49 protein-coding genes and 1 pseudogene (2 of these 50 only partly in view) are annotated in these 57,671 nt (G+C 48.8%); 30 read left to right on the top strand and 20 right to left on the bottom strand.

Annotated elements, in window-relative coordinates; translation table 11 throughout:
- Both ABDW72_RS11790 and ABDW72_RS11785 read right to left on the bottom strand, forming a co-directional pair.
- Positions 1–11: the start of a plastocyanin/azurin family copper-binding protein gene (locus tag ABDW72_RS11790; RefSeq protein ID WP_347158760.1), read on the bottom strand. 538 nt of this gene lie to the left of the window's left edge; 11 of the gene's 549 nt are visible here — the first part of the coding sequence; it begins with the start codon at positions 9–11; its stop codon lies beyond the left edge, outside the window.
- A gap of 12 nt (positions 12–23) precedes the next feature.
- Positions 24–1,604 carry a L,D-transpeptidase family protein gene (locus tag ABDW72_RS11785; protein WP_347158759.1) on the bottom strand — a complete coding sequence of 527 codons (1,581 nt, stop codon included), beginning with the start codon at positions 1,602–1,604 and terminating at the stop codon, positions 24–26.
- A 596-nt stretch (positions 1,605–2,200) separates the two neighbouring features.
- Between ABDW72_RS11785 and ABDW72_RS11780 the strand changes: the two genes are divergently transcribed.
- Positions 2,201–4,006 carry a M1 family metallopeptidase gene (locus ABDW72_RS11780; RefSeq protein WP_347158758.1) on the top strand — a complete coding sequence of 602 codons (1,806 nt, stop codon included), beginning with the start codon at positions 2,201–2,203 and terminating at the stop codon, positions 4,004–4,006.
- A 156-nt stretch (positions 4,007–4,162) separates the two neighbouring features.
- On the opposite strand, the gene ABDW72_RS11775 is transcribed toward ABDW72_RS11780, so the two are convergent.
- A complete protein-coding gene (locus ABDW72_RS11775; protein ID WP_347158757.1) occupies positions 4,163–4,654 on the bottom strand; it encodes a YciE/YciF ferroxidase family protein in 492 nt (163 codons plus the stop codon).
- 317 nt (positions 4,655–4,971) lie between these two features.
- Here ABDW72_RS11775 and ABDW72_RS11770 point away from each other — a divergent pair, with 317 nt between their 5' ends.
- Positions 4,972–5,865: a cyanophycinase gene (locus ABDW72_RS11770; protein WP_347158756.1), complete on the top strand. Its 894-nt coding sequence runs from the start codon at positions 4,972–4,974 to the stop codon at positions 5,863–5,865.
- 9 nt (positions 5,866–5,874) lie between these two features.
- Here the strand turns inward: ABDW72_RS11770 and ABDW72_RS11765 are convergent, their stop codons facing one another.
- Entirely contained in the window at positions 5,875–6,810 is a 936-nt protein-coding gene (locus ABDW72_RS11765; RefSeq protein ID WP_347158755.1) for an isoaspartyl peptidase/L-asparaginase family protein, read from the bottom strand.
- 172 nt (positions 6,811–6,982) lie between these two features.
- On the opposite strand from ABDW72_RS11765, the gene ABDW72_RS11760 reads away from it, so the two are divergent.
- From ABDW72_RS11760 to ABDW72_RS11750, 3 genes are all read left to right on the top strand, one after another.
- Positions 6,983–7,360, top strand: coding sequence for a DUF3127 domain-containing protein (locus ABDW72_RS11760; protein ID WP_347158754.1), 378 nt, complete (start codon positions 6,983–6,985; stop codon positions 7,358–7,360).
- 217 nt (positions 7,361–7,577) lie between these two features.
- Entirely contained in the window at positions 7,578–8,198 is a 621-nt protein-coding gene (locus ABDW72_RS11755) for an AlbA family DNA-binding domain-containing protein (protein ID WP_347158753.1), read from the top strand.
- A 303-nt stretch (positions 8,199–8,501) separates the two neighbouring features.
- Complete coding sequence (locus ABDW72_RS11750; RefSeq protein ID WP_347158752.1) at positions 8,502–9,956, top strand: PhoH family protein; 1,455 nt, start codon at positions 8,502–8,504, stop codon at positions 9,954–9,956.
- Positions 9,957–10,078: 122 nt separating this feature from the next.
- On the opposite strand, the gene ABDW72_RS11745 is transcribed toward ABDW72_RS11750, so the two are convergent.
- Complete coding sequence (locus tag ABDW72_RS11745; protein WP_347158751.1) at positions 10,079–10,612, bottom strand: DinB family protein; 534 nt, start codon at positions 10,610–10,612, stop codon at positions 10,079–10,081.
- A gap of 12 nt (positions 10,613–10,624) precedes the next feature.
- Positions 10,625–11,179 (bottom strand): SRPBCC family protein, encoded by a 555-nt coding sequence (locus tag ABDW72_RS11740; protein ID WP_347158750.1) that lies wholly within the window; start codon positions 11,177–11,179, stop codon positions 10,625–10,627.
- A 197-nt stretch (positions 11,180–11,376) separates the two neighbouring features.
- Here ABDW72_RS11740 and ABDW72_RS11735 point away from each other — a divergent pair, with 197 nt between their 5' ends.
- The gene (locus tag ABDW72_RS11735) at positions 11,377–11,823 is read left to right on the top strand and encodes a YkvA family protein (RefSeq protein WP_347158749.1); all 447 of its coding nucleotides are present in this window, start codon (positions 11,377–11,379) and stop codon (positions 11,821–11,823) included.
- A 345-nt stretch (positions 11,824–12,168) separates the two neighbouring features.
- Here ABDW72_RS11735 and ABDW72_RS11730 read toward each other — a convergent pair whose 3' ends face one another.
- Together ABDW72_RS11730 and gltB are read right to left on the bottom strand one after the other, a co-directional pair.
- Positions 12,169–13,650 (bottom strand): glutamate synthase subunit beta, encoded by a 1,482-nt coding sequence (locus tag ABDW72_RS11730; protein ID WP_347158748.1) that lies wholly within the window; start codon positions 13,648–13,650, stop codon positions 12,169–12,171.
- 10 nt (positions 13,651–13,660) lie between these two features.
- On the bottom strand, positions 13,661–18,175 hold the full coding sequence (gene gltB / locus ABDW72_RS11725; protein WP_347158747.1) for a glutamate synthase large subunit: 4,515 nt from the start codon (positions 18,173–18,175) through the stop codon (positions 13,661–13,663).
- Positions 18,176–18,593: 418 nt separating this feature from the next.
- On the opposite strand from gltB, the gene ABDW72_RS11720 reads away from it, so the two are divergent.
- From ABDW72_RS11720 to ABDW72_RS11700, 5 genes are all read left to right on the top strand, one after another.
- Positions 18,594–19,625: an aldo/keto reductase gene (locus tag ABDW72_RS11720; RefSeq protein WP_347158746.1), complete on the top strand. Its 1,032-nt coding sequence runs from the start codon at positions 18,594–18,596 to the stop codon at positions 19,623–19,625.
- 389 nt (positions 19,626–20,014) lie between these two features.
- Positions 20,015–20,596 (top strand): TetR/AcrR family transcriptional regulator, encoded by a 582-nt coding sequence (locus tag ABDW72_RS11715; protein WP_347158745.1) that lies wholly within the window; start codon positions 20,015–20,017, stop codon positions 20,594–20,596.
- 185 nt (positions 20,597–20,781) lie between these two features.
- Complete coding sequence (locus tag ABDW72_RS11710) at positions 20,782–22,113, top strand: TolC family protein (RefSeq protein ID WP_347158744.1); 1,332 nt, start codon at positions 20,782–20,784, stop codon at positions 22,111–22,113.
- A 15-nt stretch (positions 22,114–22,128) separates the two neighbouring features.
- A complete protein-coding gene (locus ABDW72_RS11705; RefSeq protein WP_347158743.1) occupies positions 22,129–23,280 on the top strand; it encodes an efflux RND transporter periplasmic adaptor subunit in 1,152 nt (383 codons plus the stop codon).
- 27 nt (positions 23,281–23,307) lie between these two features.
- Positions 23,308–26,511 carry an efflux RND transporter permease subunit gene (locus ABDW72_RS11700; RefSeq protein ID WP_347158742.1) on the top strand — a complete coding sequence of 1,068 codons (3,204 nt, stop codon included), beginning with the start codon at positions 23,308–23,310 and terminating at the stop codon, positions 26,509–26,511.
- Positions 26,512–26,763: 252 nt separating this feature from the next.
- Here the strand turns inward: ABDW72_RS11700 and ABDW72_RS11695 are convergent, their stop codons facing one another.
- Together ABDW72_RS11695 and ABDW72_RS11690 are read right to left on the bottom strand one after the other, a co-directional pair.
- The gene (locus tag ABDW72_RS11695; protein WP_347158741.1) at positions 26,764–27,027 is read right to left on the bottom strand and encodes a hypothetical protein; all 264 of its coding nucleotides are present in this window, start codon (positions 27,025–27,027) and stop codon (positions 26,764–26,766) included.
- A 566-nt stretch (positions 27,028–27,593) separates the two neighbouring features.
- Positions 27,594–28,049, bottom strand: a complete 456-nt coding sequence (locus tag ABDW72_RS11690; protein WP_347158740.1) for a hypothetical protein — start codon at positions 28,047–28,049, stop codon at positions 27,594–27,596.
- Between the two features lie 232 nt (positions 28,050–28,281).
- Between ABDW72_RS11690 and ABDW72_RS11685 the strand changes: the two genes are divergently transcribed.
- The 5 genes from ABDW72_RS11685 to ABDW72_RS11665 all read left to right on the top strand — a co-directional run bounded on the left by ABDW72_RS11685 (position 28,282) and on the right by ABDW72_RS11665 (position 32,432).
- Positions 28,282–28,638 carry a hypothetical protein gene (locus tag ABDW72_RS11685; protein WP_347158739.1) on the top strand — a complete coding sequence of 119 codons (357 nt, stop codon included), beginning with the start codon at positions 28,282–28,284 and terminating at the stop codon, positions 28,636–28,638.
- 243 nt (positions 28,639–28,881) lie between these two features.
- Entirely contained in the window at positions 28,882–30,372 is a 1,491-nt protein-coding gene (locus ABDW72_RS11680) for an amino acid permease (RefSeq protein WP_347158738.1), read from the top strand.
- A gap of 161 nt (positions 30,373–30,533) precedes the next feature.
- Positions 30,534–30,917: a hypothetical protein gene (locus ABDW72_RS11675; RefSeq protein WP_347158737.1), complete on the top strand. Its 384-nt coding sequence runs from the start codon at positions 30,534–30,536 to the stop codon at positions 30,915–30,917.
- Positions 30,918–31,047: 130 nt separating this feature from the next.
- Entirely contained in the window at positions 31,048–31,560 is a 513-nt protein-coding gene (locus tag ABDW72_RS11670) for a hypothetical protein (RefSeq protein WP_347158736.1), read from the top strand.
- 260 nt (positions 31,561–31,820) lie between these two features.
- Positions 31,821–32,432 (top strand): hypothetical protein, encoded by a 612-nt coding sequence (locus tag ABDW72_RS11665; protein WP_347158735.1) that lies wholly within the window; start codon positions 31,821–31,823, stop codon positions 32,430–32,432.
- On the opposite strand, the gene ABDW72_RS11660 is transcribed toward ABDW72_RS11665, so the two are convergent.
- Complete coding sequence (locus tag ABDW72_RS11660) at positions 32,419–33,129, bottom strand: pseudouridine synthase (protein ID WP_347158734.1); 711 nt, start codon at positions 33,127–33,129, stop codon at positions 32,419–32,421. The two genes, ABDW72_RS11665 and ABDW72_RS11660, sit on opposite strands and share 14 nt — an antisense overlap.
- A 115-nt stretch (positions 33,130–33,244) precedes the next feature.
- On the opposite strand from ABDW72_RS11660, the gene ABDW72_RS11655 reads away from it, so the two are divergent.
- From ABDW72_RS11655 to katG, 6 genes are all read left to right on the top strand, one after another.
- Positions 33,245–33,868 carry a hypothetical protein gene (locus ABDW72_RS11655; RefSeq protein WP_347158733.1) on the top strand — a complete coding sequence of 208 codons (624 nt, stop codon included), beginning with the start codon at positions 33,245–33,247 and terminating at the stop codon, positions 33,866–33,868.
- Positions 33,849–34,184, top strand: a complete 336-nt coding sequence (locus ABDW72_RS11650) for a winged helix-turn-helix domain-containing protein (RefSeq protein ID WP_347158732.1) — start codon at positions 33,849–33,851, stop codon at positions 34,182–34,184. Before ABDW72_RS11655 ends, ABDW72_RS11650 begins: the two co-directional genes overlap by 20 nt.
- A gap of 81 nt (positions 34,185–34,265) precedes the next feature.
- Positions 34,266–34,604, top strand: a complete 339-nt coding sequence (locus ABDW72_RS11645) for a potassium transporter KefB (RefSeq protein ID WP_347158731.1) — start codon at positions 34,266–34,268, stop codon at positions 34,602–34,604.
- A gap of 77 nt (positions 34,605–34,681) precedes the next feature.
- Positions 34,682–34,972 (top strand): hypothetical protein, encoded by a 291-nt coding sequence (locus tag ABDW72_RS11640; RefSeq protein WP_347158730.1) that lies wholly within the window; start codon positions 34,682–34,684, stop codon positions 34,970–34,972.
- Positions 34,973–35,427: 455 nt separating this feature from the next.
- Entirely contained in the window at positions 35,428–36,672 is a 1,245-nt protein-coding gene (locus tag ABDW72_RS11635; RefSeq protein WP_347158729.1) for a hypothetical protein, read from the top strand.
- A 490-nt stretch (positions 36,673–37,162) separates the two neighbouring features.
- Positions 37,163–39,415 carry a catalase/peroxidase HPI gene (gene katG / locus ABDW72_RS11630; RefSeq protein ID WP_347158728.1) on the top strand — a complete coding sequence of 751 codons (2,253 nt, stop codon included), beginning with the start codon at positions 37,163–37,165 and terminating at the stop codon, positions 39,413–39,415.
- A gap of 269 nt (positions 39,416–39,684) precedes the next feature.
- Here katG and ABDW72_RS11625 read toward each other — a convergent pair whose 3' ends face one another.
- Positions 39,685–39,942: a hypothetical protein gene (locus ABDW72_RS11625; protein WP_347158727.1), complete on the bottom strand. Its 258-nt coding sequence runs from the start codon at positions 39,940–39,942 to the stop codon at positions 39,685–39,687.
- Positions 39,943–40,070: 128 nt separating this feature from the next.
- A complete protein-coding gene (locus ABDW72_RS11620) occupies positions 40,071–40,328 on the bottom strand; it encodes a CBU_0592 family membrane protein (protein WP_347158726.1) in 258 nt (85 codons plus the stop codon).
- Between the two features lie 93 nt (positions 40,329–40,421).
- On the opposite strand from ABDW72_RS11620, the gene ABDW72_RS11615 reads away from it, so the two are divergent.
- From ABDW72_RS11615 to ABDW72_RS11595, 6 genes and pseudogenes are all read left to right on the top strand, one after another.
- Positions 40,422–41,315, top strand: a complete 894-nt coding sequence (locus ABDW72_RS11615; protein WP_347158725.1) for a LysR family transcriptional regulator — start codon at positions 40,422–40,424, stop codon at positions 41,313–41,315.
- A gap of 184 nt (positions 41,316–41,499) precedes the next feature.
- The gene (locus ABDW72_RS11610) at positions 41,500–42,147 is read left to right on the top strand and encodes a trimeric intracellular cation channel family protein (RefSeq protein ID WP_347158724.1); all 648 of its coding nucleotides are present in this window, start codon (positions 41,500–41,502) and stop codon (positions 42,145–42,147) included.
- Positions 42,148–42,383: 236 nt separating this feature from the next.
- Positions 42,384–43,106: a tellurite resistance/C4-dicarboxylate transporter family protein gene (locus tag ABDW72_RS11605; RefSeq protein ID WP_347158723.1), complete on the top strand. Its 723-nt coding sequence runs from the start codon at positions 42,384–42,386 to the stop codon at positions 43,104–43,106.
- On the top strand, positions 43,094–43,357 hold the full coding sequence (locus ABDW72_RS11600; RefSeq protein ID WP_347158722.1) for a hypothetical protein: 264 nt from the start codon (positions 43,094–43,096) through the stop codon (positions 43,355–43,357). The genes ABDW72_RS11605 and ABDW72_RS11600 overlap by 13 nt, the downstream gene beginning before the upstream one ends.
- 12 nt (positions 43,358–43,369) lie before the next feature.
- Positions 43,370–43,492 (top strand): annotated as a pseudogene (locus tag ABDW72_RS20370) (DUF7009 family protein); the annotation flags it as partial.
- A gap of 118 nt (positions 43,493–43,610) precedes the next feature.
- Complete coding sequence (locus tag ABDW72_RS11595; RefSeq protein ID WP_347158721.1) at positions 43,611–43,778, top strand: hypothetical protein; 168 nt, start codon at positions 43,611–43,613, stop codon at positions 43,776–43,778.
- A gap of 133 nt (positions 43,779–43,911) precedes the next feature.
- Here the strand turns inward: ABDW72_RS11595 and ABDW72_RS11590 are convergent, their stop codons facing one another.
- From ABDW72_RS11590 to ABDW72_RS11560, 7 genes are all read right to left on the bottom strand, one after another.
- Complete coding sequence (locus ABDW72_RS11590; RefSeq protein WP_347158720.1) at positions 43,912–44,496, bottom strand: c-type cytochrome; 585 nt, start codon at positions 44,494–44,496, stop codon at positions 43,912–43,914.
- 57 nt (positions 44,497–44,553) lie between these two features.
- A complete protein-coding gene (locus ABDW72_RS11585) occupies positions 44,554–44,979 on the bottom strand; it encodes a hypothetical protein (protein ID WP_347158719.1) in 426 nt (141 codons plus the stop codon).
- Positions 44,980–45,072: 93 nt separating this feature from the next.
- Positions 45,073–45,801 carry a hypothetical protein gene (locus ABDW72_RS11580; protein WP_347158718.1) on the bottom strand — a complete coding sequence of 243 codons (729 nt, stop codon included), beginning with the start codon at positions 45,799–45,801 and terminating at the stop codon, positions 45,073–45,075.
- Between the two features lie 64 nt (positions 45,802–45,865).
- Positions 45,866–46,129: a hypothetical protein gene (locus ABDW72_RS11575; protein WP_347158717.1), complete on the bottom strand. Its 264-nt coding sequence runs from the start codon at positions 46,127–46,129 to the stop codon at positions 45,866–45,868.
- A gap of 399 nt (positions 46,130–46,528) precedes the next feature.
- Positions 46,529–50,563: an ATP-binding protein gene (locus ABDW72_RS11570; protein WP_347158716.1), complete on the bottom strand. Its 4,035-nt coding sequence runs from the start codon at positions 50,561–50,563 to the stop codon at positions 46,529–46,531.
- A 520-nt stretch (positions 50,564–51,083) separates the two neighbouring features.
- Positions 51,084–51,815 carry a LytR/AlgR family response regulator transcription factor gene (locus tag ABDW72_RS11565; RefSeq protein WP_347158715.1) on the bottom strand — a complete coding sequence of 244 codons (732 nt, stop codon included), beginning with the start codon at positions 51,813–51,815 and terminating at the stop codon, positions 51,084–51,086.
- Entirely contained in the window at positions 51,784–53,031 is a 1,248-nt protein-coding gene (locus ABDW72_RS11560; RefSeq protein ID WP_347158714.1) for a sensor histidine kinase, read from the bottom strand. The genes ABDW72_RS11565 and ABDW72_RS11560 overlap by 32 nt, the downstream gene beginning before the upstream one ends.
- 43 nt (positions 53,032–53,074) lie before the next feature.
- On the opposite strand from ABDW72_RS11560, the gene ABDW72_RS11555 reads away from it, so the two are divergent.
- A complete protein-coding gene (locus tag ABDW72_RS11555) occupies positions 53,075–54,049 on the top strand; it encodes an ABC transporter ATP-binding protein (protein ID WP_347158713.1) in 975 nt (324 codons plus the stop codon).
- Positions 54,046–57,671 carry the 5' portion of an ABC transporter permease/M1 family aminopeptidase gene (locus ABDW72_RS11550; RefSeq protein WP_347158712.1) on the top strand. It continues 1 nt past the right edge of the window, so only the first 3,626 of its 3,627 coding nucleotides appear in the window; the start codon lies at positions 54,046–54,048; its stop codon straddles the right edge of the window (only 2 of its three bases are visible, at positions 57,670–57,671). Before ABDW72_RS11555 ends, ABDW72_RS11550 begins: the two co-directional genes overlap by 4 nt.

The raw sequence follows: 57,671 nt of genomic DNA, 5'->3' as shown, positions 1-57,671 counted from the left end.
ACTCGATTCATTTGCTGTTCAGGTTATTGCTTTGCAAAGTACTGCTGTTCCAGTTTTTTATCATGCCCGTAAATGTCATCGCGGAAGTGAGTTTCACCGTTTTCATCTACCCATGCGGTAAAGTAAACAATGTATACCTGTACCTTCTTCGGCAAGGTTACCCAGGTTTCCTCTCCACCGTTCATCGTTTCACGGATATGCTCCTCATCCCACTCCGGCATATCCTTGAGCACATACTTGGTAAGGTCTACCGGCCGGCCTAATCGTACACAGCCATGGCTGAAATCTCGCTGTGTCTGGCTGAATAATTGGTCTGCAGGCGTATCGTGCAGGTACACGGCATATTGGTTCGGGAACAGGAATTTGATGGTACCAAGGGCATTCTTTTGTCCTGGCTTTTGACGAACCATGTACTGAAAGTTCTTTTCTGTTACATCAGCCCAGTTGATAGATGAGGGAGAAACCGGTTTCGGATCTTTTTCTTTGGTCACAATCTCCATGTTCTGTGTTTCGAGCCAACCGGGGTTTGAGAGCATGTGGGGCTTAATTTCATGTTCCACAATGCTGTTGGGCAGGTTCCAGTAAGGGGCCATCACCACGTACTCCATCTTATCACTGAAGATCGGGGTAGAGTGCATTGTTTTGCCCACAATAACGGGCATTTCCATTACCTTTTTATACGACCGCTCTGCCTCCGGGTCATTGTTCGGGTCTTCGTACACATAAAGCTTATACTCTGGAATGTTTACCCAGATATACTTCTGATCGAGGCTCTTCGGCACCAAACGTTTCGGAATCCAGCGCCAGCGCTCCATGTTGATAACGATCTGGCGGATGCGCTCATCGATCGGCACATTCAGCTCTTGCAGCGTATTGCCCCCTACAACGCCGTCCTGGTCCAGGCCATTCAGCATCTGGAAGTGCTTTACCTGCTGCACCAGCTTTGCATCAAACATGCGCAGCTGCTTATCATTGGTGTTTACCTGCAGGTCAGGGTTCAGTCGTTTGCGCAGAGCCAGTACTGCAGCAGCGGTATCTCCTTGCTGCAGCATTTTCTTAGAACCCAGTTCTATCTTGGGCCAGCCTCCCTTTGTTTCCAGTTGGCGGTACTCCTGCAACTTATCACGCAGCCGTACATACCCGGCGTGCAGCGCTTCAAATTCATAGTATGGGTAAGTGCTCTCCCGTTCCTTCAGGATAGTTTGCAGCGCCTTATCAAGGTTGATGTGGTTCTTTTTGACATTCCAGTCTACTGCATTTGCATTTTGCGGATTGACACGGCCCCGGTAAAAATCAGAAGCATAGTTGAAGTATGAGCCCGTTAAAGCAATGTCAATTTTCTGCTGCAGCTTTTGCCGGCCGGCATCCTGCGGGTCCATTTCTTTGTACTGCTTAAAGAGCTTTTCGAAGTCTACAGCTTTATACTTCTTCGGATCCAAACCTTCTTTACTGGCATTATTTACTGCCTGCAAAAAGTTCTGTGTCTCCGGCACCAGTTCATTATGGCGAAACCAGGCCAGGCGGTAATTGCGCTCTCCATAGAAATCAAATAGCAGGTCCTGGTGTTGCTTAAAACCTGGCTGTTGTTTGATGTAGTTCAACACAAATAAGCTATCAGTTTTAACCTGTGGAACTTCATCTTTACCAAACATGCCCTTTACTGCATCGGTAGCAGACTTGCTTCCGTCACCGGAAGTTTTATTACAAGCTGTGGTAAGGCAGCATAGGGCAGCTAAGTATAAAATGGAATGCTTTAAACTATAAGGGTTCATTGTTGCGAATGTTTATGTTAAGGACAAGTAGCCGCCACAAGGGTGCTTCTGTTTGCTTTCTGGAGTAAGTTGATTGTTAAAATAATACAAATTACTACATGCATTTACCTGCGTGTGGGGCATCCAAGCTCTATGTACTCCTATTGGAAACAAAATGTTTTAAGTCTTGCTTTTGCCGCTTCCAAAAAGGATTTTATGCGCCTTTTGACCTGCTACAACTGCTGCTTCGCCTCCTGCAGATAGTGTTATCCGGTGGCACTGCTCCGGCCCGGGAGTTTACAGTATGCCCGTATTTGATTAACTTACGCCTTCTAAATTCTTTTAAACCTATGAGATCACACCCTCGTTGCTTGTTGGGAATAGGCCTGACAGGCTGCTTGCTGTTAAGCGCTTGCACCAGCAGCCCACCCACTAAAGACAAACAGATCATGACAACAGCACAGCAAAATGCCCTGCAACTACCAGCAGACGTGCACAGTTACGCCCGCCCAATGGAAGCCGTAGCTAAACACCTTGACCTGAACATAAGCGTAGACTTTGGCAGCAAAACAATTAGCGGTACAGCCACTTACGACATCCAAAATCTTGCCAACACCGACCACATTATCTTTGATACGCGGAACCTCACAATAGAAAAGGTATTCCTCGGCGACAATCGGGAGGAAACGACCTTTAACTTAGGCCCAGAAGATAAATACCTCGGGCGCCCGCTTACCGTGCAGATCAGGCCGGATACAAAAAAAGTAAGTATTCAGTATAAAACCTCGCCGGAAGCAGCTGCCGTGCAGTGGCTGAACCCGCAACAGACAGCCGGCAAAAAGCACCCGTTTCTTTTCACACAGTCAGAGGCTATACTTGCCCGCACCTGGATTCCGATTCAGGACAGCCCCGGCATCCGGATTACGTACAGTGCGCGGGTAAAAGTGCCGCAGGAACTGCTGGCTGTAATGAGTGCCGAGAACCCGCAGCAGAAAAACAGCACGGGCATTTATACCTTCGAGATGCGGCAGCCTATACCTTCTTACCTTATGGCCCTATCGGTGGGTGATCTGGAGTTCCGGGCCATCGGGCCACAAACAGGCATTTATGCTGAGCCGGCAACCATTGATGCTGCAGCATACGAGTTTGCCGAGATGGGCAAAATGCTGGATGCGGCTGAAAAGCTGTATGGCAAGTATAGATGGGACCGTTACGACCTGCTGGTGCTGCCACCCTCCTTCCCTTTCGGTGGTATGGAAAACCCGCGCCTGACCTTTGTAACACCTACGGTGCTGGCAAAAGACCGCTCACTCACCAGCCTGATTGCGCATGAGTTGGCGCATAGCTGGAGTGGTAACCTGGTGACCAATGGTACCTGGGATGACTTCTGGCTGAACGAAGGCTTTACCGTATACTTTGAGCGCCGCATAATGGAGGAGCTTTATGGCAAGGAGTACGCCGACATGTTAGAAGTGCTGGGCTATCAGGATCTGCAGCACACCTTGCAGGACATTGGCCCTACCAGCGACGACACGCGCCTGCATCTAGACCTGGAAGGCCGCGACCCGGATGAAGGTCTTACGGACATAGCTTATGAAAAAGGCAATTTCTTTTTGCGCAACATAGAGCAGGCTGTAGGGCGCGAAAAATTTGATGCCTTTGTAAACAAGTACTTCAACACATTTGCGTTTCAGAGCACCAATACGGAGCTGTTCCTCGCCTTCCTGCGTAAGGAACTTATAAAAGGAGATGACGCTTTGGCGGAACGCATCAACATCGAAGGATGGGTATACACACCAAGGCTTCCGGCAGATTTCGTGGCACCCACTTCCAGCCGCTTTGCTACGGTAGAAGCCCAATACCAGGATTGGAAGAACGGCAAACCGGCCGCAAAACTAACTACAGCTAATTGGACGAGCCATGAATGGCTACATTTCATCCGCTTATTGCCCGCTCAAATGACACAGCAGCAGATGGCCGATCTGGACCAGGCTTTCCACTTTACCACCTCGGGCAACTCCGAGATTCTGGCTGCCTGGCTCCTGCATGCCATCCACAACAAGTATACGACTGCTGATCAAGCCTTGCAAACATTTCTGACGCAGGTGGGCAGACGCAAATTCCTAGTGCCCATCTACAAAGCGCTTATTGCTACGCCCGAGGGCAAAGAAAAAGCCTTGGCCATTTATGCCAAAGCGCGGCCTAACTACCATGCCGTTTCTACAGTTACCCTGGATGAACTGCTGAAGCCTTAGTCTGCAGTTAAATACAAGAAAGCCCCGTTTCCGGTAGAAGAACCAGGAACGGGGCTTTTTTTGTATCAAACGAAAAGCGCTGTCACATTCTTGACCTGCTGGTAAGAGCCAGGCGAAAGGACAGCGCTTTTTTCCGTTTCTTAATGGGGCGCTAAATTAGCGTTGTGCTTGCTGGTTTACTGTTTGTTCTGCAATTCTGGTCAGGAGTTCGTCGGTCTGTTTTTCTTCGTCGAGTGTGGTGAGTAACAAGTCCAGCGCATCGTTCATGTTGAGCTGCTTTGCATAGGTACAAACGGTACCGTAAGCGGCAATCTCATAATGTTCTACCCGCTGGGCACAACCGATCAGGGCGGCATCCATCACACTGGCATCAGCTTTTTCGCTCATCATAGATTCCGCCTCTTTGATGATGCCCTCCATCGCTTTGCAATGCTCTGCTTCGGCCTTCTCTCCTAACACCTTAAACACCTTATCAAGGCGCTTGATCTGCTGCTCTGTCATTTCCAGGTGGTCTTTAAAAGCACCGCGTAATTTGTCAGAAGAGGTCGCTTCCATCATTTTAGGAAGTGCTTTTGTAATTTGATGCTCTGCACTATAAATGTCTTTGAGCTCGTGGATTAACAGGTCTTTTAAATTATTAAGTTTCATAGCTTGGAAAGGTTTCGCGTTTAACACGGATGAAGAATCATCCGTTTGCTTTACCTATACGGCAAGGCCTGAGGGCGGGTTAAAAATAATATTACTTTTATAAGCCTACTACTCTGCTGCTGTTTATTTAAAGCTTTACATATATAACATTACCTATACAATGGATATCAATATAACTATATTAACTTCAGATTTTATTTGCTAAACCTGTGAAATTAAAATGAAACGAATTAAAAGAATTCGGGTAATTTAGTGTGAAGCAATACGCCTCCCTACCAAGTGTGCGGGGCAGAGAACATATTAACCTTACAGCATCTGTGAATACCCCTAAAGGAAAACTTATAGCCGTTGGCGGAAACGAAGATAAAGGAACCTACCCGAACCCAATCTCCCGAAAGAAATACTACCTGGACTTTTTTGAACTGGGCATACTGAAGCGCTTCCTGGAAGAGATCCCCTGCAAAACACCCCAGATCGAAGTAATTACCACAGCCTCTATGATTCCGGAGGAAGTAGGCGAACGTTACCTGAGTGCTTTCGGCATTTTAGGCGTGGAGAATGTCCGCCTGATGCACATCAAGGAAGAAGCAGATATTCTTATCCCCGACTACCTGGAGCGTGTACGCAAGGCAGATGGTGTGATGTTCAGCGGGGGCGATCAGTCGCGGATCACCCGCATTTTTCTACAGACGGAAATGCTGGACATCCTAAAGCAACGTTATCAGGAAGAAGCTTTTGTAATTGCCGGTACCAGCGCCGGCGCCATGGCCATGTCGAAGGCGATGATCAAAGGCGGCAGTGCCAAAGATTCCCTGCTGAAAGGCTCCGTCAAAATGGGACACGGCCTAGACCTCATCGACGGTGTTATTATTGATACGCACTTTGTGGCCCGCGCCCGTTTTGGCAGGCTGATGGAGGCCGTAGTGAACCACCCAAAGAGCATCGGCGTTGGACTGGGCGAAGATACCGGCGTATTGATTACCGACGGCCACATGATCGAAACGATAGGCTCTAACCTGGTGGTGATTGCCGATGGCTATCACATCGGGTATACCAACGTGGCTAAAATTGAAAAAGGCCGCCCCATTGCTATTGAGAACATGGTGATGCACGTGCTTGCCAAAGGCAACATCTATGATATCCGGACGCGCCAGTTCTTTCAGGATGTGGATGCCTGCAGAAAAGCCCGCCTGCTCGAAGAAATGAAGTAGCGGACGTCCTTACTTGTCTTTGTAAATGCCTACATAAGCCGGCTCGGCTGCTTTCTGGCTGGCGCGGTACATGCCTTCGGAGTTAAAGGGCATGGCAATGTCTCCTGCTGCGTTAATAGCTATCAGGCCCCCTTCGCCCCCAAACTTCACCAGCTTATCCAGCACTACCTTTTCGCAGGCTTCCTGCAACGACAGCCCTTTATACTCCATCAGGCACGAAACATCATAAGCCACGACAGCACGCATAAAAAATTCGCCATGGCCGGTGCAGGAAATGGCGCAGGTCTGGCTGTTGGCATAAGTGCCCGCCCCAATAATAGGTGAGTCGCCGATGCGGTTGTAGTTTTTGTTGGTCATACCGCCGGTGGAGGTAGCGGCCGCTGTATTGCCTGCCGCATCTACGGCAACAGCACCAACCGTCCCGAACTTCTCATCCACCATCTCGGTGTGGTCCAGCATAAATACACCCGTGTCGCGCACCTCCGCCCATTGCTTGTAGCGCAGCGCATCAAAGAAGTATGACTCGGGCGCAAAATCAAGTTCCTGCTGGCGCGCGAACTCTTCCGCACCATAACCGCTCAGCAGCACATGATCCGAATGCTCCAGCACCGCCCGCGCCAGTTTGATCGGGTTTTTTATACTTCGTACGCCTGCTATTGCCCCGGCCTCTAATGTGCGGCCGCACATGATGGCGGCATCCATTTCGTGCCTGCCTTCCTTGGTGAACACAGCGCCTTTCCCGGCATTAAAAAGAGGCGTATCCTCCAACAACGTTACTGCCAGTTGCACGGCATCCAGCGCCGTGCCACCTGACGCCAGCAGTTGGTAGCCCGCTTCCACAGCCGATTTTAGCGCCGAACGGTAGGCTGCCTCCTGCGGCGCTGTCAGAGATGCGCGCGTTATTGTTCCTGCGCCGCCATGTAGGGCTATAGCTATCGTTTTCATAAGTATAGGTGCTTGTCTTGGTTCAGGTTAGCTCTACGCAGGTATTGTACCGGCTGTTCCGTTCTGCTCTACAGGCAGAATTTTCCTTTGTTTCTTCCTTCAAAAGGACTCATTTCAGGGTGAAATTGGTTATCTTTGTATAAAATAACTATCTATTTTAAGTTAAATAATTATGTCATTTGATATCCAAGGAAAGCTGTACGAGGCATTTGAAGAGCAACAGGTAAGTGACAAGTTCCGCAAGCGTGAGTTTGTGCTGGAGATTCCGGATGGTTCTTACACCCAGTATGTAAAGTTTCAGCTAACGCAGGACAAGTGCAGCCTGCTTGATGCCTTCAAGAACGGAGATGAGGTGAAAGTAACGTTTAACCTGACTGGCAAACCTTTCACTAAAAACGGTACTACCATGTATTTCACCAACCTGCAAGCCTGGCGCATGGAGCCTGCTACAGCCGGTAATGGAAACTTTGGCGGTCCTGCCGGTACTCCTGCCCAAAATGATGCGCCGTCGTTCTACAGCAGCGATGCTGACAATGACCTTCCTTTCTGAGTATAACTCTCCTATTGATAATTAAAAAGCGAGCCACTACAGCTCGCTTTTTTTGTGCCGTTCTACCCATTTCCGTCACTCTGCCTAGCGGCGGCAGGCATTTTTGCCAGCCGGCATTAACCTTTTTATACTTTCGCCGATAAAGCATTTGGGATGCCCCTTGTTGCTGAGTGCTATGTTGCTTGATGCTGCTAGGTGTTACAAACTCCTTTATACTATGGATGAACTGCAACGGCTTATTCTGCAAGGTGAAAACGATACACTGGATTTTAAACAGCGTGTTACACAGCCGGAGAAAATTGCCCGCACCCTTGTTTCATTTGCCAACACCCGTGGCGGCCAGATCCTGGTCGGCGTGAAAGATAACGGCACCATCAGCGGTGTAGACCCGGAGGAGGAAAAGCACACTTTGCAGCTTGCCGCCAACTTTTACTGTGACCCGCCCGTGCCGGTGCGCTACGAAGAAGTAGAAATTGACCGGCACATCATACTGGTAGTAACCGTTCCGGAAAGTACGCGAAAACCGCATTTTGCTAAAATCAAGGATGACGAGTGGCGAGGCTATGTTCGGGTGAAAGATACCAGTGTGCAAACCAGCAAACTGGTAGAGAAAACGCTTGCTGCAGAAGCGCCTCAATTTGAACGCCTGCCGCTGGACCGCCACGAACAGGCGGTACTGAATTACCTGCAGCTGAATCCCCGCATCACGCTCCGGCAATATATGAAACTGGCGAACCTCTCGGAGCGTCGTGCCTACCGCATCTTGGTCAAGCTGGTCATTCATGGCTACCTCCGTCTCCACGACAAAGAAAAGGAAGCGTATTTTACCCTTAGCTAAATTCATACTTCGTGTGCACTCCAGAGGACTTACTTTGCCAGTGCTGCAACCTGCTCTGTTTTGTGTCACCCATAACTTTATATGTATAAAATAAAATATTATTTAAATTTTATACTTGTTTATAACTCCTTAGTACACAATTTCATAGTTGTTTTAGGCAGGTTTTTCCGTTCTGCTCCATACCTCCGTCCTGCAGTTGCTGCCACTGTTGGGTAGCTTTCCTACCTGATCTCACGTAAATAACTTAAACTGCAAAAAGCGATTTTAGAAGCGCAGCAGAACGGATCTTTTCACTCTTAGCCCATGCGTATGCTAAACCCCGGCAAAATAACTAAGGCATCCTCCGAACCAAGTAAACCAGCAAAAACAGCAACTACTCCAAAAACATCCCGCACTAAAAAGGCCTCTACGTCCGCTGAAACAGACACTGCTAAAGCGAGCAAAACGAAGAAAGTGTTTGTGCTGGATACCTCCGTGATTCTCTACGACCACAGCGCGATCCAGAACTTTCAGGAGCATGATGTAGCCATTCCAATTACGGTGCTGGAAGAACTTGATAATTTCAAAAAGGGAAATGACATCAAGAACTTTGAGGCTCGTGAATTTATCCGGTTCATCGACAAGCTTTCTGGCGAGCACAAGCTGCAGGACTGGCTCCCGTTGAATGGCAAAAACAAAGGCAACTTCAAAGTACTAATGAACTACAGCAGTTCTGTGGATGCCGTGGAGATCTTTGGTGAAAAGAACGACCACCGTATTCTGAACTCTGCCCTGCAGTTGCAGCGGGAGCGGCCGGAAAGCAAAGTGGTGCTGGTTACAAAAGATATTAACCTCCGCTTGAAAGCACGCGCCCTGAACCTGGTTTCGGAAGACTATGAAACCGGGAAGATCCAGGATGTAGGGGAGCTATACACTGGTAATGATACGCTGGAGGATGTATCAGCTACTATCATTAATGAGCTGTATGAAAAAGGCGAGTGTGAGAGTGAAAAGGTGCTGACCACCACGCCAAGCGACAACCATTACTTTATACTTAAAAGCTTTAAAAGCTCTACACTAGCTTTTTATAATGCGGCAGAAAAGCAACTGGAGCGGGTGGACAAGCTAAATGCCTTTGGCGTGAAGCCACGCAATGCGGAGCAGGCTTTTGCCCTGCATGCCTTGATGAACACGAATATAAAACTGGTGACGGTACAGGGTGTAGCGGGTACAGGCAAAACGCTGCTAGCGCTTGCCAGTGCTTTAGAACAACGCAAGGAATATAAACAAATCTACCTGGCGCGCCCGGTAGTACCGCTCAGTAACAAAGATATCGGCTACCTGCCCGGCGACATCAAATCTAAGCTGAATCCTTATATGGAACCACTTTGGGATAACCTCAAATATATTCAGAACCAGTTTGCCGAAACAAGCAAGGAGTTCCAGAAGATCCGCGACATGGTGGACCTAGAAAAGCTGCTGATCACTCCCCTGGCTTATATCCGGGGCCGTAGCTTGTCTAACATCTTTTTTATAGTGGATGAAGCCCAGAACCTGACGCCTCATGAAGTGAAAACCATTATCTCGCGGGCGGGCGAAAACACCAAGATTATCTTTACCGGCGACATTCACCAGATCGATACGCCCTACCTGGATTCGCAAAGTAACGGCCTCTCCTACCTGATAGACCGGGCCAAGAACCACCCGCTCTACGCGCATATTACGCTGCTAAAAGGCGAACGCTCGGAATTGGCAAACCTGGCAAACGAACTCCTCTAATCACACAAATAATTAGATGCAAAAGCGGAGCGGCTATCACAGTCGCTTCGCTTTTGTTTTGCTTGAAGCACATCCTTTTAAGTTGCTTTTATACTTGAGGTTATAGGTATAGATTCGGCTACTTAGTCCTTGCGTTTTAAGTAGCGGCTTTGCAGAATCGTTATGTGGTGGTATTCGTGTGCGGCCATTACGTGAATGAGGCCTCGCACGGAAACTTCGTTGCCGTTGACAATGCCCACCTGGTTCAACATCTCCGTGGTTAAGCTGCGGAAAAGCAACAAACTGGAACGGCGCACCTGTTCGTATTCCTCCAGCATGTTCTTCAGCAGCCGGATGTTAGCCAGAGAGTTACTGGCATACAGATTTTCGTCAAAGCCAGGGAGTGGATTATCTTCACCGCGGCTGATGCACATAGCCCGATAGCTGAAAATACGTTCTGAGTCAATCATGTGCTGCAGCAGTTCCTTTATTGTCCATTTACCTACCGCATAGCTTTCCTCCGCACGTGCATCAGAAACATTCCGGAACATGTGCCGGAGATCCGTGCTGTGCTTGTCGAGCAGGTACATTACTTCGCCGTCAGGCAGATGATCCATGTAGGTCTGGTAAGAGGCCGGGTATTCCGCGAGTTCAGGTCGGTTGATGGTTATCGGCATGGCTGGGTGGTTTTATTTGGCTGCTCTTCTCTTACTGTTATTTTGCAGCAGGGTTTTCAGTCCGGTGAGCCCCTGCTCTACTTCCTGCTGCTTTTTGTGCTGTTGGTATAAGCCTTTATACTTATCCCAAATATTAGTGCCCACCTCGGCCGACTGGCGCCAGACGACCTCCGTACCGCCCTGAACAGGAGTGAGCCGGAACTCGCCGAGGATGTTGCCAGGTAGCCCGGTTTCACTCTGCACATATACCACAGAACTAGGGCTGATGCTTTCAGTAAGCTGTAGCTTACCATCGCCTACTTTATCACCGCTCCACTGCATGCGCGCGCCCACACCAGTTGTTGGACCGCCGTACAGGTGAATAACTGTAGGGTCGGCAGTTTTGCTTAGAAAGCTCCATTTAGGCCATTCCGTTGGGTTATTCAGGTAGGGATACACCTGCTCCGGTGCTGCAGCCAGAACCACGCGGTGCTCGACGTGCACCTGCGCCGGCAGCCGGAAAGAGGCAGCAAATAATGTCGCGGCCAATACAGGAAGCGGCAAGATTATTTTCCAGACCAGTTTCATCGTTTTACTTCTTAGTTGAATATTCCGCTTGTATTTTCGCAGGAATTAGTACTTCAATTTAAAGGAGGAATTTTGTAGGAATCAAGCGCAAGGGCATAAATATTTTCATAGCTTTATCCTTCAGAAACAAAACTGTGGCAAAGGGCTAAAGCCTTTTGCCGCTTTGCTCCGTATTAAGCTCTAAAGACACAACTATTATGCTACACGACTGGATTCAAAAAGGACTAATTTTCTCACAAAATCCTGCTTTCAAGAAATACCTGGGCAAAGCAGGTGGCCTGTTAGTTAAGCCCGTGAAGCTAGGCATACTGCTTACCACTGCCTATGGCAAGCTCATTGATACCAACAGCTCAAAAGGAAGTTTTGAGCAGGTAAAGGAAATCATGCATACTTTTATCCGGCTGGTGCGGGCTTACATCAACGGCGAATATCGTGATGTGGCTAAAACATCCTTGCTGATCGGTATAGCCGTCTTGCTGTACCTGGTTACGCCGCTGGACATTATTCCTGACTTTATACCTGGTATTGGGCTGCTGGATGATCTGAGCCTGATGGCCTGGTTTGTAAGTACTTTCCAAAAGGAAATTACCCGTTTCAGAGCTTGGGAAGCAGATACCAGCTATGCCCACATAGGTTCATTTTAACAAATGCAATGCCTATAGCGGCACGGCAGCAGCTGTAAGATAAAACACCCAGCTTAATTTCGGCTGATATACCTAGCCTGCTGCTCCAACACATTTCCACAGCCCGACCTGTATCAACAGGCCGGGCTGCTTTGTTAAAGCTTTTGTTTTATACAAGCGTAATATATATCTATCTTTCAAAGAATTTAGCACTATAAACCTCCGGCTATAGTAAGTAGCAATCCTTAAACTTTTTGCTGTTATAGTATAACCCAAAAAGCCAGTGCTTTCATTTGATCAGCTGATCAAATGAAAGCACTGGCTCCTGAAGGTATATTCCAGTAAATATACGCGCAATAGCGTGGCTTAAACCGTCACGTCGGCCATCAGGTCCAGCACCGACAGGTCTTTTGAAGGCAACGTAGAACAGCCCATCAGGTGAATGTCAACTGCACGCGCTGCTTCGCGGCCTTCAGAAATGGCCCACACAACCAACGATTGCCCCCGGTTGGCATCTCCGGCTGTAAATACCTTCTCTACGCTCGTACGAAACTGCGCATCTGATACAATGTTACCCCAACGGTCCAGTTCCACACCCAGTTGCTCCAGCAAGCCCTTAGGTTGTGTGTAGGCAAACCCAATGGCTACCAAGGCCATATCGCAGGGAAGCACCCGCTCTGTTCCTTCAATCTCGTAATAGCTTTTGCTTCCGTCTGCTCCTGTTTCCATGCGCAGGTCTGCTACGCGCAGCCCTGTAACGTGGCCGTTCTCATCACCCACAAATGCTTTGGTCAGCATGGCCCAAGTACGTTCGCAGCCTTCATCATGCGAGCTAGAGCTTTGCATCACCATTGGTACCTGCGGCCAAGGGTTATGGTCCGGGCGTTGCATCGGTGGCTGGTACATGCGTGCTATTTGCGTAACTGAGGCAGCCTTTTGCCGGTTGGCAGTGCCCACGCAGTCAGAGCCGGTATCGCCGCTGCCAATCACCACCACATGTTTGTCGGTTGCTAAAATATCAGCTTCCTGTACTTCCAGACCGCGCACACGCCGGTTCTGCTGTATCAGGTAATCCATAGCGTAATAAATACCTTTCATTTCATGTCCTTCCAGCGGCAGTTCACGCGGCACTTCGGCTCCACAGCAAAGCACTACGGCATCAAACTCTGCCATCAAGTCCTCTGTTGAGAGCGTTACCCCTACATGGGTATTTGTTTTAAAGGTGATTCCTTCTTCCTCCATTAACCGGATACGGCGTTCAACCACCCACTTCTCCAGCTTAAAGTCAGGGATGCCATAGGCAAGCAGCCCTCCCAACACATCCTGCTTTTCGAATACCGTAACCCAATGCCCTGCCGTGTTCAGTTGTGCCGCCGCTGCCAGACCAGCCGGCCCAGAGCCCACTACGGCTACTTTTTTTCCAGTGCGGGTGGCAGGTGTCTGCGCTTTAATCAACCCAAGTTCAAAGGCTTTTTCGGCAATAGATTTCTCGATGTACTCAATGGTAACCGGTGGTTTGTTGATTCCCAGCACACAAGCAGCCTCGCAGGGAGCCGGGCAAATGCGACCTGTAAACTCCGGAAAGTTGTTTGTAGTACTTAGTATTTCTATCGCGTGCTCCCAGTCGCCTTTGTAGGCAGCTTCGTTAAAATCAGGAATTTTATTGCCCAAAGGGCAGCCGCTATGGCAGAAAGGCACCCCACAATCCATGCAGCGGGTCGCCTGCTGCGTAGCCAGTTCATACCCTTTCTCCAGGTAAATCTCTTTAAAGTCGTTGATACGCTCTTTTGGATCTCTGACAGGAGGCAAAACTCTGTTGATCTCTATAAAACCTCTCTCTTTTCCCATGGCTCAACTATTATACAGCTTTTCTTAATGACTCATTCCGCTGGGCCAGCACGGCTTTGTACTCCCGCGGCATTACTTTCGTAAATGACCTTACAGCCAGTTCCCAGCGTTCCAGCAGATTGGCTGCTACCTGGCTCCTGGTATACTTTACATGGTTTTCCAGTAGCTGGCGCAACAACAGGTGGTCTTCCATAGCTACCGGCTCCAGGTCCACCATTTCCATGTTACAGTTCTCGGCCAGCAGTTGCTCCGGATCATACACGAAGGCCTGACCGCCGCTCATGCCTGCCGCAAAGTTGCGGCCTGTAGCTCCCAGGATCACTACGACGCCACCTGTCATATACTCACAGGCATGGTCGCCGGCGCCCTCTACTACCGCTTTGGCACCTGAGTTACGCACCGCGAACCGCTCCCCGGCCATACCGTTGATGTAGGCCTCACCGGAGGTAGCGCCATACAGGGCTACATTGCCGATAATGATGTTCTCTTCGGGATTAAAGGTTGAATGGCGATCCGGATACACCACCAGCTCCGCGCCAGAAAGGCCTTTGCCAAAGTAGTCATTTGCCTCTCCCTCCAATTCGAGGTGAAGGCCAGGCGCAGCAAAAGCACCAAAGCTCTGTCCTGCCGATCCCCGGAACTCAAAATGAATGGTTCTGGCTGGCAATCCCGCTGATTTATACTTCTTCGATATCTCATTAGAAAGCAAGGTACCTATAGCGCGGTCAATGTTCTTCAGGTCGAAAGCTGCTTTTACCGGTACTCCGTTCTCCAGGGCAGGTGCAGCTGCTTCTAATAACTGCCAGTCCAGCACCTGCTCCAGTACATGGTCCTGTTCGCGCTGCTTGTAAAGCCCTACTTCCGAATCTGCCGGCTGTTGATACAGCAGCGCACTCAGGTTAAGGTCTTTTATTTTCCATTGTGGTGTCGCAGCTTTCAGCTTCAGCACCTCTGCCTGCCCTACCATTTCATTTACCGAGCGGAAGCCTAGCGAAGCCATAATTTCGCGTAGGTCCTGCGCCAGAAAATGGAACAGGTTCACCACATCCTCCGGCCGGCCAGTAAACAAAGCCCGCAATTCAGGATCTTGTGTGGCAATACCTACGGGGCAGGTGTTCTGGTGGCATTTGCGCATCATGATACACCCTTCCACGATCAGGGCAGCTGTGGCGACACCCCATTCTTCTGCTCCCAACAAGGTAGCAATGGCCAGGTCGCGCCCGGTTCTGATCTGACCATCTGTCTGCAGGGTTACGCGGCTGCGAAGGTTATTCTTCACCAGGGTCTGGTGCGCCTCTGCTAAGCCCAACTCCCAGGGCACACCAGCATGCCGGATGGAGCTGATGGGCGATGCCCCGGTTCCGCCATCGTGGCCTGAGATCATGATCACATCGGCTTTCGCCTTCGCTACGCCAGCGGCAACGGTCCCTACGCCTGCTTCTGCCACCAGCTTCACATTGATGCGTGCTTCGCGGTTGGCATTCTTCAAGTCGAAGATCAGTTGGGCCAAGTCCTCGATAGAGTAAATGTCATGGTGCGGCGGCGGCGAAATAAGGCCAACGCCTGGCGTGGAATGGCGCGTCTTAGCGATCCAGTCATCCACTTTGTGCCCCGGCAGTTGCCCGCCCTCACCAGGTTTGGCGCCCTGAGCGATCTTTATCTGCAGCTCATCGGCATTGGTTAAATAATTACTTGTAACTCCAAAACGGCCGGAAGCTACCTGTTTTATGGAAGAACGCTCGGAGTCGCCGTTCGGCTTTACATCAAAGCGAATTTCATCCTCACCGCCTTCCCCGCTGTTACTTTTGGCACCAATGCGGTTCATAGCGATGGCTAAGGTGCTATGTGCTTCATATGAGATGGAGCCGAACGACATAGCACCAGTAGCAAAGCGCTTCAGAATATTCTCTATAGGTTCCACTTCCTCCAGCGGCACCGGCTGACGCTCTTTAAAATCCAGCAGCCCGCGCAGCGTACATGCCCGCTGATTCTGCTCATTGATATGCTGGGTATACTTCTTGTACAAGCTATAATCACCGCGTCGGGTGGAGTATTGCAGCAGGTGGATGGTCTCCGGATTCATTAGGTGAAACTCGCCATCGCGCTTCCACTGATAGAAGCCACCTACCGGTAGCCGAGAGGATACGTGCTGCGGGAAAGCATACTTGTGTCGCACCAGCACCTCTTTGGCAATACCCTCGAAGCCGATGCCGCCAATGCGCGAAACCGTTCCCTCAAAGCACCTGTCTATTACTTCCGGACTTAGGCCAAGGCATTCGAATATCTGGGAGCCCTGGTATGATTGCAGGGTAGAGATGCCCATTTTGGACATGATCTTGAGCAAGCCACCGTTTATAGCTTTGATGTAATTTTCGATCGCTTCCTCATCCGACAGTTGCTTGTTCAATTCCTGGTGCTTGTTCAAAGCCATGATAGACTCAAAAGCCAGGTACGGGTGTACGGCGCTGGCACCATAGCCGATCAGGGTGGCAAAGTGCTGTGTTTCCCATACATCGCCTGCCTCTACTACTACACCGGCCTTAGTACGGATGCGCTTGCGAATAAGGTGGTGCTGCAGCGCCCCGGTTGCCAACAGCGACGGAACAGGCGCATGCCCTTCGTCCACAGACCTATCGGTGAGTACCAGGATGTTGCACCCTTCTTCAATAGCTGCTTCTGCATCAGCACAGATGCGATCGATGGCCTCCTCTAGTCGGTGCGGCTGCCCGTCTGCCTTGAACACAATAGCAATGTCTTTGTACCGGTAGCCGTGCGGAGCCAGCTGCCGCAGCGTAATCATGTTCTCGTGGGTAAGCACCGGCTGTGAGATGTGCACCTGCGTGCAATGCTGTGGTGACTCAGACAGGATATTTCGGCCAACGCCCACACGTGTAAACAGCGACATCACCATACGCTCCCGGATGGGATCGATCGGCGGGTTGCTTACCTGGGCGAAAAGCTGTTTGAAGTAATTAGCCAGGTGCTGACTTTGGTTCGATAATACGGCCAGTGGCGTGTCAGCTCCCATGGAACCAAGCGGTTCTTTGCCGCTCTCCGCCATTGGTTTGAGAATCACTTTCAGGTCTTCGGAAGTATAGCCGCTGGCTTGCTGCCGCTGTAATAAGGTATCTTCGTGCAGCTCAAAAGCCGGCACTTTGGGTGGCAGCAGGTTGCGCAGTTTCAGGCGGTGGTGCAGCACCCATTCCCGGTAAGGCTTACGGCGGGCTACCTGCGTCTTGATTTCTTCATCGCTGATGATGCGGCCCTGCTCCAGGTCTACCAGGAACATCTTACCCGGTTGCAGGCGTCCTTTCTCGATCACTGTTGCCGGATCGACAGGCAGCGCACCAGCCTCAGAGGCCATGATAACGGTGCCGTCGTTGGTTACACAATAGCGCGAAGGGCGCAGTCCGTTCCGGTCCAGCACGGCTCCTACTACTTTGCCATCGGTAAAGCAAATCGAGGCAGGTCCATCCCAAGGCTCCATAAGCGAGGCATGAAACTTATAGAAGTCTTTTTTGATCGGGTGCATCTGCGGGTTATCCTCCCAAGCTTCTGGCACCATCATCATAAGGGCATGCGGCAGAGAGCGGCCGGCCAGCACCAGCAGTTCTACGAGGCTATCGAAATTAGCGGAGTCGGAGTGCGTGGCGTCGCAGATGGGCAGCAGCATGTTCAGCTCTTCCTTAGTAAACAGTTCCGACTCCATCAGCGCTTCCTTCGTCTTCATTTTATTCACGTTACCGCGGATGGTGTTGATCTCGCCATTATGCGCAATAAAGCGGAACGGCTGGGCCAATTTCCATCTGGGGAAGGTGTTGGTTGAAAAACGGGAATGCACCAGGGCCATTGCAGAAACAAGGCGCTCATCTTGCAAGTCGGGGTAGTAGCTTTTCACCTGGTCGGTGCGCAGTTGCCCTTTGTACACGATAACCCTAGCCGAAAGGCTGGCGAAGTAAAAGTCGCCGTTACTCGCGGGAATGCTGGCGCCAATGGTATGCGTCGTATAGTTGCGGAACACGTACAGCTTTCGTTCCAGTGCATCGCCGGTAATGCTTTTGTCTTTCGGCACGACGAACAGCTGCTCTATTTTGGGCTCGTTGGCCAGGGCTGTGGTCCCGATGCCTGTTCTGTTTACAGGCACATCGCGGAAACCGCACAACTGCAGCTCCAGTTTATCGGCTGCCTCCTGCACTACCTGCCGGCAACTGGCCCGCACCTGCTCTTCGGCCGGGAAAAAGACCATGCCTACGCCATACGCTCCTGCTTCAGGCAGTTCTATACCGATGCGGGCACACTCCTGTTGCAGGAAATCATGCGGTAACTGGAAAAGTATGCCTGCCCCGTCGCCTGTCTCGGGTTCACAGCCGCAGCCACCCCGATGTTCCATATTCTCGAGCATGACCAAAGCATTGGCTATGGTTGCGTGGCTCTTATGGGCATGCAGGTTAGTCAGGAAACCAATGCCACAGGAGTCGTGCTCCATCTGCGGAAGGTATAAGGAATTGTCAGCTATGTTTTTCATGGTATGCAGCAAATTGAACCTCGGCTTACCGGCAGAGGCGAAATATTTTGTATGTAAAGCAGTTGTTTGAATCTTATATAATAGTATTGGATGCCCTTAGCTTCTATGAAAAATGCGCCTGCTACACCTGCAAGTTTGCTTGTATAGAAGATAGTCTGAACAGACCGTAGTGCTGGATGGAGTACACATATAGCGACGCATTAATAAAGGCAAAGAAAGCTACAAACGTAAATTTCTATCAAAATACGCAAAGTTTTATTAAATTGGAAATAAAAATTGATAAACAGTATAAATTATCTCTCAAACAGATAATTATCTACCAAAATAGAAAATAGATGTTTTCCATCCATTTCCAGGGGCTGCCAAAACTTTTGCGCTGCTATGGAGTTTATGAAAGAAGTAAACCAACCTTAAAACTATGAAATACAACTTACTGGGAAATACAGGTGTACTCGTTTCCGAACTTTGCCTGGGCACTATGACCTTCGGCGGCAAAGGCTACTGGGAAGCCATTGGACAGCAACCGCAGGAAGAAGCTAACCATATCCTGAAAATAGCTGTTGATGCAGGTATAAATTTTATCGATACAGCTAATGTGTATTCTTTTGGCCAATCAGAAGAAATACTGGGCCAGGGTATCCGGCAAAACGGCCACGCCCGTAACGAACTGTTTATTGCAACTAAAGTACGGGGCCGCATGGCAGAAGGCGTTAACCAACTGGGCCTATCGCGGTACCATGTTTTTCAGTCGGTAGATGATAGCCTGAAACGCCTGCAAATGGATCACATCGACCTGCTGTATGTGCATGGCGTTGATGAGGCGATGTCGGTGGAGCAGATTATGCATACGCTGCATGATGTGGTAATGACCGGTAAGGTGCGCTATATTGGGGTATGCAACTGGCCTGCCTGGATGGTGATGAAAGCATTGGGCATTGCCCGCCAACAGGGCTGGCATGAGTTTATTGCCATGCAGTACTTTTACTCCATTGCGGATCGGGATTCGGAGCACGACCTGCTGCCGCTGGCACAAGATCAGCACCTGGCCTTTATGCCCTGGAGCCCGCTGGCCGGCGGCTTTGTATCGGGCAAGTATACGCGCGATAACCAGAATACCGGTGGCGACTCCCGGCGCGACACCTTTGATTTCCCTCCTATCAACAAAGATAAAGCCTATGATATTATAGATGTGCTACAGGAAGTGGCCGATGCCCATAAGGTTTCGGCTGCTGAGATAGCGCTGGCCTGGGTACGCCTGCAGCAAGGTGTTACCAGCACCATTATCGGCGCGAAGAAAGTAGAACAATTGCATTCCAACATCCACTCCACGGAGTTGCAACTGAGTAGTGAAGAAGTAGAGCGGCTAAACGAGATCAGCACGCCTCCACGCATTTACCCCGGCTGGATGGTAGAGCGCCAAATGAGCGACAGGGTACCGGCCAATAAATAATACCGGCACTGCAGCGAGTTTTCAGAGCGAAGTGTTCTGGTAGAAAGCAAAGCAGGTTGCCCATACTTGCTAAATGGGACCGGAGCTTACGCGCCAGAAGTGAAGTTGTGGGGCTTCTTTCCTTCTGATCCTTATACTTCCGGGGCTTTGCCCCGGAAGTATAAGGATTACCTGCTCTCCATCCTAATTGCATGCAGCCTATCGCAAGGGTTAGCTCTCCCATGATAGCCCTTCCAGCCTTTTGCAGTTGCTACCTAACGATCTGAAGATCGGTTCTTAAGTAAGTGTATATACATTATTTTTCAAAACAAATGATTGCCGCTGCTATGAACTGAGTGAAAACATGCTACCTTTGCGGCCGAATGAACATTCAATAGACAACAAATTACATGGAATACCTAGCCGAGAAGAAGAAAGCTATCCTTGAAAGTACACTTGCGCTGATCGAAGAAAAAGGTTTTCATGGCACCCCGATGAGTATGGTTGCGAAACATGCCGGTGTGGCGGCCGGCACGATCTACCATTATTTTGACAGCAAAGAGCGCCTGATCTGTGAGTTGTATACTTATGTGAATCAGCGAATGATCTCGGCCCTGCTGACCAGTGATGACCCGGCACAATCCTTTCAGAAACGCTTTTTTAGTACCTGGATGGGCTTATACCATTTTTACATCGAAAACCCGAATGTGCTCCGGTTTATGGAGCAATTTGTTAACTCGCCCTTTTATACCAAGAGCAAAGGTCCGCAACATCACCCTGTTCACCAGCTTTTGTTCGACTTCTTCCGCTGCGGCGTAGAAGAAGGTCAGCTTTGTGAGGCTAACCCCGAAATGCTGGGCGTGCTGGTTCATGGCAGCATTATCACAGCCGCTAAAATTCATGGGGTGGGTAAAATCCAGCTCAGCGACGAAGAGCTGACACAGATTGCCCGTATTTTATGGAACGGCATGTCGCGACCAGCCAGCACCTGAAGCAGTATGCCGGCTCCACTCTCTCTTTATACTTACACTCCCTGATTAAACTAAATCAACTATAAACCATCAAACTGCAGCTTAACGACTATGATAAAACGAGTTTCTGCTTCAGCATGCCTTCTGCCGTCAGGAGCGCTATGCAGGCGCATTTTGTATAAAGTAAAACGTGCAAATCAGCTTACATGATGATGACTACTTATTTAAAGCCGCTGCTGGTTGGGCTCCTGTTATTTCCCTCCTCGCTGCTGCGCGCGCAAACCAACGCTGCTCCGGTTGCTGAACCGCTTACCCTTGATCAGTGTGTGACGTATGCCCTGAAGAACCGGGGTGCTGTGGAGCAAGCGTTACTAGATGAGGCCATTGGGGAGCATGAGATCAAAGCGAACCTTGCCGGCTGGTTTCCGCAAATTTCAGCTAGTTATGGCGGAACTCACCTTTTTAAACTCCAGCAACAGCCTTTTGCAGGCGAAATTCGGACACTGGGTCAAAAGTATACTTCCAACATACTGCTGCAGGCTAACCAGACCCTGTATAGTAGCGAACTACTACTTGCCTCCAAAGCAGCGCGTTATACCCGTGAGCAGCTGGACCTTGACACCCGCAACACCAAGATCAACACGGTGGTGGATGTGAGCAAAGCATTTTACGATATTCTGCTGACTCAGGAGCAACTCCGGATTCTGACAGAAAACCTGGCCAGGCAGGAGAAGCAGTACAACGATGCCCGCAGCCGCTTTGAAGTAGGCCTGGTTGATAAAACGGACTACCAGCGGGCAGCCATTACCCTGGCCAACATCCGCAGCGACAGGAACAGAACACAGGCAGCTGTAAAAGCCAAGTATGCGCTGCTGAAGCAACTGATGGGCTACCCGATAGAGTCAGACCTGCAGGTTTCGTTCAACCCGGACGAAATGCAGCAGGCTGTTATGCTGGATACGACAGAGGTGGTGAACTTTGCTAACCGCATTGAGTTACAGCAGCTCCAGACACAGCGACAGTTGCTGCAGCTGAACACGGCCTACTATAAATGGCAGTTCCTGCCGACCATCTCTTCCTACGTAAACTATAACTGGATCTACTTCAACAACAGCCTGTCGGACCTTTACAGCCAGTCATACCCTACATCGGGCATTGGGCTGCAGGCCTCTCTCCCTATTTTCCAGGGTACTAAACGGTTGCAAAACCTGAAGATCGCCCGGTTGCAGGAGCAGCGGCTGGATGTGAAAGCTGAGAATACCCGCAAAGCCATCAACACCGAATACCAGGTGGCGCTGGCCAATTACAAGAGCGACTTTTATGAGTGGCAGACGCTGCAACAGAACATGCAGCTGGCACAGGAAGTCTATGACATCATCAAGCTGCAGTATAACGAAGGTATTAAGGCGTATGTGGACCTGATCGTAGCTGAAACAGATCTCCGCACGGCGCAGCTGAACTATTACAATGCCTTGTATAATGTGCTGGCCAGCAAACTAGATTATCAAAGAGCGTTAGGTACTATAAACATCCAATAAACAGTAATAAAACGAATGAAGAGCAACTACACATGGCTTTTTGCAGCCATCATAGGCCCGGCCATACTCGCCTCCTGCGGCGGGAAAGAGAATGCAAAGCAGCAGAACATGGGTGCCATGGCTGTACCGGTAAATGCATTTGAGGTAAAGCAGCAGGACGTAACCGGCACGGATACTTACCCGGGTACGGTGGTAGCCCTGCAGGAAGTAGAGCTGCGCCCACAGGTTTCCGGTTACATCACCAATATTTATGTGCAGGATGGCCAGCGCGTGTCGAAAGGCCAGAAGCTGTATGAAATAGACCGCACCCGCTACGAGGCATCTTACCAGCAGGCAAAGGCCAACCTCCAGAGCGCTCAGGCTAACCTGGAGAAAAACCAGAAAGACTTGCAGCGCTACGAAACCCTGGAATCCAAAGAAGCGATTGCCAGGCAGCAGGTAGACTATGCCCGCACCAACGTGCAGACAGCTAAAGCGCAGGTAGCCTCTGCGCAGGCACAGGTAAGCAGCGCCTCCAACGAGCTAAGCTATGCTGTAATCAATGCTCCTTTTGATGGGGTGATCGGCATCTCCAATGTCAGGGTTGGCGCGCAGGTATCGCCGGGGCAGCCGCTTTTGAATACTATTTCCTCAATGCAGCCCATTGCGGTGGACTTTGTGATCAACGAGCAGGAAATAGGGCGTTTCACCGACTTCCTCAGCAACCCTAAATCGCAGCCGGATTCCTTGTTCACGATCCGCCTCAACAATGGAGAGATCTATCCGCATGTGGGCAAACTGGTGACGGTAGACAGAGCGATTGGGCGGCAATCGGGCACCACCACGGTGCGTGTGCAGTTTCCTAACCCCGACCGTCGGCTGATACCGGGTATGACGGTGGATGTGCGCGTGCTGAACCAGGATATTGGCGAGCAGGTGACCATACCTTATAAAGCGGTAACAGAGCAATTGGGCGAGTACTTCGTGTATGTGATCCAGGCCGACACGGTACACCAGCAGAATGTGCAGCTCGGCACCCGGTTTAACGGCAATGTGGTGGTGCGCGAAGGCCTGAAGCCGGGCCAGAACATTGTGCTGGAAGGACTTCAGAAGCTACGTGAAGGAGCTAAAGTACAGCTGGGTTCTCCGGCTGAAGGAGCACCGCAGCAGGCCCCTGCCAAACAGTAATCGTTCACGGTAATTATCTAAAAGAACATGATTTCAGATGTATTTATAAGAAGGCCAGTCACCTCCATCGTCATTTCCATAGTGATTGTACTGGTGGGCGTACTGGCCATGATGAACCTCCCGATTACGCAGTACCCGGACATCTCCCCGCCTGTCGTGTCGGTATCGGCTAACTACACAGGTGCTGATGCGCAAACGGTAGAACAAACTGTGGCGACACCGGTAGAAACGCAGATCAACGGTACGCCGGGGATGGCTTACATCACCTCTACCAACACCAGTACAGGGCAGATGAACATGAGTGTGACCTTTGAGGTAGGCACAGACATCGACATCGCCACGCTGGACGTGCAGAACCGGGCAAGTATAGCGGCACCGAGCCTGCCAGAGGAAGTACGCCGCCTGGGCGTAACCGTGCGTAAGCGGAACCCAAGTATCATGATGGTGATCGGTATTTTCTCGCCTAAAGGTACCCACGACATTCAGTACCTGGACAACTATACCAACATTTTCGTGCGCGATGCCTTGCTTCGTGTGCCGGGCGTGGGTGACATTAACGCCCTGGGCCAGGACTTCAGTATGCGTGTATGGCTGAAGCCAGACAAGCTGGCCCAGTATAGCATTAGCGCTAATGAGATAACGGCTGCCATACAGGAGCAGAACATGCAGGTAGCTGCCGGCACAGTTGGTGCCAAACCCCAATACAACGACCTGGCTTTTCAGTACCCTATTACGGTTACGGGCCGCTTGCAGACACAGGAAGAATTCGGCAATATTATCGTGCGCACCAACCCTGCCGATGGCACACTGGTTTACCTGAAAGACGTTGCCCGCATCGAGTTTGGCCGGTTTGACTATGGCCGTGCAGCCACCATCAACGGCAAACCTTCTGCTATCCTGCTCCTGTACCAGGCGCCTGGCAGTAATGCACTGGCAACTGCAGATGGCGTGTATAATGCGTTGGATGAGCTCAAGAAGTCCTTCCCGGCAGATGTGGATTATGTAGTTTCATTCGAGACAGTTTCTGTAGTGCAGGTATCGATTAATGAGGTAGTACACACCCTGGTCGAAGCGCTTATCCTGGTGATCATCGTGGTTTTCCTGTTCCTGCAGAGCTGGCGTGCCACGCTGGTACCGGTACTGGCTATCCCGGTTTCTATTGTGGGTACGTTCATCTTCTTTATTCCGCTTGGGTTCACCATCAACACCTTGACCCTGTTCGGCTTTGTACTGGCTATTGGTATTGTGGTGGATGATGCCATTGTAGTAGTGGAAGCCGTGCAGCATTATATGGACCATGAGGGCCTCTCGGCGAAAGAAGCTACCCGGAAGGCCATGAAAGACATCACAGCTCCGGTTATTGCTATTGCGCTGATACTCGCGGCAGTGTTTGTTCCGGTAGGCTTTATACCAGGCATAGTAGGGCGCTTGTATCAGCAGTTTGCCATTACGATTGCTATTTCGGTGCTTATCTCTGCCTTTGTGGCTCTTACGCTTACACCGGCACTTTGCTCGCTGATGCTGAAGCCGATGAAGGTGAACAAGGACTCCAAAGGCCTGAATAAATTCTTCTACAAGTTTAACAACTGGTTCGAGCGCACGACGGCTTCTTACTCGCGCGGAGTGCGCAGAAGTATAAAAGCGACGCCGCTGGTGCTTATCGTGCTGGTGTGTATTTATGCCGGTACCGTCGGCTTATTTACAACCAAACCCACCGGCTTTATACCTACCGAAGATGAAGGGCGTTTGTTTGTTTCCATCGAGTTGCCGGAGGGCTCCTCTGCCAGCAGAACAGAAGCGCAGCTGGCCCGCATGGGGGATATTCTAGCCGATATTCCGGCGATTAAAAACTATACAGCGATCGGTGGCCTGAATGCTATCAACTTCTCCTTTAAATCGAACAGTGGTACGATCTTTCTGCAGTTGCAGCCCTGGGACCAACGCGAAGATGAAGCAGAACAACTGCAAGGCGTTATGGACGAGCTAAACCAGCGCTTTGCTGCCTTAAAAGAGGCGACTGTACGCGTAGTGGCACCACCAGCCATACCCGGCTTGGGTAACTCTGGCGGTTTCAGCTTTATGCTGGAGCAACGTGCCGGCGGCGGCAGTCTGAAAGACTTTGAAAGCGTACTAGGACAGTTTGTGGGTGCTGTGAACCAGCGGCCTGAAATTGCGATGGCCTACAGCTTTTTCAACACCCGTACGCCAGGCTACCATGTGGAAGTGAATCGTGAAAAGGCAAAGCAACTGGGCGTGAACATTGCCGACGTATATGCCGTCATGTCAACATACATGGGTAGCCGCTACATCAACGACTTTACGCGCTACGGCCGTAACTTCCGGGTGGTAGCCCAGGCCGACACCTCCTACCGAATGGATATTCAAAGTCTGAAGCAGTATTATGTGCTTAACAGGGAGGGTGCCTCTGTTCCGCTGAGTGCCTTGGTTACCTCTTCTGTGGAAGAAAATGCATCGGTAATTTCCCACTACAACCTGTTCCGCTCCGCTGAGGTGTTAGGCAGTGCAGCACCCGGCTATAGTAGCGGCCAGGCACTGGAGGCGCTGCAGGAAGTAGCGACACAGGTGCTGCCAGCCGGTTACGGTTTCGATTTTTCCGGCCTGAGCCGTGAGGAATTAACTGCCGGTAACAGTACGATCTATATCTTCTCGCTGTCTATTATACTTGTATTGCTGTTGCTGGCGGCCTTGTATGAGAGCTGGTCTGTACCGTTCTCCATCCTGTTTGCCATTCCGCTGGGCATGTTTGGTGCTATTCTGGCGCTCACGTTCCTGCCGCGGCTTGACAACAACGTGTATGCACAAATTGGTATGATCACGCTGATCGGTTTGGCGGCAAAAAATGCGATCCTGATCGTGGAGTTTGCCAAAGAACGTGTAGACCGCGGGATGGAGCTCATCGAAGCAACCATAGAAGCGGTGAAGCTGCGCCTGCGGCCTATCCTAATGACGTCCGCAGCGTTTATACTTGGTGTTGTGCCATTGGCAACAGCAACAGGTGCCGGTGCCGTATCACGCCAGACCATTGGCTGGGTAGTAATTGGTGGTATGCTGGCTGCCACCTTGCTGGCTATATTTGTAGTACCGGTATTATTTGTGGTGATTACGCGGCTGGCCTATGGCAAGCGCGGCCTGGCAGAATTACAGGAAAAGAATCGACCTGATGAGGATGCGGGCGGTGCTCCCTCTTATGTAAATACACCTGCTTCTTAAACACGGCAAGCCTCTCAACACAAAAGCCCCGGCTATCTTGCCGGGGCTTTTGTGTTGAGAGGCTTGCTAATAAGTATACCTGCATTTCAGCAATCGTGTTATAGGGCATACTTCCAGTAAGCCCTTATATCTATCGGATGAAAAATTAAGAAGTTTTTAAATGCCTCCTCAATGCTCAGTGTAGTATTTATCGTGGCTTATCGGATGGATGCCGCAGCACCTTCGCCTTACTTCTTTCTAAGCAGCTGCAGGTTATTTTTCAGAATTTGTTTCTGTAGGTTTATAGCGGCATACACCGGCAGGTTGCGAGATGATCTTGCCTTCTAGCAGCAATGCTTCTATAATTTTATCTGTGTACTCCTTGCTGAAACCCAAGCTTTTGCCCAGCTCTTCCTGATCAAGGCGATTATTATTCTCCTTTAAAGCTCCTAAAAAGCGCTCTTTATGGACGTTCCGTTCGTTCTTTAGATCATCTGTTTTTTTCGTCTCTATTACTATAGCTTTCGTCTGCTTCATATTAATTTCTTCTTTAAGGTGTTCTACTTCTGTCAGGTGTGTTTTATCAACTCCCGGTTCAAAGAGGCTTGTGCCTGCTTCAGGGAGTTACAGAGATGTGAAGGAAATTACCATCTGCTTTCTGACATGGCGCGTCAGTTAATACTAGCTTATACTTTGGTATAAGCTGATGTGGCTATCTCAAAAAGTCCGGTTTTCTCTTTTACTTTTGTGCTTATACGTATAGCCGCCCGGATAAGTACGGATAGCTTTGCGTATTTGCCGGATCAACAAGTTAAAGGACAGATATGTATAGTTGAGTGCCGGATATGTAGGCTGAATGGTCGTTTACTCCCAGGCCTTCAGGCGCGCTACTGATAAGAAAATCACTCTGCCCGTACAGCTTTTAACAGTGAATGAAGGGTTTATTTGATAGGAACTGCATGAGAATTAGTATTCCTACTATACAAGTATAAGTAGTGTACATGCTGAAGTATAGATCAGCTTTCCGATGTTACGAGCAGGCGTCTTCAGCACGTAAATAGTTCTTCAGATGAAATCATCTGTGCTGCATAGCCTCCGTGAAATCAGGTAAGGTCGGCCAGCCGTTGCATGATGTCATCCACCAACTCCTCACTCCACCTGCCAGCAAGCTCCTCCATGTCTTGTTTTGTCCAGTTCTGATCGTAGCTCCTTTCCTCTCCTGCAATGTCTTTGCCTGTACTTACTTCATAAGAGGTATAGCCAAGTTTAAAAAGCAAGTCTTTCGTTACATCGAAGGGAGGAGCGCCTGCTTTTTGGAAGCCTTCCAGCCGTAATCGAAGGCCCATCTGCTGCACATTTCCATTCTCTATACTGATGGATGTGTCTGCATCTGCCTCAGGTCCTTTGGTCCGGGTATCCACTATAATCGACAGCTCAAAATTATGAAAAAGAGGCGTAATCGCTGTTAGGTTGTTATGTATACTCGTTGCCAGTTTGGGCAGTATGTTGTTGTGGAGGTGCTGTAAAGTTGCCTTATTTCGAATCTTCAGTTGTTCCATGTCTCAATTTAACAAAATGTTCTGTATACTCTGTCTCTCCTAAATAGTATACAGACAAGCCTACTATAAAGTATAAACAGCTATGCCTAGCTGTTTATACTTTATAGTAGGCTTGCAGCGGTTTTGCTCCTTTTTATCTTTCCTTAAAGTAACGCAGTTAAGAAATAGGTGCTAATAATAATTCTGATCAAAGGTTTGCTTATCAGATTCTCAGCATACTATATTTGATGCAATGTCCGGAAAAGAAATTACAGCAAAACAGCCTTGGCTATCCCTCTTTGGGTTAGTCTTCCTGATGCTCTTCACCCTCCAGGTGAAAAGCGCTGCCGGATGTTCTTTTCCAAGTAGCTACAAGGCGGCCTCTGCAGCTTCTTCCCAATCAAAAGAGCAGCGGCACAGTTACTGGCAGGTGCAGGAGACGAATCACCGGGAAGGCCTCATTCCGGATTGGCAGCTAACGGTAGCTGCTACAATAACCTACTTCCTGCTGCTGTTATTTCATTTTCCTTCCCAAAAAGAAAGGCTGCTTCCCTCCTTTCTGTCCTACGCATCCCGCAACTTCTGCTGCATTGTTCCGAAAGGCCCTTAGTTTCTTTCGATACTTCCCTCGCTTAGTTCAGTTTTCGCTTACTTAAAAGTGCTTGTCAAGAGCTATCTGTCTGTGCTTGTGTTCTCATAAGCACCAGCTTGGCTTTATGCTCGGATTAAAGCTATTTTCTAAAGTAGTTAGGCAGAAACTGTGTGCTTAGTACAGCTGCTACCTGCTGGTAAAAAGCCTCTGCTAGTGCCATCCTCCTATTCTAAACATTTTACATTTATACTTCTATTTAGTATGTCCAAAAAAATATTTCTGGTAAAACCTGTCGAAGCGCTGATCAGAGAGTCTGAAAGTGGCCAGGGTCTGAAGCGTACCTTGACAGCTACCAACCTGACGATGCTGGGCATTGGAGCCATTATTGGGGCCGGCATTTTTGTGCTGACGGGAACGGCCGCCGCTAATGCTGCCGGGCCGGCTATTGTCTTTTCATTTATCATCGCGGGTCTGGGCTGCCTCTTTGCCGGGCTTTGTTATGCCGAGTTTGCGTCCATGATTCCGATTGCCGGCAGTGCATATACGTATGGCTATGCTACCCTGGGAGAGCTTGCCGCCTGGATCATTGGCTGGGACCTGATTCTTGAGTACCTCTTTAGTGCCGCTACAGTGGCTGTAGGCTGGAGTGGCAACTTCGTTAGCCTGCTAAAGTCGTCCGGCATTATCATTCCGGCAGCGGTTGCCCAAGCTCCCTTAGCGTATGACGGCGCTTCCTTTACCACAACCGGCGCCTTTATCAACTTGCCCGCTGTGTTGCTGATACTGGCCATGACGGTGCTGCTGGTAGTAGGTATGCAGGAGTCTGCCAAGCTCAACAACCTGATCGTTTTTGTAAAAATTGCCATCGTGCTGCTGGTGATCGGCTTCGGATTTCAGTATGTGCACACGGCCAATTGGGAGCCATTCGTTCCTGCTGTTCAAATTCTGCCGGACGGGACCTCCCGCTATGGCTGGCACGGGATTGTACAGGGTGCTGCTATTGTCTTCTTTTCTTACATTGGTTTTGACGCAGTCAGCACGGCAGCGCAGGAAGCCAAGAACCCGCAGCGCGATATGCCCATCGGTATGCTTACTTCGCTGGGCGTGTGCACCATCCTGTATATCCTGATGTCGCTGGTGCTTACCGGCATGGTTTCTTACCGGACCCTGAACGTGCCAGACCCGGTACTGGTGGCGCTTGCCGCAGCTGGTCCTGGGCTGAAGTGGCTATACTTCCTGACAGGTATAGGCGCTATAGCTGGTCTGGCATCTGTCGTGCTGGTCATGCTCATGGGGCAGCCCCGTATCTTCTATGCCATGTCACGCGACGGCCTGTTGCCAGCAGTGTTTGGCAAAGTGCATCCGAAGTATAACACACCATATATTGCTACTATTATCACAGGAGTGATTGCGGCAATATTTGCCGGGATTTTCCCCATTGGGCTGCTTGGCGAGTTGGTAAGTATCGGTACGCTGCTTGCCTTTATCATTGTGTGTGGCGGCATTATCCTGTTGCGTCATACAAATCCAGGCCTCAATCGCCCGTTCCGAACACCTTTAGTGCCATGGGTACCCATTCTTGGCATTTTGATCTGCGGCTATATGATGCTGAACCTTGGTTTCGATACCTGGATGCGGTTGGTTATTTGGATGGCTATCGGCTTGCTAGTATACTTTCTGTATGGGCGCCATCACAGCAAACTACAGCAGCAAAGCAAATCAGCAGCTCAACCGACCACAAGCACCAGATAATAGCAGCAACTTCCTCCTATTGCTGGGGTGAAGTAGTATACAGTTAATGACAGTAACCCCTGTCTTTAGCTGAGGCAGACGAGTGCTAAACAATTAGTAGGTATCTCATCTACAGACTGTTGCCTTCGTTGATCTAAAGCGCTTATACAGTGTAATCACACATGAAAAATTCTTTGAAGGCTTCTGCTTTACTGCTGCTCCTTTGCTTCATGCTGGCATTGGCCAGTATAGGCAAAGGTGGTGGCGGACGTGAAATTCCGGCGGAGAAGAAAGGTGCAGACCGGAGCAAGCCGCAGGCAAGCTTTTCAAGAGCCGGGCAAAACCGGTTTCAGTTTCTAGAGAAGACCACCGAGGTTGTCGTAAGTTCGGTCAATGACTTCCCTGCCCCAGATTTCAAAAATCCGTTTAAAGGCCATTTACATATTTTCTGTACCGCGGAGCAGCGGCTAAAAGCTATTGCCACGCAATACCTTCAAGGCACAAAAGTGCTCCGCTGTAGTCTGGCAAGCACCGGGATAATTTTTCCTTTCCATTATTTCTGGTAATTCCTTCTTGTTTTTAAAGCTGCTAAAGCCACTTCATATTTTACTTTTTAGCTGATGCCACTGCTGCAGAGTATGTTTTTTCCTCAGATAGACAAGGCTAGGCTTATACTTTTTTTAAATAAAAACAAAGATGGATTTCGTAACAACCACCATAGGATTGCTTTGCATTATACTTTTGATCTTACCTTTTCTGTATGTCAGCAGGAAGAATAAATTAAAGAGCAGAAAGCTCCTGCAAGACTTTCTGGACAGAGCAGACCAGCAACAACTTACTATCTCGCACTACGACTTTTGGGACCCGTTTTATGCCATCGGTATCGACAAAAACAAAAAGAGGCTATTTTATACCCGAAGCCAAACAGGTACAGCGCAGCAGGTCCTGATCGACTTATCCGAAGTTGGGCGTTTCTGGGTAAACAAGCTCAGCAAGGAAACACACGGCAATATGGTCATAGATCATATAGAGCTGGTATTTTCGTACCGGAACCAGAAGCATCAGGAAAAAGTACTGGAGTTTTACAGTAAAGAGGAAAACCTGAACTTAACGGATGAACTCAGGCTATCAGAAAAATGGAAGCAGATCATCAATGAAAGTTTAGCAACTATACCTGAATCTACTGTAAGGAGCGGGCACAACAGGTAAAGCTAAAATAATGAAAGCTAATCCTGCCCTTCTTAGGGTAAAAGACACATTTTAGTATAATCAAGCGAAAAAGGTCTGGAGTAATTATCCGGACCTTTTTCGTTTTAATACCTGGCCTTCCCTGCCCCACTTTACCAGATAACAGGTGCCTAGCAAATGAAATCTCAGCTACTTTAGATATCTTACTACATTTAAGCTTTGATAAAAATTTAGAGATTAGGTGCTGTTGTTATAAGTATCTCTCAACTAATATTTCAAGGATGAAAACTAACTTTTATTTTTTCATTAGCCTGTTATGCTGCTTCGTTTTCGGATGCCAGCATAAACAGGATGAGCAGGAAGGCGCTCTTACACAAAAGAATAATACTCCCACAGTAGCTGACACAATACGTCCGCAAACAACTCCTTCTGACGAAAAGGTGCGCTACTTAGTACTGCCGCAGGAGTTCTTCGGCATTCGTTTAGCAGATACGATTTCTGCGCTTCAGCACAAATTTCCTGGCCGCTTAGAGAAAGCCATCAAGCGCACAGGTGAGGGAAATTTTACTGTGTATAAGATCAAGAATAAGAAAGGAGAATACCTGGCCGATATTTACCCCGAACTACCTGCAGCCGAGATCGTCGGGCAGATAGATATCTTCACACCAAGAGCAATGACTACAGCAGAAATAAAAATTGGCGATACGTATGCCCAATTACTCCAAAAAGGAGGTGAAGTTGCGGTGCATGGCTCAGAAATAGAGGGCCGCACCTACGCTTTGTATAACGGAATCTTTTATAGATTGGCCATGAACCACTTTACCTACGAACTGGATCCAGCCACCATCATCAATCCTGATGTCAAAATTACAGCGATAGTCATTCATCAGTAATCTTCTGAATCAAACCCCTGATTTCCGACGGCTGCAGATAGCGCCATTCGCCACGAGCCAGGTTTCCAAGTTCAATGGTCATGATACGGATGCGCACGAGCTTTTTTACTTCATAACCAAGCTTGTAGCACATTCTCCTGATCTGCCGGTTAAGTCCCTGCATCAGGATAATTTTAAAAGTATGGTCATTTACTCCCACAACCACAGCGGGCCTGGTCTTTTTACCCATAATAACAATGCCGGCAGCAAGGCAACTTAGTGCCTGTGGTGTCAACGGTTTGTCCACGGTTACCTCATATTCTTTTTCCTGGTGCTTCTCCGCATGCAGAATATCGTATACCAGTTCTCCATCATTGGTGAGCAGCATCAGTCCCTCAGAGGCTTTATCTAAGCGCCCTACCGGAACTACACGCTGGTTCAAGTCTAAAGCTTGCATGAGGTTATTCTGAACCGCGGCATTCATCGTGGATTCTATGCCGGCTGGTTTATGATACGCAATGTATACCGTCTCTCTGGGCGTTTTAATGACCTGATCGTCCAGTTTTACCTCATCATCAGGCAACAGCACCTGCGTTAACGTTCCTGTTTGGCCATTCACCAGCACCCTTCCCGAAAGAATATACCGGATGGCCTCTTTGTTTGAAACAGTTAGTTTCTGAACAACATAGTGCCTTAGGGAAGTATAAAGTGCTTTCATTGATTGCAGAAATTTACATCATTTATACTTTGTCAATTGAATCTTTCTAAAAATTAAAATCATAATACTTGACTTTACGTAAAGCATTATTAACTTTGAAACACAAAGTACTTTTATGAATCAGCAGCAAGACCAGTTAGCCACCCTGCACGAGATCCGGAACATCATGGATCGCTCTTCCCGGTTTATTTCGCTTAGTGGCCTTTCCGGTGTAGCAGCCGGCATTTCGGCGCTGATTGGAGCAGCTGTTGTAAAATGGTACCTGCTCTCGCACCACATCAACTATCAGCAGAACCTGGGTCTCCAGCTAACAAGCGAATCCGTTGTGTTTATACTTTCGGTGGCGGCGTTCGTGTTTATACTTGCGCTCTGCCTGGCCATTTATTTTACTGCCCGTAACGCACATAAGACCAACCACCGGGTGTGGGATAGTAAAACAGAACGCATGCTGGTTAACCTGTTTATTCCGTTGGCGGCAGGAGGCATTTTTTGTGCCGTTTTGGTTTACCATCACTTGCTATACTTGGTCGCACCTGTTATGCTTATTTTTTATGGATGTGCCTTGTTAAATGCCAGCAAGTATACGCTAAGCGATATCCGGTACCTGGGCTTGTTTGAAATTATACTGGGCTTGCTCGCCAGCTTTTTTGTAGGCTACGGCTTACTGGCCTGGACAATAGGTTTTGGAGTACTGCACATTGTGTATGGTACGCTGGTGTATGTTAAATACGAACGCTAGCACGCCTGTGAAAGATTACCTGGATAATATAAATAAAGCCTTTGAGAGCAGGGTGCGGCTCGGTATTATGTCGGTGCTGATGGTAGAAGATCGGGTAGATTTCAGTACGCTTAAAGATACGCTGCAACTGACTGACGGGAACCTTGCCAGCCACCTGCGCGCACTCGAAGAAGCCGACTACCTGCAGGTAGAAAAGCAATTTGTAGGCCGCAAACCAAACACTACTTACCAGGCCACCCCAATAGGTCGAGAAGCTTTCAACAGCCACCTGGATGCCCTGGAGCAGCTAATTTTAAATAACAGGAAAGGCGCCTGATTTTTTTTATACTTACACTTTGTATTTCAAAGTACTTTATAGGACATCAAAGCTATTTTGTTAACCTAAATATCAACTACAATGACACAGCAAAATGAATCTCAAAACACGTCCCTCCATCCGGCCCCGGCGGGTAAGCGCATGCTACAAGGTGCCGGAATAGGCCTCGTCCTCATCGCTTTTTTCCTGCTCGGGGCCGGCGAGCCTAAGCCCGAATGGCCAAAGTTCTGGATGGTTAAACCACTACTTATAGTTCCGGCAGCTGGAGCACTGGGTGGGCTGTTCTTCTATAACATGGACCATTTGCGTGCACGGGGTGGCTGGAGAACAGCAGTATCCTACATAATTAGCCTGCTCATTTTCCTCATCATACTATGGCTAGGTACAGTATTGGGGCTGAACGGCACCATGTGGGATTAACCGTTCGGCAAATACCTGCAAATTAGCCTTTAAGCTCCCATCAATTTAAAGTATAATCTAAACTAAAACACAAAATTATGATTACGCAAAACAAAAGATTGACCGGCATAGTGCTTACAGTAGTGTTTGTCCTACTGATACCTTTAATAGCGATGCAGTTCACAAAGGAGGTGAACTGGGATGTTTTTGACTTTGTGGTAATGGGCATCCTGCTGCTCGGCACAGGGCTCTTATGTGAGTTGGTGATGCGGCAGGTAAAAAGCAGGACTTACCGGATTGGTATGCTGGTAATAATTCTGATCGCCCTCTTCCTGGTATGGGCTGAACTTGCCGTCGGCATCTTTGGTACACCATTCGCCGGAAATTAGGCAGGAAAGCTATGCTTGAGGGAAGAGGTAAGAAGAAAAGTATGACTGGAACTGAAAACTTAACAACTTATGGAAAACAGAATTGGAATGATTAACAGGCCAAATGCCTGGAGTATTAGTGGTTGAATATTTGGTATAGTTGTGCTGATAGTCGGTTTGTTGAATATGTTTTTGGTGCACCCTGTACCGGGTGTTACTTATTTGCTGCTATCACTGGTTTACATTCCTCCAGCAAACGTCTACATTAGGAAGAAGTTTGGCTTCTCGGTTCCGTTTGTGGTTAAAATCATCCTGGGCATAGTTCTTATTATGTTCACACTAGGTGTAAGCGACCTTGGAGATATGATCGGTAAGTTGTGAATTCTTAGCTTATAAAAGCTTTAAGTTAAAGCTGATTCAATTCAAAAAAAAGCAGGATTAGAAGGATACTTCACTAAAGATCAAATCAATCAACCATGAAAAATGAAATACTTGCGCACCTAAACGATCCGGGGCAGTTGGAGAAGTTGTACCGCCAAAACAAAGCGCCTTTCAAGCGGGAGTTCAGCAACCTATATCCGGAATTGAAAGGCAATATACTGGCCGACTTCTGGAATGAAAGACTGCATTACGAAAGTGAGGAGATTAACTGGGGCACCAGCAGAGAGCTCTTGTTTGTGCTTATTGCGGCGCTGCTTGCAGGATTTATCGCCAAAATACCTGCTATTTTCCAGATCGATGAGGACTTCTTCTATCCCCGAAATATCGGTTTCATCTTTCTACCATTGCTAATGGCCTACTTTGTCTGGAAAAACCACCTGCAACTTAAATGGATTGTGGCCATTAGCGCAATCCTGCTGGTTTCCCTCTTTTACATCAATGCCCTGCCAGTGTCCACCACAAGTGACACCCTTGTGTTAGCCTGTATCCATTTACCTTTGCTGCTGTGGGTGCTATTAGGAATAGCCTTTGTTGGTAATAACCTTCAGGACAATAACAGCCGGCTCGATTACTTAAAATATAACGGCGACCTGCTTGTGATGACCACCCTCATTTTAATTGCCGGAGGAATCATGACTGGGCTTACCATTGGTCTTTTCGCGCTGATCGGATTTCACATCGAGCAGTTTTACGCAGAATACGTTGGCGTCTTTGGGCTGGCTTCAGCGCCTATTGTAGGCACTTACCTGATCCAGACCAATCCGCAGCTGGTCAATAAAGTCTCGCCTGTGATAGCCAGGATATTCAGCCCGCTGGTTTTGCTAATGCTCGTCATTTACCTGTTTGCTATCGTTTATTCAGGCAAAGACCCTTACAACGACCGGGAATTTCTGCTTATATTTAATTTCCTGTTGATTGGTGTAATGGCCATTATCTTCTTCTCGGTAGCAGAAAACTTCAAAACGGCCAACAATACCACGACAATTTGGGTGCTGTTTCTATTGTCAGCCGTAACGGTTATTGTAAACGGCATTGCACTTTCAGCCATCCTCTTCCGGATAGCTGAATGGGGTATGACGCCAAACAGGCTGGCAGTACTAGGCAGTAATTTACTCATGCTGCTAAACCTGTTGCTCATCACGGCACGCCTTTTCAGAACGCTCACCAAGAAGTCTGACCTGGCAGCTATTGGGAAGTCAATAGCACAATTTCTGCCGGTTTATGGTATCTGGGCAATGATCGTGGTCTTTATATTCCCCTTGATCTTTGGCTTTAAATAGCACCTGAAGTTTGTTGATTTGCTGGCATTTGGTTTAAAACAGGGCTACCACCTGCCTGCATCTGTTGCTTATACTTATTTCAAAATAGACTACCGTGATTTCTTCTGGTATCTATGGGCGGCAGTCGCTTAAGCTGATCTCCTCCAGGTTAGAAATTTACTTCTTGGGGTAGGCAATTGAAGATGAGCGCAGTGCCAGCGCCTAACTGCAGTGTAAAAGCCTCTAGTATACTTCTCTTCCCTCCTATTATTTGTTGTTCATGGTTCATAAGGCCTCAAAGTAGCAACTCTTTTTACTCTTCAACTAACCCTCTCACTACCCTCTTTCCCTATCTTAATTTTAATGTGATAGAATTTATCTATTCCTCATAGATTTTTAGAATCACTAAAACTGGAATAAAGGTCTACAAAGCTGTATATTTAAATGAATTAAATGCTGCTCTCAAGTAAACAGCAAATCTTACGACACATTTTTTATTAAAAACTATACTATGGAACATAAAGAAGACAGGCATGTAGCCCCCAACACCCCTGTATGGGATACCAATGAGTCCAGCAGGTGCCCTTTTATGGGTGGTGCTGTAAAGTCTACTATGGCAACGGCAAGAACAAACCGCGACTGGTGGCCTAATTTATTGAACCTGAAAGTGTTGCATCAACCCTCTCCCCTGGCGAATCCGCTGGGCGAAGACTTTAACTATGCCGAGGCGTTTCAGCAGTTGGACCTGGAAGCTGTGAAACAGGACCTGTATGCGTTAATGACAGACTCGCAGGAGTGGTGGCCGGCAGACTACGGCCACTATGGCCCCCTTTTTATACGGATGGCCTGGCACAGTGCAGGTACTTACCGTATTGGCGACGGCCGCGGTGGAGCCAGTTCCGGCTCACAACGCTTTGCTCCCCTGAATAGCTGGCCCGACAATGCCAACCTCGACAAGGCCCGCTTGCTGCTTTGGCCCATCAAGCAGAAGTATGGCAAGAACCTTTCCTGGGCCGACCTGCTGATTCTGACCGGAAATTGTGCGTTGGAGTCGATGGGGCTTAAAACCTTTGGCTTTGGTGGCGGACGTGAGGACGTGTGGGAACCGGAGGAGATCTATTGGGGATCTGAAAGTGAATGGCTGGGAAACAAAGAGCGGCATGAAGGCGGCGTGCTCGAGAATCCGCTTGCAGCATCGCACATGGGGCTTATCTATGTAAATCCGGAAGGCCCGAATGGCAACCCCGACCCACTTGAATCAGCCCACCACATCCGCGAAACCTTTGGCCGTATGGCCATGAACGATTATGAAACTGTTGCGCTGATTGCCGGAGGCCATACTTTTGGCAAAACGCATGGCGCAGGAGACCCCCGTGAATACGTAGGTGCCGAACCTGCCGGGGCTAGTATAGAAGAAATGGGCCTTGGCTGGCGCAACACCTTAGGTAGCGGAAACGCCGGCAACACCATCACCAGTGGCCTGGAGGGCGCCTGGACTAGCACTCCTACGGAATGGGGAAACAACTTTTTTAACAACCTGTTCGGTTACGAATGGGAGCTGACCAAGAGCCCGGCCGGCGCCCACCAGTGGAAGCCGAAAGGTGACGCTGGCGCCGGCACAGTTCCTGATGCGCATGACCCAGCGAAAAAGCATGCACCATTTATGCTGACCACGGACCTGGCCTTAAAGATGGACCCCGCGTACGAGAAAGTCTCACGGCATTTTCATGAGAACCCGGATGAGTTTGCCGATGCTTTTGCGCGGGCATGGTTTAAACTAACCCACCGCGACATGGGACCCCTCTCACGCTACCTGGGTCCGGAAGTGCCCGACGAGGAGTTGATTTGGCAAGACCCGATCCCGGCTGCAACTTATGAGCTGGTTGACAACCAGGATGTAAATGCCTTAAAAGGTAAGATCCTAGATGCAGGACTATCCGTATCGCAGCTCGTGACGACGGCCTGGGCATCGGCATCCACTTACCGCAATTCTGATAAAAGAGGTGGTGCCAACGGGGGGCGTCTTCGCCTTTCGCCACAGAAAGATTGGGAGGTTAACAATCCGGCGGAGCTGGCGCAGGTTCTGCAGCAATACGAACGTATTCAGCAGGAATTCAATAGCGCGCAAAGCGGCGGCAAACAGGTTTCCATAGCCGATTTGATCGTGCTGGGAGGCTGTGCAGGCATTGAGAAAGCCGCTAAGGCTGCTGGCTATACTGTAGAAGTGCCTTTTACGCCTGGTCGTACGGATGCTTCTCCGGAGCAAACGGATGTGCAAGCGTTCGCCATTCTGGAGCCGAACGCCGATGGGATGCGTAACTACTTCAGGAATCAGGATCACATATCTGCCACAGCCGAAGAAATGCTCGTAGACCGTGCCCAACTGATGACACTTACTGCCCCGGAATTAGCTGTGCTTATCGGCGGTATGCGGGTGCTAAATACCAACTGGGATCATTCCAGACGTGGCGTATTTACCGAAAATCCAGAAACACTTACGAATGACTTTTTCGTCAACCTGCTCGACATGAGCATCACCTGGAAAGCTATTTCAGAGGCTGACCAGGAATTTGAGGGTCGCGACCGCAGAACCGGCGAAGTGAAATGGACTGGTAGCCGGGTAGACCTGATCTTCGGTTCAAACTCTGAGCTTCGGGCTATTTCTGAGTTTTATGCTTGCGCAGATGCGAAAGAGCGCTTCGTGAAAGACTTCGTGAAAGCCTGGAATAAGGTCATGAACCTGGACCGCTTTGATCTAAAGTAAATACGCATTTATACGTGGGCCTAAGAATGCTGCGAAGCGCTGCCCCTATTTATACTTAAAAAAAGGCACCCTGTTACCAGGGTGCCTTTTTTATGATATGTTATGAGATAAAGTTCTCCTCGATCTTATAAAACGAAAGAAGCAGCATTCCAATAACCCTTCCGCCTTGTAAAAAGGCTACATTCAAGTATAAATCAGACATACTCCTACCTGCAGGGCAAGTTAACTTCTATCCTATAAACAGGAAGATTAAGCGCTGCTTAGTACGCTTACCCTGCTAAAGAGGAGGGGTAGCAATCGTATTCCTCAGGGCTTCTAAAATCCCAGTACACTTCCAGGGTGGTTGGGCCGCTCAGGTAGGCCGGAATAGTAGTATAAATTATTAAACCATCTTTAAAAATACGTCTGCCAGTCCGGGACAGGTGCATAGCCCGCCATAACAGCCTGTCTTTGATTTCCTGGGCCACGGGGCGCCTACCACTAACGTAAACGCTACCCTCCTCAAATTTAAAAATGGTTGTATACATAATCCCGACGAGCTATAGATACAAAATAACCCGCGACATACGGCAATGTGTGCGGCAGGTTTGTTATTGTACGAAATAAATAAATTATAGGTATTTATTTACTTTTAATTTATTTATCGCCGGCTATACTATAAATGCAGCACATACACCCGAACTAAGGCAAACACAGCCATCAGCAGAAAAATGGTGTTCAGCACCCAGCTGGCATGTGCTTTCTTGGAAACAGCGTACAGGATCAAAAAAAAGCAGCCAACTATATTTGCTCCCAGGTACTCCACTGATTGGCTGCCAATAACATTCAAACTATTCAGGCTAAAAGCCAGGAGAGAAAACAGTGCTCCAAGCCATCCTATTCCTTCCCATACATATTTTCGTAGTGACACCATGGCATTACATATTCTTTTTAATGCAAAGTAGTATATGCGTACGGGCTAAAAAATGCTAATATTGGCTTGACTAATGCGAAAAACAGATTAAAGATGGAGCTACAGCAGATAAGGTACTTTCTGGCGCTGTCACAGGAACTACACTTCTGGAATACCGCCGAACGCATGTTCATCACACAGTCGGCACTTAGCAGGCAAATTAAGGCGTTAGAAGATGAACTTGGCGTACAGCTTTTTGAGCGAAGTAAGCGCAGCGTAAAGTTAACGGAGGCGGGCACGTTCCTCAAAAACCAATGGCTGCCTTTGCTTGATGAGATCAACCGCATCCATTTGCAGGCGCGCAAAATTCATGAAGGAGCTTTTGGCACTGTCAAGATCGGCTATCCAGGCTCCATTGCCTACAGCTTTATGCCGGAGTTGATCACAAGTATATCCCATACGCTGCCGGAGCTAAAACTGGAATTGGTAGAGCCAACCGACATCAGCTTTGAGCAGCTACTGCTAAATTACCAGATGGACCTGGCCTTCCGGCGTGACCCGGCCGAAAATCCTTCATTGCAGTCAAGCTGCCTGTACTCAGAGCCATTTGCTCTTGTGGTGCCGCTGCACCACCACCTGAATGAGCAGAATTTTATAGGATTACAGGACCTGGAGCACGAAAAGTTTATTTTGTCGAACCTGGCACAGACGACCTTTTATACAGCAAGTCTACGGCAGATCCTGGAAGATCATCATTTCAAACCCAACGTTTACATTGAAACAGACTTTGGGGGAATGATCCTCGGGCTGGTTTCCCGCGGTTTGGGTGTATCCATACTACCCTATTCTTATGCGTTTAGCGCATTGCCTAACGTGCGTTTCATTCCACTGCCCTACACGGTAAACCTCTATGCAACCTGGCGACGGGATGACAAAAGCCCCGTGCTGCGGAACATACTACAGCAGGTGCAGGAAACGGCAATGAAGTTTCTGCTTGACAGTAACTAGCACGTGTGGCACTGCTGGGTTAGTTATACTCAAACGAAAGAAACATTCTGCATATCTGCTTTTGTAAAACAGACCGAAACGTATACTTCTACCCTATCTTATCAGAAAGGTATATTTAACTTTTATCTTTTTAACTTAAACCAGACATTAGCCAGCAACTGCTGATGCGTTTTGAAAAAGCAGTATGATGATTTTCTCCGAAATAAGCTTTATAGAAATCTTAGACCTTTTAGGAACATTTGCCTTTGCCATTAGTGGCTTCAGGTTAGCCTCAGGCAAGCACATCGACTGGTTTGGAGCTTACGTTATCGGCCTTGTAACCGCTATCGGTGGCGGAACGATCAGAGACCTGCTGCTTGGCATACGACCTTTCTGGATGCTGAATGCCAGTTATCTGCTCACAACTGGCGTGGCATTGCTCTCCGTTATTCTTTTCAAAGCGAAGCTGCTACGGCTGGGCCATACATTATTCATCTTCGATACCGTTGGCCTCGGGCTTTTCACCACGGTTGGTATAGCAAAGAGCTTTAATGCGGGGCTACCCTTCTGGGTATGCATTATGATGGGTGCTATTACAGGAACGGCAGGCGGCGTAATCCGCGACGTGCTCATCAACGAAGTGCCTTTGCTGTTCCGAAAAGATATTTATGCGCTGGCGTGCATCGCCGGTGGACTTGTTTTCTTTTTATGCTACAAATTCGATTTCTTAGTGCCTGTTGTTGAGGTACTGGCAGCATTAACTGTGATCATAATAAGAGTAATAGCTGTTAAATTTCACATTCAGCTACCGCTTTTAAATCTTGACAATAGCAAAAAAGATAATGAAGTATAACACTATTGGTAAGCAGTAATAAGCTGAGAAATCATTGTCGCACGTTTGCTTAAAGGCATACCAGAAATTAGAAAGTTTCTCAAAGTCTACCTCCAGTTTAATTTACAGCAAAGAGCTTTTGTCGTATCATACTTCCTTAACAGAAACTGCAGCCAAGAGTTAGCTTTGGCTTTTTATCGAGCGTAAACTACCCCATGCGCAAAAAGCAATGTGCGCAGTTGAACTAAGAAGGAACGGTGGGGATATTTTCTAAAATTAAAAACGAAGTAAAAGGATGGTTTCCTGCCTATTTTGCATTAGTGATGGCGACTGGTATTGTCTCGATCGGAACCAGTTTGTTTGGCTTCAAAGCGGTGAACGATGTGCTGTTTTGGGTAAACAATTTTGCCTCTGCCCTGCTGCTGGCGCTGTTGCTTTGCCGCCTGCTGTTTTACTACCCATACTTTCTTGCCGACCTTTCCTCTTTTAAAAAGGGAGCAGGCTTCTTTTCGGTGGTGGCGGCCTCTAGCATTTTAGGTACCCAGTATGCGCAGTTAAAGCACAACTATGGTATCGCAAGCGGCCAGTTTTGGTTTGCCTTTGTAATGTGGCTGGTGCTGATCTATGCTTTTTTCCTGATCATCACCACCGAGTGCGATAAACCATCGCTGGACAAAGGAATAGATGGCGTATGGCTGCTACTGGTGGTGGCTACAGAATCGCTGGCGGTGCTGGGCACGACACTGGCAAAGCAACTGCTTTTTGCCCCGGAGCAAGTGCTGTTCGTTACATTGCTGGCCTTCCTGCTGGGCATTGTGCTGTACCTGGTTTTGATCAAGCTCATCTTCTATCGGCTCACCTTCTTTCAGGTAAAGCTAAAGACCTGGCGCCTCCGTATTGGATTAGCATGGGGGTGGTCAGCATCACCACGCTGGCGGGGGCAACGCTGGTGCAGCAGCTTACAGGAGTGGCAGCGTTAGCAGACCTGGTGCCCTTTGTAAAAGGACTTAGTATGCTTGCCTGGGCCACCGCCACGTGGCGGATACCTGTTGTGCTGCTGCTGGAAGTATGGAAGTACCTGATTAAGAAGGTGCCTTTAACCTATACCCCGAAGTTTTGGAGTATGGCTGAAACCACGGAAGAACCGCAACTGAGCATTAGTTTCGAAGCGAACACTACCACTATCCGGGTACCGCGTCCGATGGCTGATAAGTGGACGGGTACGGACTAGGTAGGCTTTGATGGCAAGATTGACACCGGTAAAGGGCAGGTAATAGAAGTACTTGTAGAAAAAGACTTCGTGTGCCTCGACAGTCCCGAAGAAGACAACGTCGGAGCGTATCCTAACCCCAAGGCCATCTGCTAAAAGCAGCAGTGCGACTACTCTCCCACTGCCACCTTGACGGTTTTTCTACTTTTATAGTTAATCCGGTAAGAAGTGTATAGTAATCCCGTTATTAATCTCTACTAAACTAAATCAGCCTATGAGTACCAGCACCAGAGCAAGTGACCAGCAGAGGAAGCAGCGCCAAAAAGAATTCAAGGAAAGGAAAGAGCATCAGGAGTCACTTAAAGCTGCGGCAAGAAAAGCCAAACGCAATTCATCTGGTAAAGGTGAAGGAATAGATAAGACACCTACAATAGAAGAGTAAAGTTGTCTTTTTCTTCATCAGAGCGTCAACATTTCTCGCCTGATGCCCTTCTATACACCTACAGCCTGCGTAACACTTGAAAAGTAAGCATTTACGCAGGCTGTAGGTATAAGCCGCCTTTATTTACTGGCAACTATTTACTGGCAACAGCCCTAGTATCCTGCGGAATAGAAGGTTTTAGCACGAAAGCTTTTGCAAATCTTCCCACCAGGTTGAATTCATTTTCTGGCACTTTGTTTTGAACTGGCTTAATGGAGCGCAGGTACGAGATCACAGCAGTCATGTCTTCGTCGCTCATGTCCTGCCCCTGCATAAAAGGCAGCACCGCTTCTCCGTTCTTTTTTATACCATAGCGAAGTACGCGGGCGATTTCTGCGTCTGTCATACTTCCGATACCTGTTTTCGCATCGGGGGTAATGTTGGGTATAAAAAATATTCCGAAGGGTGTCTCCACCCTTTTTGCTCCCTCCAGCGAAGGCTCCTCCCCTTTCTGCAGCAACGAATTCACATCTTCCTCCGGGCTGTGGCAGTGCACGCATCCCCTTGTGACCATTGTGATCTCTTTCCCTCGCTCTATGACAGCAACATCGGCAGTTGCTTTAATGTTAGGATAAGGAGCATTGTAGGTAAGGTGCTGGCGCGCCATAGTGGCAACAGAGACTCCTGCAACAAGGCATACTATAAAGATGCCGGTCCATTTTAAAATTTTACGAAGCATAATGAGCAGATTTTGTAGTAATGATGAAAATGAAAGGCTGTATGAATTCAAAGAAATTTACCGCTGCTGAGCGACCGCGCGGGTAACTTTGTAAAGGATAGATCCGACAAGCAGGTAAACAATTGCTATACCTCCAATTCCGGCCTCCTGCTGCGCATACCAGATGCTACTGTTATTAAATAAAGGATTTACCAGCCTGCCAATCAGCAGAAAAGAGCTAAAAACGGCAACAGGAGAAAGAAGAATAGCAATGATCCGCAAAAGAAGGGAGCGGTTTCGGCTAAGCTGAAACCCTATACCTGTTGAGCCCACAATAAACAACAACAGGCCTGTCGTCATCAGCACAGCGGCTGCACCGGTATTGATGATCCGGCCATTAGTGGAAATAATGACACAGAGTTTCAGTATCCAGGCAATAGCACCTCCCACTAAAAGGAGGCTGGCAATTTGTGTCCATCTCGAAAAAAGTGCTTTTAATTTCATTGTTTATTTTGTTAAAATGAATTGATTGTGTTCATAATCAGAAATCTATCAGCACTACAAGGTGGGAGCGCCTGTAGATACTGCTGTGGAATGTCATACTTCGCTTCCATTAGTCTTTCTCGATCTCCAGAGCAGGGCTATGCTCATAATGAGTATGGACAGCATAAATAGTAAGAGCGCAAGCGCACCAATTTTATGCAGGACTTCTTTGTGATTGAAACTACCGGTTGTGATCAAAAGGGTAATGCCCGGAAGCAAGCAGGGAAAACTAATCCACTTTGGCATGATGCCGAATCTGAGGATACAGATTCCTGTGGTGATAAGGAATAATGCTAAAGGAGCGACAAACAAATGCGCCGTGCTATGGGAAATTTCATCCAGGCCCCGCACAAGATCAGGACTCACATCCCGGCTTGCCATCAGTGCTGTAGCAACGAGGCTGGCCTGGCTTACCATAAACATCGTGGCGGTCATTAAACCTGCCCCTAAGAGCACGCTGGGCAACCAACTCCTCGCCTGATCCAGGCGCCGCACCAGGCTATGCAAGGTGCCGATAAAGATTAGGAAAAGTAAAAAGCTGATAGCTACCAGGTGCGCCCCTACTAGGTAGCTGGCCACGTTCTGCTTGTAAAAGTCAGCCAGTATCTGGTTATCAAATTCATAAGGCGGCTCCGGTACAATCGTGGCGCTATAGAGCCAGAGCAACACAAAGGCCAGTCCGCTGGCCATGCCCAATCGGTCTGTTAATATGGATGATCTGGCGGAGGAAACAGTTAACGACGCTTCGGTAACTGTTTCGGTGCTGATACTTAATGTAGACATAGTTTTATTGGTTTATAATGGATGATTTGGTTTCTGGTCTCAAGGGCATCAGAAAGGTATAACTTCACTGACAGAGGCTGACTTCTTTCAGGAGTTTATGCAGGGCTTCCTCCTGATCATTGCGGCTGGTATCCTGATTAGCCGCACTATCAACAGCATCATAGATCACGATGGTGTTGTAAAGCCCTTTAAAACTGTTGGCATGGAGCAATAGGTCTGTCTGAGCCCCTGAATTATTTCTTAAAGAGTTTTGACTTAACCCGATTCCTGCAGCACATATTAGTAGCAGAACAGAGATGAGCGTTGCCTTTCCGAAAGAGATATTCATAGTCTTGTTGATTTGATAGTAGTATAGCTTCTGTATAGTATGCGTTTGTTGTTTCCCTTTGTGATCTTGTTAGCTGTCAGGGTACATGGCAAAAGTACAGCAGCGGGCATACCTGTGTCTAACACGCTCGTTACAAGTGCTGACACGGAAGTAACATCGCTTAAAAAGCTGTTTTAAGCGATGTTGAGCAATATAATTGGTGTTACATAGTATAACACAGTGGTAACAGGAGTACTATAAGTGCAGCGAGAGGGAGGCGCTTTCCAGGAAGCTACCAAATGGATTAGGAGGTGACACAGGAGAACCTGGCTCGTGCGAGACGAGCGTTTTAGAAGTATGGCAAAAGACTAAAAAGGTTTTGATGGAGCAAACGCTAACATCGCCCAGAAGAAGCGATACTTAGGCTAAAGGAGCCGGTTGCTGTGCCGCATATTCGGTAGGGAGCACGCCAAATTGTGCCCGGAAACATTTGGAAAAGTATGATAGGTTGTTGAAGCCAACCTGATAGGCTATTTCTGCTACGTTGCCGGCACGCGCCTCCAGCAGGTGTGCGGCCTGCTGGAGGCGCATTACGCGCACAAAATCGCTTGGCGACTGGCCGGTCAGGGCTTTTAACTTCCGGTGCAGGTGCACCCTGCTCAGGCCGATCTCCCTGCTAAACTCATCGACACTGAAGTCTGCGTCGCCCATGCGTTCGTCAACCAATTGCATCACCTGGCGCAGAAACTTCTCATCCACCGAGGCGACCACCATCTTGGTCGGTTCCAGGTGCAGTTGCTTGCTGAAATGTTCCCGAAGTTTACGGCGGTTCGCGATCAGGTTTTGTATCCTGCTGTGCAGCTCTCTGGAGTCGAAAGGCTTTGTTAGATATTCATCTGCCCCGGTTTGTAGACCCGTCAGCTTCGCATCTGCGGTGGCCAGGGCCGTTAACAGGATAATCGGAATATGGCTGGTGCGGACATCTTCCTTCAAATGGCTGCACAGGGTGATGCCATCCATTTCAGGCATCATCCAATCCGAAATGATGAGGTCCGGTATGGTTTCAAGCGCTTTAGCAAGCCCCTCTGCGCCATTCGTGCTTTCCAATACACGGTATTTCCCCTCCAGCGATCTGCGGATGTAGTGGCATAAGTCGCTGCTGTCCTCCACGATCAGCACGAGCGGAGCTTCCTTCGGAGTAGAACCAGCAGCGTTCTCTGGCACTAATTCCTGCGGCAGATCTTCCGGAATAGCTACTATACTTGGTAGAGTGGCTGTAACAGCATGTGCTGGTGCGTCAATGGCTGACACAGGAATGTAAGGGAGCTGCATGATAAAAGCGGCACCTTTGCCCGGTTCACTTTCTACCCACAGCTGGCCTTGGTACAGGGCAACCAGCTCTTTGGCAAGCGCCAGGCCGATGCCAGTCCCTTGGGCATCTGTATAATGTTGCTCTCCCTGATAAAACCGGTCAAACACATGCTCTAGTTGATCAGGGGCTAAGCCTGGTCCATTATCCTCCACCACAATCCGGACCATAGGTGGAAGCGCATCATTAAGCAGGGAAGCTTTGAGCTGTACCTTGCCATGTGCAGGCGTAAACTTAAACGCATTAGACAGCAGGTTGTACAGGACCTTCTCTACTTTATCAGCATCGTACGCGCACAGCAGCGGGGTGTCGGGGAGTTGTTTAGCAAACTCAATCTGTTTGTGCTCGGCCAGCGAGGAAAAGGAAGTATAGACGAGGCGCAACAACGCGGTAAGGTCTCCGCCTGCCGTTTCTAAAACCATGTGTCCAGACTCCACTTTAGAAAGATCGAGAAGCTGGTTGATAAGCTGCAGGAGCCGCGTGGCATTTCGTGACATTACTTTCAGATCTGCTATACTTACCGGAACAGCCGTTTGCTCCTGTTTTTGCCCCACAGAGGGTATCCGATCGAGCAGGTTATTCAGAATAATGGTAAGTGGCGTTCTGAACTCATGAGAGATATTGGCAAAAAAGCGGGACTTTAGTTGGTCTAACTCCTGTAGCTTTTCTGCTTGGGCGGCCAGGGCCTCGGCCTGGTAGCTCAGCTGTTCATTTTTAGCAGCAATTTCTTCAGTACGCAATGTAACAGTGTGCTCGAGCTGTACTTTTTCCGCCTTCAAAGCTGCAAAACGCCAGCGAAGGAGAAAATAGATCACACTGGCTGCGCCTATTAAATATAACAAGTACATCCAGAAGGTGCGGTACCAGGGTGGCTGGATGGAAAAGGTATAAATGGCCTCTTTCCCTAACTGGCCCTGCGCATTTATACTTCTTGCCCTCAGGTTGTAAGTGCCTTCAGGTATCTGAGTATAGGCTTTGAATGGCTCTTTGGTCCAGGCAGACCACCCTTGGTCGTACCCCTGCAGCCAGAACTGAAACCAGTTGTCTTCGGCGCCATTGTAACTTGGGGCTGCTACCTCAAAGCGCGGGGAATTATATTGATAAGATAAATGCAAAGGGGTATCTGCTCGCGGGTACAGCACCGAGTCAGCGGGTAATACGATGCGTTCCAGCAAGGTAGAAAAAGGCTGTGGTTGAGCTGGGGAGCGCTGCTCGTCTAACCGGATCAGGCCATCGATCCCTCCAAACCAGAAGGCTTCCTGCCCTTGCTGATAGGCAAAATTCCGAAGTGGCGTTGTCGTTCCACTCAACGGATAGGCTTGTACCTGATAGGTTCCATCTGGCTTTTGTTGGGCACGTTTCAACTGCCAGTTCTGCTCCCCGTTTTCTTTTGTCCACAGCCAGATAGCCTTGGTCCCGCTATACTCTGTCGCCGGGAACAGCATTACAGCTGCCAGGCCAAATTGCGCTGCAAAATTTGGTGCCGGCTCAAATTTATCACGACGCTCGTTATAGCGGTACAAGCGGCTATCGGTTTCACCGACCTGTGCCAACAGTTGTTTGCCGACCAGGTAAAGCTTTACCGCTCCTGACGGGAGGCCTTTTGCGGAGTCATACTTGCCTGCGGTGGCATGTTGTAAGTAATCTTCTGAGGCGGCAGGCGTTCCTTTTTGTTGGAAACGCACCCGCAGCACCCCGGATTTTACAGGAAGCCATAAGTCGCCATCTGGTGATTCAATTACCTGTGAGAGATCCTCCTTTAGCTCTGGTAAAAGCTGTGTTTTTTGCCATCTTTCGCCTACCTGCCGGAAGGCATACAAGCCCGCTGAAGTGACATAAACAACAGCAGAATCGAGCTTGCTACGCTCAATGTCCCTACAATAATTTTTCCAGGGGGCAGCGGAGATTGGTATAGGCATGAACTTCCCCTGGCGATATTCCAGCAGGCCCGCTTCACTTGCCAAGAGCAAGGACTGATTAAACGGCTGCAGTGCCCATACACTGGAGTTGAATCCTGGTACTTTGCTAAAGTTGGCCGAAGGACTCCGCGTAGGTCTGGCCTTGAGCACGAACAAGCCATCGGTGGTGCCCGCATACATTTCGCCCTGGTACGTAGCCATTGCGTACGTCTGGCGTTGCAAGCCATTCCGCTCATTAAAATAAGTTAGAGGAGATGTTGTCTGTACCCGGCTTATCCCCTGCTCCATGCTGATCCAGAGCCCTCCCTGATTGTCTGTGCTCAACAAGTAAGCCGTGTTGCCTGCTAAACCACTTTCCTTCTTTAGGATAGTTTGGATGTTTGCCTCCTGATCCGTGATCACCACACCACCTCTCAGCGTCGTAAAGGCTATGTTTCCATCTGCTAAGCGCTTGCTGCTAAAAAGGTAATTTTCTTTAAAGTAAGCCTGCACCGGGCTGTTGACAGGAGTAACAGCATGCCCGTCGAACATGTAAAGGGAACTGTTGTTGATGCCAACCAGCCATTTATTGTTGCGGAGTGGCTGTATAAAATTGATGTTGTTTTGCCAGAAGAATTTGTCTTTTGAAAATAGCTGGAGCCTATCACCCTGCAACACAAACAGCCCATCCTGATATGGCTGCACATATAGCTTGCCGTTGATCCAGCTCATAAATCCAAAAGCATTTGCTGCCTTCCATACTTTAAACCGATTGTTTTGCCAGCGCATCAGGTACTGGTTTGTTTTATAGTATACCCCTTCCGGCGTTACGCTGGCTGACCAGACCTCTCTCAGTGGAAGCATATCTTTCGGAAGCTTGGGAAGCAGGGAAACAAAGCGCATTTCGCCGTTTTCGTCGGCAGCTATGTAGCCTAGGTTATCCGAAGCACCTACATAAATGCGCCCTGTTGCATCCTTATCTAAGGCCCACACGATGCTACTGCCAGGTACTTTAATAAACTGCCAGTTATTGCCGTTGTAGACCAGGATCCCCCCATGGCTCCCGATCAACATTCTTCCTTTGTTATCCTGAAGAATGGCCGTGTGCTCAAAGCTATTGGTAAAGTGAAGGTAATCTTTGGGGTTGAAATTCTGAATGAAAGGCAGGCCGCTTTCTTTTTCTATCAACCTTGCTTGCTGCGGGGATAATGGCTGCGCAAAAGCACTTTCAGGTGCTAAATCCCGAAAGAAGACTAGCAAAAGAGGTAGCCTCCACATAAATTCTAGCAACGACTTCATAGACCACATTTGCCACCTATTATACATGCATTAATTTAGCAAAATAATTAAAGTATATAAATAGGTAGAAAGTCTTTTTAAGCGATTCGAATAGCTTCTGCACACCACTAATATAGCAAGGACCACGTTGTTTTACCAGAGTACTTACTTCGTACATATTTCCGAAGAAGCATTACAAGAGCATCGGCTATAACCCCTTGCGTAATACTATAGAGTACCCCCTCCTCTTTAAAGCCTTCGGAGGAAATTGGTAACTCGTATACACGAGTGAAAAGGCCTATACTTTTGAGAATGCCTTAAGCCCTGGCTGCGCCAAGCTTATTGCTCACTCCATGCACTTTATTACAATTTATGTTACCAGTTTTGTTATCCTTTTGTGAGGAAGTTTCGAGGAGAAGATGTACAATGCTTAGGCTAGTCCCTTTAACTTTTTGTAGAAGCTATCACTGTAAGTATCACTAATCGGAATCACCTGATTGCCTATCCAGATCCTGTTTTTCTCGATATGATCAATTTTGTTTACTGCAACCACGTAGGAGCGGTGCACGCGGGCAAATTGAGCAGCGGGAAGAAGTTCTTCTAATTTCGTAAAGTTCAGCAACGTCATGATCTTCGCTTGGGCGGTATGTATCCGAAGGTAATCCTTCATGCCTTCTATGTAGCGGATGTCCTGCACGGCGAGCTTTTGGATCTGGTGGCCCACCTTCAGGAAAATGTAATTAGGTGCGATGAGTGCATCAGCAGGCTTGATTTCTTTCTGCGCTGGCAGTTGCCGGCTGCTGTGTTCCTGGTAAAGCCGTAACACTCCTTTATAAAACCGCTCAAACGTGAAAGGCTTTACTAAATAATCTTTCACTTCCAGGTCAAATGCTTTCAGGGCATACTGGTCATAGGCTGTTGTCAGGATGATCATCGGCTTTGGGTTCAGCATCGGTATAAAGCTAAGCCCGTTCAGGCCCGGCATGTTAATGTCCAGGAAGAGCAGGTCAGGGGCATCTTCTTTTAGGTGCGCTGCTGCTTCCAGCGGGCTCATATAAGTACCCTTCAGCTCCAGAAAGGGCACCTGGGCCACATACTCCTCCATAATTTCCTGTGCCAGGTGCTCGTCGTCAATGATATAACAGGTGAGTTTCTCTTTCATGAGGCTGTAACTGAAGACCGTGGATCGTTAGTAAGACTGAAAATGCATCGCCTGTGTTGTTGATCTCCAGACGATGCTGTTCCGGGTACAGCAAAGCCAGCCGCTTCTTCACATTCGGCAAACCAACACCACCCGGCTCTTCCAGCACATCGTCCAGATGATGCTCAACCGGATTCTGAATACTGAAAGTAAGGGTATTTTCTTTCACTTCAACCTTAACCCTTACATCACCCGGTTCCAGGCGGGCGGGACTGTGTTTGTAGGCATTTTCCAGCAGGTGTATGAACAGCAAAGGAGCAATGCTGCAGGAGGCGATAGCACCTGCTGTGTCCAGGTGCACCACAGGAGACTGCTTATACCGGAGCTGTTGTAACGCTATATAATCCTGTAAATAATCTAGTTCCCTGGATAGCGGCACAGTATGGGCATTGGATTCATAAATCATGTAGCGCATCAGGGATGCTAAGCGTTGCACCGCTTCTGGCGCAGTAGCAGCCTGCTTGTAAACCAGCGTGTGGATATTATTTAAGGTATTGAATAAAAAATGTGGGTTGATCTGTGCCTTTAGGTAATACAGTTCTGCCTCCACTGCCTGTTTCTCCAACTGCTCTTTTCTGATCATATTAAGTACCAGATTTTCTGTAATTCTTGCCAGCCAACTTAAGAAGATAAACGGAAGGACGATGGAGATCAGGGAGATAAAATAATATTCTGAAAAAAGGTCGACGGTATTCAGCCTTCTGTAATGTAAAAGGATATAGAGTACTGGGCCAGTTAGCACAATACCTGTCAGCCTGAGAAAATAAGCACGCTTCTTCTTTTTTCCTAAAAATAGGGTCAGGAGAAAGAAATGGCTATAAAAAACATACAGGCTTGTCAGCAGAACTCCCACAGTTAACCTTTCCCAGTAGGTGATATCCTGGCTGAGTTGTAAGGCTATCAACAGGCTAAACAGGATCCAGAGAACAATGTGGACTAGAGTAAAGACCTTTCTAATTCGATTCATAAAACAAAGATATTTTTTCCACCCATAGCCGCATACCCTATTCGGCAGTTGCCTTACATCAATCTGCGAATAGGCTAAATGCTTCTGCCAGTGCATTGGCGGAAGCATTGGCGCCACTGGTCGATTACTTCCCTTTAACTGTATATCTCTTTTTGCTTTAAGTACCCACAGGTTTTCCTTTATTCCAGCACTAAGCCAAAAGTCCTTCAAACGCTACAGCTTATGCTGGTCATACACGCTAAAACCACTAATTATGGAAAATCATCCCTTCTGCCTCTCTATTCACAATGTCTCCAAAACCTATGCTACTGCTACCTCTCGATGGGGGCTATCTCGCGTCAAGGAACAGCCCGCTGCAGTACAGGCATTAGACAATGTAAGCCTCACTATACCACCCGGTATGTTTGGCCTGCTGGGGCCAAATGGGGCTGGCAAGTCTACGTTGATGCGCATTTTGGCAACCCTGCAGGAACCGGATAGTGGCAGTATTCAGCTAGGTGGCATTGATGTACTGCACCAGAAAGAGCAGGTGCGCCAAACGCTGGGCTACCTGCCCCAGGAGTTTGGAGTTTATCCCAAAGTGAGTGCTGAAGATTTACTCGATTATTTTGCCGTGCTCAAAGGCATCACTAACCGCCCGGCACGCAAAGAAGTAACTGAAGCGCTGCTCCGGCAAACGAACCTGTGGGACAAGCGCAAACAGAAATTGGGTGGTTTCTCAGGGGGCATGAAGCAGCGCTTTGGCGTAGCGGTGGCGCTGATGGGAAACCCAAAGCTGCTAATAGTGGACGAACCCACGGCTGGCCTGGACCCTGCCGAACGGGTACGTTTCCTGAACCTGCTGAGCAAACTAGGGGAAAACAGTGTGGTGATACTTTCCACCCACATTGTGGAGGATGTTTCGGAATTGTGTACCAACCTGGCCATCATCAACAAAGGGAAAATTTTGCTGGAGGCACAACCGCAGCAGGTAGTGGAGGCCCTGCAAGGAAAGGTTTGGCGTATTCTGATTGATAAAAACAAACTGCCTGCAGTGGCGCAGGAGCACCAGGTGATTTCTGCCAAGCTACTTGGAGGCCGCACCCTGGTACATGTGTATAGCCAGCAAGACCCGGGGACTGGGTTTGAAGAGGTCATGCCAGATCTGGAAGATGTTTACTTTAGCACCATGACGGGCTTCTTGGACCATACCAATCAGCCACTTAAAGCAGCGGAGGTACAGCTATGAAATTTCAGAAGATATTTCAGTTAGAATTCAATTACCAGATTCGCCAGGTAGCTACCTGGCTGTACTTTATGGTGGTATTTGCAATAGCTTTCTCAATTCTTATAGGCAATTATTTGTCTGATGCGCGCGAAGGGTATATGCTGCTGAATGCGCCTATAATCATTGCGGCCGTCACCGTCTTGTGTTGTGTATTTTGGCTGTTGATGGGTGGCGCAGTCGCGGGAGATGCAGCTGCAAGAGATGTGCAGACGTGCATGTTTTCACTCACCTACACCGCTCCTACCAGCAAAGCTCATTATTTAGGCGGACGGTTTTTGGCGGCCTTTCTGCTCAATGTGCTTATTCTACTGGCCATCCCTTCGGGCATCCTTATCTCCATGTATTTCACCGGGGTAGAGAAAGAGGTATTAGGCCCATTTAACATTGGGGCGTATCTCAGTTCATATTTTTATCTGGTGCTGCCTAATGCCTTTATTGCAACCGCTATTCAGTTTTCGATGGCGGCGCTTACACGTAAAGCCATGGCCAGCTTTATGGGGGGCATTTGCCTCTTTATAGTGGCTTATCTGGTGGGCCAGGCGCTGGATGCTACGAAGGGACAAGTGGAATGGGGCACGCTGGTAGATCCCATGGGTTTTACACCCGTTCTAAGCCATTTATCCCTGGAGTGGAGCCCGATTGAAGTGAACACTAGTTTTGTTGAATTGAAAGGGACGTTTCTGGTAAGTCGCGTACTCTGGTTGATCGTATCACTGGGCATGCTGGCGCTTACCTATGCTCGCTTTCGGTTCAGTTTACCGGAAATACGTCAATCACAGAAAAAAATTACTGATACCAAAACAGAAACAGCAGCCCTGCCTTGGCTGAATTGGGGAACAGGAGCGTCACTGCCGCAGGTGCAGGGACGCTATGGCACTGCCACATATTTACGTCAATTACGCCTGATTACCTGGAACGCTTTTCTGCAGCTAGCAAAAAGTAAGGCTGGTCTTATTGTACTGGCTATTCTGGCTTTACTGGTAACGGTGCTTATAACCAAGAATTTAGATGCCAGAGAAGTACCTTTGTTCCCCAGAACAGACTTTGTTCTCAATTATATAGCGACTCCTCTCACGGAACCAAAATTTGCCTGGATTATTATCGCGCTACTCACCATGTTTTATGCCGGGGAGCTGGTTTGGGGGGAACGGGAAACAGGGCTCAGCGAAATTATCAACGCTGCCCCGGTGCCGGAGTGGATACTTTTCTTAGGCCGGTTCCTGTCAATAAGCCTTGTCCTTGTCGTGTGGCTGGTCTTTTTGATGGTGGCCGGAATGCTGGGACAGGCGGCAATGGGCTATACGCATTTTGATCTTTGGCTATACGTGCAGGTGCTTTTTGGGCTGCAGTTGGTCGATTGCCTGCTCTTTGCAATGCTGGTGCTGGTGGTGCACGTATTGGTTAATCAAAAATATGTGGGTCACCTGGCGGCGCTGCTGGCGCTTGGGTTTATCACCTTTGCCTCCAGCCTGGGTATTGAGCATAAATTACTGATCTTCTCGGCAAGCCCTAAATGGTCGTACACTGAAATGGCTGGTTTTGGCGCATCACTTGGCCCTTGGGTATGGTTTAAGCTTTACTGGCTTGCATGGTCGCTTTTGCTGGGAGTGGTGGTTGCGCTATTTTGGGTGCGGGGCCGAGAGGTAGGGTTTGCCTTCCGCCTTCAACTGGCACGTCAGCGCTTTACGCGCACCACAGCCCTTTTTACAACGGCAGTGGCTGCAGGCATTCTGCTTGTTGGAGGCTATATTTTCTATAACACCAACATACTAAATACCTATACCAATGCTGCTACTTCCGCGGCGCTGCGAGCGGCCTATGAGCAGCGCTATGGCAAGTACCGCAACATACCCCAGCCTTTACTAACCGGGGTAAAGCTGCAGATAGAAATTTATCCAAAGCAGCGTAGGGTGGAAATCCAGGGCGCATACGTACTGGTGAATAAGAGTAAGACAGCCATTGACTCGGTACATCTAGGAATAGGAGGCGTGGAAACAAGTACGGTTCATTTTGATAGACCAGCGAAGGAAGTATTGGTAGACGAGGAGCATGGCCACCGCATTTATGCCCTTGAGAAGCGCCTTCAGCCTGGCGACTCGCTGCAGCTCCGTTTTCAGGTGTTGTATGAAACACATGGCTTTACAAACAGTGGAGCAGATGCGCAGGTACTAGCCAATGGTACCAGCTTCCGGAATTTGGAGTGGCTGCCAGTGATTGGCTATCTGCCGTACCGGGAGTTAGACGAGGCCGGCGCCAGAAAGAAGTATGGCTTGGCACCACGGCCCGCTACCGCCTCGCTATACAATCTGAAGGCCCGCAACTATGCACCGTTTCCAGAGCAAATCAGCTTTGACGCTGTTGTGGGTACGGATGCAGGCCAACAAGTGGTAGCACCGGGTACCCTGCGCAGGACCTGGACAGAAGGCAACCGACGATATTTTCATTATGCCACAGATGCTCCATTGCGAAATGAATATGGCTTTTACTCGGCAGCCTACGCCGTGCAGGAAGGAGTATGGAAAAGTCCGGAGGCTGGTCAGGGGCAAGATGTTTCTATTCAGATTTACTATCCCCTTGGGCTAACTGAGAATCCGAAGCGTATGGTCCGTGCTGCTCAGGCATCGCTTAATTACTATACCAAACAGTTTGGCCCCTACCCACACCGTCAGATCCGCTTTGTTGCCCATGCCGGGTACGGGTTCGGCAACCACGCTTCGCCCATCAATATTACTACCGAGGAGGGCTTTTTCCTCATGAATCCGGAGGCCGATGAGCGGGGCTTCGATCTGGTTTCGGCAGTGGTAGCGCATGAAATAGCGCACCAGTGGTGGGGAAATCAGCTAAAACAAGCCTATGTAGAGGGAGCAGGTCTGATTACCGAAAGCTTAGCGTGGTATTCTGCCATGGGCGTACTGGAGGATAATTACGGCCCTGCTTATACACATCGGCTGCTGAGCTTTCTGAGGGAGGAGAATGAGGTCCCACGCACTCGTGCCGCCTTACCGCTGTTGCAGGCTAATAACTGGTATCAAAACTACCGCAAAGGTCCCTTGGCGCTGTACGCCCTCAGCCAGTATATGGGACGTGACAGGCTAAATGAAGCCCTCCGGAATTTGCTGGCGCACCACCGGCCAGGGACACTTCCACTACCCACTTCGCTGGATCTTTACCAAGAACTGCAGTCAGTAACTCCAGATTCCCTTCAGCCTTTTTTATACGATTTATTTGCTGCGAACACCTTCTGGGACCTGAAGATGAATGGTGCAACTGCTAATGAAACAGCCGAAGGTACCTGGCAAGTAACGTTTAACCTGCAGGCGAACAAGCTGGTGGTAGACAGCGCCGGCACAGAAACAAAACTGCCGATGCAGGATTGGGTGGAGCTAGGAGTTTTCGCAGCAGCAGAAGAGGGCCAGGAGAAAGGCAAACAGCTTTACCTTCAAAGACACCGCCTCATGTCTGGACAGCAGACTATCACGGTAACGGTACCAGTTAAACCAGCACAGGCTGTCCTTGATCCCAACTACCTCCTGATCGACTGGAATACCAACGACAACTACAAAAAGGTAATGATAGCAAAGTG

The sequence above is a fragment of the Pontibacter chitinilyticus genome (assembly GCF_039748935.1).
GTDB lineage: Bacteria > Bacteroidota > Bacteroidia > Cytophagales > Hymenobacteraceae > Pontibacter > Pontibacter chitinilyticus.
This window is presented reverse-complemented; position numbering and strand designations above follow the sequence as displayed.

Bases quoted from the DNA above. Each gene is read 5' to 3' on its own strand.
- ABDW72_RS11675 (WP_347158737.1), top strand. From the start codon at position 30,534: ATGAAAAATTCTTTGAAGGCTTCTGCTTTACTGCTGCTCCTTTGCTTC.
- ABDW72_RS11750 (WP_347158752.1), top strand. From the start codon at position 8,502: ATGCGTATGCTAAACCCCGGCAAAATAACTAAGGCATCCTCCGAACCA.
- ABDW72_RS11670 (WP_347158736.1), top strand. From the start codon at position 31,048: ATGGATTTCGTAACAACCACCATAGGATTGCTTTGCATTATACTTTTG.
- ABDW72_RS11780 (WP_347158758.1), top strand. From the start codon at position 2,201: ATGACAACAGCACAGCAAAATGCCCTGCAACTACCAGCAGACGTGCAC.
- ABDW72_RS11715 (WP_347158745.1), top strand. From the start codon at position 20,015: ATGGAATACCTAGCCGAGAAGAAGAAAGCTATCCTTGAAAGTACACTT.
- ABDW72_RS11610 (WP_347158724.1), top strand. From the start codon at position 41,500: ATGATGATTTTCTCCGAAATAAGCTTTATAGAAATCTTAGACCTTTTA.
- ABDW72_RS11745 (WP_347158751.1), bottom strand. From the start codon at position 10,612: ATGCCGATAACCATCAACCGACCTGAACTCGCGGAATACCCGGCCTCT.
- ABDW72_RS11685 (WP_347158739.1), top strand. From the start codon at position 28,282: ATGTCCGGAAAAGAAATTACAGCAAAACAGCCTTGGCTATCCCTCTTT.
- ABDW72_RS11720 (WP_347158746.1), top strand. From the start codon at position 18,594: ATGAAATACAACTTACTGGGAAATACAGGTGTACTCGTTTCCGAACTT.
- ABDW72_RS11655 (WP_347158733.1), top strand. From the start codon at position 33,245: ATGAATCAGCAGCAAGACCAGTTAGCCACCCTGCACGAGATCCGGAAC.
- ABDW72_RS11585 (WP_347158719.1), bottom strand. From the start codon at position 44,979: ATGAAATTAAAAGCACTTTTTTCGAGATGGACACAAATTGCCAGCCTC.
- ABDW72_RS11575 (WP_347158717.1), bottom strand. From the start codon at position 46,129: ATGAATATCTCTTTCGGAAAGGCAACGCTCATCTCTGTTCTGCTACTA.
- ABDW72_RS11645 (WP_347158731.1), top strand. From the start codon at position 34,266: ATGACACAGCAAAATGAATCTCAAAACACGTCCCTCCATCCGGCCCCG.
- ABDW72_RS11555 (WP_347158713.1), top strand. From the start codon at position 53,075: ATGGAAAATCATCCCTTCTGCCTCTCTATTCACAATGTCTCCAAAACC.
- ABDW72_RS11660 (WP_347158734.1), bottom strand. From the start codon at position 33,129: ATGAAAGCACTTTATACTTCCCTAAGGCACTATGTTGTTCAGAAACTA.
- gltB (WP_347158747.1), bottom strand. From the start codon at position 18,175: ATGAAAAACATAGCTGACAATTCCTTATACCTTCCGCAGATGGAGCAC.
- ABDW72_RS11680 (WP_347158738.1), top strand. From the start codon at position 28,882: ATGTCCAAAAAAATATTTCTGGTAAAACCTGTCGAAGCGCTGATCAGA.
- ABDW72_RS11565 (WP_347158715.1), bottom strand. From the start codon at position 51,815: ATGAAAGAGAAACTCACCTGTTATATCATTGACGACGAGCACCTGGCA.
- ABDW72_RS11665 (WP_347158735.1), top strand. From the start codon at position 31,821: ATGAAAACTAACTTTTATTTTTTCATTAGCCTGTTATGCTGCTTCGTT.
- ABDW72_RS11765 (WP_347158755.1), bottom strand. From the start codon at position 6,810: ATGAAAACGATAGCTATAGCCCTACATGGCGGCGCAGGAACAATAACG.
- ABDW72_RS11755 (WP_347158753.1), top strand. From the start codon at position 7,578: ATGGATGAACTGCAACGGCTTATTCTGCAAGGTGAAAACGATACACTG.
- ABDW72_RS11580 (WP_347158718.1), bottom strand. From the start codon at position 45,801: ATGTCTACATTAAGTATCAGCACCGAAACAGTTACCGAAGCGTCGTTA.
- ABDW72_RS11650 (WP_347158732.1), top strand. From the start codon at position 33,849: ATGTTAAATACGAACGCTAGCACGCCTGTGAAAGATTACCTGGATAAT.
- katG (WP_347158728.1), top strand. From the start codon at position 37,163: ATGGAACATAAAGAAGACAGGCATGTAGCCCCCAACACCCCTGTATGG.
- ABDW72_RS11705 (WP_347158743.1), top strand. From the start codon at position 22,129: ATGAAGAGCAACTACACATGGCTTTTTGCAGCCATCATAGGCCCGGCC.
- ABDW72_RS11760 (WP_347158754.1), top strand. From the start codon at position 6,983: ATGTCATTTGATATCCAAGGAAAGCTGTACGAGGCATTTGAAGAGCAA.
- ABDW72_RS11710 (WP_347158744.1), top strand. From the start codon at position 20,782: ATGATGATGACTACTTATTTAAAGCCGCTGCTGGTTGGGCTCCTGTTA.
- ABDW72_RS11625 (WP_347158727.1), bottom strand. From the start codon at position 39,942: ATGTATACAACCATTTTTAAATTTGAGGAGGGTAGCGTTTACGTTAGT.
- ABDW72_RS11695 (WP_347158741.1), bottom strand. From the start codon at position 27,027: ATGAAGCAGACGAAAGCTATAGTAATAGAGACGAAAAAAACAGATGAT.
- ABDW72_RS11740 (WP_347158750.1), bottom strand. From the start codon at position 11,179: ATGAAACTGGTCTGGAAAATAATCTTGCCGCTTCCTGTATTGGCCGCG.
- ABDW72_RS11635 (WP_347158729.1), top strand. From the start codon at position 35,428: ATGAAAAATGAAATACTTGCGCACCTAAACGATCCGGGGCAGTTGGAG.
- ABDW72_RS11640 (WP_347158730.1), top strand. From the start codon at position 34,682: ATGATTACGCAAAACAAAAGATTGACCGGCATAGTGCTTACAGTAGTG.
- ABDW72_RS11690 (WP_347158740.1), bottom strand. From the start codon at position 28,049: ATGGAACAACTGAAGATTCGAAATAAGGCAACTTTACAGCACCTCCAC.
- ABDW72_RS11615 (WP_347158725.1), top strand. From the start codon at position 40,422: ATGGAGCTACAGCAGATAAGGTACTTTCTGGCGCTGTCACAGGAACTA.
- ABDW72_RS11775 (WP_347158757.1), bottom strand. From the start codon at position 4,654: ATGAAACTTAATAATTTAAAAGACCTGTTAATCCACGAGCTCAAAGAC.
- ABDW72_RS11620 (WP_347158726.1), bottom strand. From the start codon at position 40,328: ATGGTGTCACTACGAAAATATGTATGGGAAGGAATAGGATGGCTTGGA.
- ABDW72_RS11700 (WP_347158742.1), top strand. From the start codon at position 23,308: ATGATTTCAGATGTATTTATAAGAAGGCCAGTCACCTCCATCGTCATT.
- ABDW72_RS11590 (WP_347158720.1), bottom strand. From the start codon at position 44,496: ATGCTTCGTAAAATTTTAAAATGGACCGGCATCTTTATAGTATGCCTT.
- ABDW72_RS11735 (WP_347158749.1), top strand. From the start codon at position 11,377: ATGCTACACGACTGGATTCAAAAAGGACTAATTTTCTCACAAAATCCT.
- ABDW72_RS11730 (WP_347158748.1), bottom strand. From the start codon at position 13,650: ATGGGAAAAGAGAGAGGTTTTATAGAGATCAACAGAGTTTTGCCTCCT.
- ABDW72_RS11595 (WP_347158721.1), top strand. From the start codon at position 43,611: ATGAGTACCAGCACCAGAGCAAGTGACCAGCAGAGGAAGCAGCGCCAA.